50 protein-coding genes and 2 tRNA genes (2 of these 52 cut by a window edge) are annotated in these 57,671 nt (G+C 39.6%); 25 read left to right on the forward strand and 27 right to left on the reverse strand.

The genetic code is table 11. The annotated features are described in order from the left end of the window. The 3 genes from ACXITR_RS06115 to ACXITR_RS06125 all read right to left on the reverse strand — a co-directional run. Positions 1–198, reverse strand: the 5' end (the start) of a protein-coding gene (locus tag ACXITR_RS06115; protein WP_457996347.1) for a diguanylate cyclase. Its footprint begins 1,212 nt before the window's first position; the window shows 198 of its 1,410 coding nt (coding positions 1–198); it begins with the start codon at positions 196–198; its stop codon lies beyond the left edge, outside the window. A gap of 29 nt (positions 199–227) precedes the next feature. Next, complete coding sequence (gene amt, locus ACXITR_RS06120; RefSeq protein ID WP_457996348.1) at positions 228–3,053, reverse strand: ammonium transporter; 2,826 nt, start codon at positions 3,051–3,053, stop codon at positions 228–230. Positions 3,054–3,161: 108 nt separating this feature from the next. Then, the gene (locus ACXITR_RS06125) at positions 3,162–4,907 is read right to left on the reverse strand and encodes an ABC transporter ATP-binding protein (protein WP_457996349.1); all 1,746 of its coding nucleotides are present in this window, start codon (positions 4,905–4,907) and stop codon (positions 3,162–3,164) included. Positions 4,908–5,138: 231 nt separating this feature from the next. Here ACXITR_RS06125 and ACXITR_RS06130 point away from each other — a divergent pair, with 231 nt between their 5' ends. Further along, positions 5,139–6,434 carry a homoserine dehydrogenase gene (locus ACXITR_RS06130; protein ID WP_457996350.1) on the forward strand — a complete coding sequence of 432 codons (1,296 nt, stop codon included), beginning with the start codon at positions 5,139–5,141 and terminating at the stop codon, positions 6,432–6,434. A gap of 103 nt (positions 6,435–6,537) precedes the next feature. On the opposite strand, the gene mnmA is transcribed toward ACXITR_RS06130, so the two are convergent. The 3 genes from mnmA to ACXITR_RS06145 all read right to left on the reverse strand — a co-directional run bounded on the left by mnmA (position 6,538) and on the right by ACXITR_RS06145 (position 8,640). Next, complete coding sequence (gene mnmA, locus ACXITR_RS06135) at positions 6,538–7,596, reverse strand: tRNA 2-thiouridine(34) synthase MnmA (RefSeq protein WP_457996351.1); 1,059 nt, start codon at positions 7,594–7,596, stop codon at positions 6,538–6,540. Positions 7,597–7,663: 67 nt separating this feature from the next. Then, positions 7,664–8,098, reverse strand: a complete 435-nt coding sequence (locus tag ACXITR_RS06140) for a VOC family protein (RefSeq protein WP_457996449.1) — start codon at positions 8,096–8,098, stop codon at positions 7,664–7,666. Positions 8,099–8,133: 35 nt separating this feature from the next. Beyond that, entirely contained in the window at positions 8,134–8,640 is a 507-nt protein-coding gene (locus tag ACXITR_RS06145) for a TIGR02652 family protein (RefSeq protein ID WP_457996352.1), read from the reverse strand. 140 nt (positions 8,641–8,780) lie between these two features. On the opposite strand from ACXITR_RS06145, the gene alaS reads away from it, so the two are divergent. Beyond that, positions 8,781–11,426 (forward strand): alanine--tRNA ligase, encoded by a 2,646-nt coding sequence (alaS, locus tag ACXITR_RS06150; RefSeq protein WP_457996353.1) that lies wholly within the window; start codon positions 8,781–8,783, stop codon positions 11,424–11,426. Positions 11,427–11,583: 157 nt separating this feature from the next. After that, on the forward strand, positions 11,584–11,832 hold the full coding sequence (locus ACXITR_RS06155) for a hypothetical protein (protein WP_457996354.1): 249 nt from the start codon (positions 11,584–11,586) through the stop codon (positions 11,830–11,832). 11 nt (positions 11,833–11,843) lie between these two features. Here the strand turns inward: ACXITR_RS06155 and ACXITR_RS06160 are convergent, their stop codons facing one another. Further along, positions 11,844–13,058, reverse strand: coding sequence for an argininosuccinate synthase (locus tag ACXITR_RS06160; protein ID WP_457996355.1), 1,215 nt, complete (start codon positions 13,056–13,058; stop codon positions 11,844–11,846). Between the two features lie 211 nt (positions 13,059–13,269). Here ACXITR_RS06160 and ACXITR_RS06165 point away from each other — a divergent pair. Continuing rightward, positions 13,270–13,343, forward strand: a tRNA-Asp gene (locus ACXITR_RS06165). Positions 13,344–13,455: 112 nt separating this feature from the next. On the opposite strand, the gene clpB is transcribed toward ACXITR_RS06165, so the two are convergent. Beyond that, the gene (gene clpB, locus ACXITR_RS06170; RefSeq protein WP_457996356.1) at positions 13,456–16,047 is read right to left on the reverse strand and encodes an ATP-dependent chaperone ClpB; all 2,592 of its coding nucleotides are present in this window, start codon (positions 16,045–16,047) and stop codon (positions 13,456–13,458) included. 165 nt (positions 16,048–16,212) lie between these two features. On the opposite strand from clpB, the gene ACXITR_RS06175 reads away from it, so the two are divergent. Both ACXITR_RS06175 and ACXITR_RS06180 read left to right on the forward strand, forming a co-directional pair. Continuing rightward, complete coding sequence (locus ACXITR_RS06175; protein ID WP_457996357.1) at positions 16,213–17,559, forward strand: cytochrome P450; 1,347 nt, start codon at positions 16,213–16,215, stop codon at positions 17,557–17,559. 118 nt (positions 17,560–17,677) lie between these two features. Beyond that, positions 17,678–18,814 (forward strand): glycosyltransferase, encoded by a 1,137-nt coding sequence (locus tag ACXITR_RS06180; protein ID WP_457996358.1) that lies wholly within the window; start codon positions 17,678–17,680, stop codon positions 18,812–18,814. Positions 18,815–18,907: 93 nt separating this feature from the next. On the opposite strand, the gene ACXITR_RS06185 is transcribed toward ACXITR_RS06180, so the two are convergent. Then, positions 18,908–19,474: a Uma2 family endonuclease gene (locus tag ACXITR_RS06185; protein ID WP_457996359.1), complete on the reverse strand. Its 567-nt coding sequence runs from the start codon at positions 19,472–19,474 to the stop codon at positions 18,908–18,910. A gap of 202 nt (positions 19,475–19,676) precedes the next feature. On the opposite strand from ACXITR_RS06185, the gene topA reads away from it, so the two are divergent. The 3 genes from topA (at position 19,677) to ACXITR_RS06200 (ending at position 23,102) form a co-directional block, all read left to right on the forward strand. Next, positions 19,677–22,325, forward strand: coding sequence for a type I DNA topoisomerase (topA, locus tag ACXITR_RS06190; RefSeq protein ID WP_457996360.1), 2,649 nt, complete (start codon positions 19,677–19,679; stop codon positions 22,323–22,325). A gap of 118 nt (positions 22,326–22,443) precedes the next feature. Further along, a complete protein-coding gene (locus ACXITR_RS06195; protein WP_457996361.1) occupies positions 22,444–22,689 on the forward strand; it encodes a hypothetical protein in 246 nt (81 codons plus the stop codon). A 2-nt stretch (positions 22,690–22,691) separates the two neighbouring features. Then, positions 22,692–23,102: a type II toxin-antitoxin system VapC family toxin gene (locus ACXITR_RS06200; RefSeq protein ID WP_457996362.1), complete on the forward strand. Its 411-nt coding sequence runs from the start codon at positions 22,692–22,694 to the stop codon at positions 23,100–23,102. Between the two features lie 53 nt (positions 23,103–23,155). On the opposite strand, the gene ACXITR_RS06205 is transcribed toward ACXITR_RS06200, so the two are convergent. Then, positions 23,156–23,794: a DUF3386 domain-containing protein gene (locus ACXITR_RS06205; RefSeq protein WP_457996363.1), complete on the reverse strand. Its 639-nt coding sequence runs from the start codon at positions 23,792–23,794 to the stop codon at positions 23,156–23,158. A 189-nt stretch (positions 23,795–23,983) separates the two neighbouring features. Further along, positions 23,984–25,708: a diflavin flavoprotein gene (locus tag ACXITR_RS06210; protein ID WP_457996364.1), complete on the reverse strand. Its 1,725-nt coding sequence runs from the start codon at positions 25,706–25,708 to the stop codon at positions 23,984–23,986. Between the two features lie 219 nt (positions 25,709–25,927). Between ACXITR_RS06210 and der the strand changes: the two genes are divergently transcribed. Then, positions 25,928–27,286: a ribosome biogenesis GTPase Der gene (der, locus tag ACXITR_RS06215; RefSeq protein WP_457996450.1), complete on the forward strand. Its 1,359-nt coding sequence runs from the start codon at positions 25,928–25,930 to the stop codon at positions 27,284–27,286. Positions 27,287–27,325: 39 nt separating this feature from the next. On the opposite strand, the gene ACXITR_RS06220 is transcribed toward der, so the two are convergent. Next, entirely contained in the window at positions 27,326–28,609 is a 1,284-nt protein-coding gene (locus ACXITR_RS06220) for a glutamyl-tRNA reductase (RefSeq protein ID WP_457996365.1), read from the reverse strand. A 227-nt stretch (positions 28,610–28,836) separates the two neighbouring features. On the opposite strand from ACXITR_RS06220, the gene ACXITR_RS06225 reads away from it, so the two are divergent. Both ACXITR_RS06225 and ndhM read left to right on the forward strand, forming a co-directional pair. Further along, positions 28,837–29,013, forward strand: coding sequence for a hypothetical protein (locus tag ACXITR_RS06225; protein ID WP_457996366.1), 177 nt, complete (start codon positions 28,837–28,839; stop codon positions 29,011–29,013). A gap of 97 nt (positions 29,014–29,110) precedes the next feature. Continuing rightward, positions 29,111–29,473, forward strand: a complete 363-nt coding sequence (gene ndhM / locus ACXITR_RS06230) for an NAD(P)H-quinone oxidoreductase subunit M (RefSeq protein ID WP_457996367.1) — start codon at positions 29,111–29,113, stop codon at positions 29,471–29,473. A 35-nt stretch (positions 29,474–29,508) separates the two neighbouring features. Here ndhM and mnmG read toward each other — a convergent pair whose 3' ends face one another. Beyond that, positions 29,509–31,401, reverse strand: a complete 1,893-nt coding sequence (gene mnmG, locus ACXITR_RS06235) for a tRNA uridine-5-carboxymethylaminomethyl(34) synthesis enzyme MnmG (protein WP_457996368.1) — start codon at positions 31,399–31,401, stop codon at positions 29,509–29,511. A gap of 171 nt (positions 31,402–31,572) precedes the next feature. Here mnmG and ACXITR_RS06240 point away from each other — a divergent pair, with 171 nt between their 5' ends. Together ACXITR_RS06240 and ACXITR_RS06245 are read left to right on the forward strand one after the other, a co-directional pair. Then, positions 31,573–31,896, forward strand: a complete 324-nt coding sequence (locus ACXITR_RS06240) for a phasin family protein (RefSeq protein WP_457996369.1) — start codon at positions 31,573–31,575, stop codon at positions 31,894–31,896. Between the two features lie 67 nt (positions 31,897–31,963). Further along, positions 31,964–33,196, forward strand: coding sequence for an MFS transporter (locus ACXITR_RS06245; protein ID WP_457996370.1), 1,233 nt, complete (start codon positions 31,964–31,966; stop codon positions 33,194–33,196). An 89-nt stretch (positions 33,197–33,285) separates the two neighbouring features. Here the strand turns inward: ACXITR_RS06245 and ACXITR_RS06250 are convergent, their stop codons facing one another. Beyond that, positions 33,286–33,978 (reverse strand): Crp/Fnr family transcriptional regulator, encoded by a 693-nt coding sequence (locus ACXITR_RS06250; protein ID WP_457996371.1) that lies wholly within the window; start codon positions 33,976–33,978, stop codon positions 33,286–33,288. Between the two features lie 211 nt (positions 33,979–34,189). Between ACXITR_RS06250 and sat the strand changes: the two genes are divergently transcribed. Further along, positions 34,190–35,356, forward strand: a complete 1,167-nt coding sequence (sat, locus tag ACXITR_RS06255) for a sulfate adenylyltransferase (protein WP_457996372.1) — start codon at positions 34,190–34,192, stop codon at positions 35,354–35,356. Between the two features lie 32 nt (positions 35,357–35,388). On the opposite strand, the gene radA is transcribed toward sat, so the two are convergent. The 3 genes from radA to ACXITR_RS06270 form a co-directional block, all read right to left on the reverse strand. Then, positions 35,389–36,945, reverse strand: a complete 1,557-nt coding sequence (radA, locus tag ACXITR_RS06260) for a DNA repair protein RadA (RefSeq protein ID WP_457996373.1) — start codon at positions 36,943–36,945, stop codon at positions 35,389–35,391. Between the two features lie 165 nt (positions 36,946–37,110). Next, the gene (locus ACXITR_RS06265) at positions 37,111–37,491 is read right to left on the reverse strand and encodes a phosphomannose isomerase type II C-terminal cupin domain (protein WP_457996374.1); all 381 of its coding nucleotides are present in this window, start codon (positions 37,489–37,491) and stop codon (positions 37,111–37,113) included. Between the two features lie 30 nt (positions 37,492–37,521). Beyond that, complete coding sequence (locus ACXITR_RS06270; RefSeq protein ID WP_457996375.1) at positions 37,522–37,926, reverse strand: DUF4359 domain-containing protein; 405 nt, start codon at positions 37,924–37,926, stop codon at positions 37,522–37,524. A 65-nt stretch (positions 37,927–37,991) separates the two neighbouring features. Here ACXITR_RS06270 and ACXITR_RS06275 point away from each other — a divergent pair. Next, positions 37,992–38,064: transfer RNA gene (locus tag ACXITR_RS06275), tRNA-His, on the forward strand. 88 nt (positions 38,065–38,152) lie between these two features. On the opposite strand, the gene ACXITR_RS06280 is transcribed toward ACXITR_RS06275, so the two are convergent. After that, positions 38,153–38,515 carry a hypothetical protein gene (locus ACXITR_RS06280; RefSeq protein WP_457996376.1) on the reverse strand — a complete coding sequence of 121 codons (363 nt, stop codon included), beginning with the start codon at positions 38,513–38,515 and terminating at the stop codon, positions 38,153–38,155. Between the two features lie 39 nt (positions 38,516–38,554). On the opposite strand from ACXITR_RS06280, the gene ACXITR_RS06285 reads away from it, so the two are divergent. Next, entirely contained in the window at positions 38,555–38,824 is a 270-nt protein-coding gene (locus ACXITR_RS06285; protein ID WP_457996377.1) for a DUF6439 family protein, read from the forward strand. Between the two features lie 13 nt (positions 38,825–38,837). Here the strand turns inward: ACXITR_RS06285 and ACXITR_RS06290 are convergent, their stop codons facing one another. After that, the gene (locus tag ACXITR_RS06290; RefSeq protein ID WP_457996378.1) at positions 38,838–39,290 is read right to left on the reverse strand and encodes an ATP-binding protein; all 453 of its coding nucleotides are present in this window, start codon (positions 39,288–39,290) and stop codon (positions 38,838–38,840) included. A 320-nt stretch (positions 39,291–39,610) separates the two neighbouring features. Here ACXITR_RS06290 and ACXITR_RS06295 point away from each other — a divergent pair, with 320 nt between their 5' ends. After that, entirely contained in the window at positions 39,611–40,813 is a 1,203-nt protein-coding gene (locus ACXITR_RS06295) for a GTPase family protein (RefSeq protein ID WP_457996379.1), read from the forward strand. A gap of 165 nt (positions 40,814–40,978) precedes the next feature. On the opposite strand, the gene ACXITR_RS06300 is transcribed toward ACXITR_RS06295, so the two are convergent. From ACXITR_RS06300 to ACXITR_RS06325, 6 genes are all read right to left on the reverse strand, one after another. Then, positions 40,979–41,881 (reverse strand): heme o synthase, encoded by a 903-nt coding sequence (locus tag ACXITR_RS06300; protein ID WP_457996380.1) that lies wholly within the window; start codon positions 41,879–41,881, stop codon positions 40,979–40,981. A 164-nt stretch (positions 41,882–42,045) separates the two neighbouring features. Beyond that, positions 42,046–42,963, reverse strand: coding sequence for a COX15/CtaA family protein (locus ACXITR_RS06305; RefSeq protein ID WP_457996381.1), 918 nt, complete (start codon positions 42,961–42,963; stop codon positions 42,046–42,048). Positions 42,964–43,106: 143 nt separating this feature from the next. Beyond that, positions 43,107–43,745: an HAD-IA family hydrolase gene (locus tag ACXITR_RS06310; protein WP_457996382.1), complete on the reverse strand. Its 639-nt coding sequence runs from the start codon at positions 43,743–43,745 to the stop codon at positions 43,107–43,109. A 76-nt stretch (positions 43,746–43,821) separates the two neighbouring features. Next, the gene (locus ACXITR_RS06315; protein ID WP_457996383.1) at positions 43,822–44,373 is read right to left on the reverse strand and encodes an NUDIX hydrolase; all 552 of its coding nucleotides are present in this window, start codon (positions 44,371–44,373) and stop codon (positions 43,822–43,824) included. Next, positions 44,374–46,617, reverse strand: a complete 2,244-nt coding sequence (locus tag ACXITR_RS06320) for a hypothetical protein (RefSeq protein ID WP_457996384.1) — start codon at positions 46,615–46,617, stop codon at positions 44,374–44,376. 119 nt (positions 46,618–46,736) lie between these two features. Further along, positions 46,737–48,344, reverse strand: a complete 1,608-nt coding sequence (locus ACXITR_RS06325; RefSeq protein ID WP_457996385.1) for an ArnT family glycosyltransferase — start codon at positions 48,342–48,344, stop codon at positions 46,737–46,739. 105 nt (positions 48,345–48,449) lie between these two features. Here ACXITR_RS06325 and ACXITR_RS06330 point away from each other — a divergent pair, with 105 nt between their 5' ends. From ACXITR_RS06330 to ACXITR_RS06345, 4 genes are all read left to right on the forward strand, one after another. Then, a complete protein-coding gene (locus tag ACXITR_RS06330) occupies positions 48,450–49,556 on the forward strand; it encodes an LptF/LptG family permease (protein ID WP_457996386.1) in 1,107 nt (368 codons plus the stop codon). A 134-nt stretch (positions 49,557–49,690) separates the two neighbouring features. Then, positions 49,691–50,461 carry an oxygen-dependent tRNA uridine(34) hydroxylase TrhO gene (trhO, locus tag ACXITR_RS06335; protein WP_457996387.1) on the forward strand — a complete coding sequence of 257 codons (771 nt, stop codon included), beginning with the start codon at positions 49,691–49,693 and terminating at the stop codon, positions 50,459–50,461. Positions 50,462–50,512: 51 nt separating this feature from the next. Further along, the gene (locus ACXITR_RS06340) at positions 50,513–52,231 is read left to right on the forward strand and encodes an Rqc2 family fibronectin-binding protein (protein WP_457996388.1); all 1,719 of its coding nucleotides are present in this window, start codon (positions 50,513–50,515) and stop codon (positions 52,229–52,231) included. Between the two features lie 146 nt (positions 52,232–52,377). Next, complete coding sequence (locus tag ACXITR_RS06345; protein WP_457996389.1) at positions 52,378–53,250, forward strand: mechanosensitive ion channel family protein; 873 nt, start codon at positions 52,378–52,380, stop codon at positions 53,248–53,250. 37 nt (positions 53,251–53,287) lie between these two features. On the opposite strand, the gene ACXITR_RS06350 is transcribed toward ACXITR_RS06345, so the two are convergent. After that, positions 53,288–54,007 (reverse strand): LmeA family phospholipid-binding protein, encoded by a 720-nt coding sequence (locus tag ACXITR_RS06350; protein WP_457996390.1) that lies wholly within the window; start codon positions 54,005–54,007, stop codon positions 53,288–53,290. 204 nt (positions 54,008–54,211) lie between these two features. Here ACXITR_RS06350 and ACXITR_RS06355 point away from each other — a divergent pair, with 204 nt between their 5' ends. Then, entirely contained in the window at positions 54,212–54,955 is a 744-nt protein-coding gene (locus ACXITR_RS06355) for a pseudouridine synthase (protein ID WP_457996391.1), read from the forward strand. A 32-nt stretch (positions 54,956–54,987) separates the two neighbouring features. Continuing rightward, positions 54,988–55,806 carry a helix-turn-helix domain-containing protein gene (locus ACXITR_RS06360; RefSeq protein ID WP_457996392.1) on the forward strand — a complete coding sequence of 273 codons (819 nt, stop codon included), beginning with the start codon at positions 54,988–54,990 and terminating at the stop codon, positions 55,804–55,806. Between the two features lie 71 nt (positions 55,807–55,877). On the opposite strand, the gene ACXITR_RS06365 is transcribed toward ACXITR_RS06360, so the two are convergent. Beyond that, positions 55,878–57,476, reverse strand: coding sequence for an iron uptake porin (locus tag ACXITR_RS06365; protein ID WP_457996393.1), 1,599 nt, complete (start codon positions 57,474–57,476; stop codon positions 55,878–55,880). Positions 57,477–57,642: 166 nt separating this feature from the next. Between ACXITR_RS06365 and ACXITR_RS06370 the strand changes: the two genes are divergently transcribed. Further along, on the forward strand, positions 57,643–57,671 hold the beginning of the coding sequence (locus tag ACXITR_RS06370) for a glycosyltransferase family 2 protein (protein ID WP_457996394.1). It continues 862 nt past the right edge of the window; the window shows 29 of its 891 coding nt (coding positions 1–29); it begins with the start codon at positions 57,643–57,645; its stop codon lies off the right edge, out of view.

Here is a 57,671-nt window from a genome sequence, read left to right on the forward strand (position 1 = left end):
TAAAACATCAAGTAAAATTAAATCTGGGGGGTTAGACTGCGCCGCCATTAAAGCTGTTTCGCCGTCTTGAGCCTTTTTTACTTTATATTTTCTTCCCTTTAACATAGTTGCTAATACCCTTAAGTTAGCGGGTTGATCATCAACGATCAAGATACTTCCAATTAAATCATTTTCTGTTGATAGTTTATCGAAAGTCATTTTTTTAAGGGTATCGATAATAGTATATTTTAGTTTATTTTTTCAATTAATTTTCTGATTTGTGATAATTGAAAACTATTTACTAGATAAATTAATTTTTGAGCTAAATTTTGACAGTTTTGAGGAATTTCTGAAATTAATTCTAAAACTAAATCATCATCCAAGTCAATAACCGCTTGATAAAGTTTTTGTAACCAATTGGGGGGCATTTTGCCCAATTCTTCAATGGTTAATGGTTCATGAAATTTAGATAATGGGGAAATAGTTTCTTGCTCATAAATGTATTCAATGCCCAAATGTTTTGCCATCACATCAAAGATAACCGATTCCCTAAATGGTTTTCTGACAAAATCATCACATCCTGCCGAAAGCACGATCGCCTTTTCCTCTTCTAATACACTCGCAGTAAGGGCAATAATAGCAGTGGGATTTCCCCCCAAACCTTTGATATACTTCGTTGCCTCATAGCCATCCATCACGGGCATACGCATATCCATCCAGATGAGATGGGGTTGCCATTGTTGCCAAAGTGCGATCGCCTCTTGACCATTAACAGCTTCTTTTAATTCAAACCCTAAAGGTTGTAATAATTTTACCAGTAAAAGTCGGTTTACAGTGCGATCGTCCACGATCAAAATGCGATAAGAAGGTTGTCCTTTTTTCAACGCAATTACCCTTCTACTGTGATAATGTTCCGATATTTCCACCTCCTCAATACTAACAATTTTAGCCACTATATCAAAACTAAAAATAGTTCCTTTACCGAGGGTACTTTGAAGACGAATATCACCCCCCATCAGCTTCACAAACTGACGACTAATAGAAAGCCCTAAACCAGTACCTTCTTGACTCTTTCTGCCTACCTCTGTTTGAATGAAAGCATCAAAAACTTTATTAATATCTTCCTTTGCAATACCGATACCCGAATCTTCAATGGTGAAATTTATTCTTATGGCTGGATAATCTTGATAGTTAAATTCATCGTAAATAGCGGAATTATTAATACTATTAAAAGAAGATATTTCTGCCGTAATTTCGACTCCTCCTTCCTCCGTAAACTTGATAGAATTATTAATAATATTAATTAAAACTTGACGTAATTTAGTCTCATCAGTACGAATATATCGAGGTACATTTTCATCAATATTAAAAGTTAATTGTAATTGTTTTTCCTCCGCCTTTAAATGTAATAAATCATCAACTTCATCTAATAAATTATAAAGGTCAATATTCTTCTGACTGAGCATCATTTTACCTGCTTCAATCTTCGATAAATCTAAAACATTATTAATAAGATTTAAAAGATAATTCCCACTACGATTAATAATACTAATATTTTCCAACTGCTCAGAGTCTAAACTTTGAGAGCGCATCATAATTTGAGAAAAACCCAAAATAGCATTCATGGGCGTACGTAACTCATGGCTCATATTCGCAAGAAAAATGCTTTTAGTTTTATTAGCAACCTCAGCTTTTTCCTTGGCTTGGGCTAACTCCAAATTATTGATTTGTAGTGTTTCCGTAGATTTTTCCAAGCTATCAATTAACTGATTATAACGGAATGCAATGTGTCCTACCTCCGTAAAAGGCTCAACAGGTACCCTCAAACTGAGGTCTTGGGTTTGGGTTTGTTGATCTATAATTTTCATAAGATCATACACTTCTGTTTTTGCTTGATGTTCAGAAACATTTAATCCCGTAATTTCATCCTCCACCGATACCCGCAAAGGAAAAATACGATTAACTCCCCGCAGAATTAACCAACTAACCCCAAAAGCCCAGATAAAACAGATTGTCGCCCCTAGTAGTTGTACTAAAAATTGATGGAAAGGGGATAAACCCGTGTTTAATAACTCTGGTTTGCCAAAAAAAGCAACCGCTAAAATACCCCAAAACCCTGCCGCACCGTGGACGGCCACCGCATCCACTGCATCATCGATGTAATAGTATTCTATGCAGTTTTTGACCACCACCATTAGAATGCCACCCACTCCACCGATAATTACCGCTTCAGAAGTGGAAACAATGTGACAAGAAGCAGTAATAGCGACTAATCCTGCGATCGCACCATTCATCAAAGATTCTACTTGGGGAATTTTTTCCCGATACCATGAAAAGATGCAACTGCTAATCATTCCAGCCACTCCGCCCATGAGGGTATTAACTAAAATTAAAGCCACTTGGTTGTTGAAAACCAATACACTACCCCCATTAAAACCAAACCAAGCAATCCACAATAGCATCACCCCCAATACCGAAAGGGGTAAATTTGCCCCATGGATTTTATTTTTCTTTCCATCTTGGTTAAAACGTCCTGTGCGAGGCCCGATAATTAAAAGAGTGGCTAACCCCACCCATGCCCCAACCCCATGGACTACACTACAACCAGCAAAGTCGATATAACCTAATTTTCCTAACCAGCCCATCATGGTATCTGATTCTAGTCCATTCCAGACCCAATGACCAAACAGGGGATAAATTAACCCTGAAACGAGGATGGCAATGATGATGTAGGAGTCAAATCTGAGTCTTTCTGCCACAGCCCCTGAAACGATGGTGGTGGCGGTACTACAAAACATGGCTTGGAAGAGGAAAAAAGCCCCCAATTCCATATCTGTATCAACATTAAGGAAAAAGCCTTTTGTGCCTATCAATCCTAGGGAGGATAACCCAAACATGATGGCATAGCCAAAACACCAAAAGAGGGCAACGGATATGCCGAAGTCGGCGAGGTTTTTAACGGCTACATTAATGTTATTTTTTGAGCGAGTTAAACCCGATTCTAGGCACATGAAACCGGGTTGCATCAAGAATACTAAACCCGCACATATTAACAGCCATTGTAAGTCTGTCATGGAGCGATGAAATCAGAAGGATATAACTATTATAGTTAGGAGAATTGACAATGGACCATTGAGAATTGACAATTAAACTTCTATTTCTGCGGTATCCTCATCACTCCACTAGGATAGAATTTCTTTGAGTTGATGTTGTTGCCAGAGGGTTTGATATAGTCCTTTTTGGTTAAACAATTCTAAGTGTGTTCCTGTTTGAACTATTTTACCCCTATCCATGACGAAGATGCGATCGGCATTTTGCACGGCGGCTAGTTGGTGGGTGATAAAAATAACGGTTTTGCCTTCTTCTTGTTTGAGGTTTTCAAGGATTTGAGTGGCGGTTTTATTATCGACGCTAGAAAGGGCATCATCTAAGATTAATATTTTTGACTCCGCAAATAAAGCCCTAGCTAATGAGCTTCTCTGCCGTTGTCCCCCTGAAAGGGTGATTCCCCTTTCTCCCACTAGGGTTTGGTATTGTTGGGGGAAGGTGATAATTTCGGGGTGAATTTGGGCTTGTTTGGCGGCGTATTCTACCTCTGGCATCTCACCGATGGGGTTACTGTAGGAGATATTGTTTTTAATGGTGGTGGAAAAAAGGAAACTTTCTTGGGGTACATAGGCGATCGCCCTGCGCAAATCTGCTAAATTAATCTTAGTAATATCAACCCCATCAATAAATAATTGCCCTGCTTCAATTTCCAAAAGACGAGGAATGGCATTGGCAAGGGTAGATTTTCCTGAACCAATTAAGCCCACAATGGCAATGGTTTCACCCCCCTGAATTTTAAAATTAAGATTATCAAGGGCGGAAAAGTTAGCATCGGGATAGGTATAGGTGAGATTAACCGCTTCAATGTTTCCCCTCATGGTTTCTGCATCCATGGACACAGCGTCGGGGTTGGTTTGAATTTTCGACTCGGCCTGTAAAATAGTTTCTAAACGCTCAATACTTACCTCTCCCCTTTGATAGGTAGTGATGGTAAAACCAAGGAGGGCAGTGGGAAATACCAGTCTTTCTACATAGATAATTAGGGCAATAAAATCACCCACACTAATTAACCCTGCGTTAATGTCGCTAGTACCTAACCAGAGTAAAATTAATAAACTAACACTGGCGATACCTTGAATGACGGGGAATAGAATATTTCTAGTCCTAGCTAATCCTAAGTTTGCTTTGAGTAAATTTCTGTTTTTTTCCGCAAAAGCCCTTCTTTCGTTTTCTTCTTGGGCATAAATTTTAATGAGGGCAATACCGCTCATATCTTCTTGGATTAGTTCACTAATATCTGATAGACTTTCTTGGACGTGGAGTTGCTCTTGCGCTAGTTTACGGCTGAATAGTTGTACGGTAATTAACATTAAAGGGTAAACGGCGATCGCCATTAGACTCAATTTAACATTAATCAACAACATAGCAGGTAAAGTTAAACCATAGGCAAACACAGTATTAACCAAACTGAGGATAGCAAAACCCACTAAACGGCGAATATTATCCACATCACTGGTGGCACGGTTAATTAAATCCCCCGATGTATTGGTACTGAAATAGGAAGGCTCTAATTTGAGAAGATGTTCAAAAATTCTTTGTTTTAAATCAAATTCTACCTGTCGCCCAACCCCGAATATCATCATCCGAGAAAACATTCTCATACACCACATCACACAGGCTAAAACCAACAGTATGATTACATAGGTAATGAGTTGATTGAGGGTAAATCCTTCCTCTAAATCATCAAAAATATTACGGATTAACCAAGGTATAGAAACCCCAACCACATTCACCGCAAAAAGGGCAAACATACCCCGATACATCATTTTATTGTAGGGTTTGAGATAGGAATATAAAATTTTCAGTCTGGGGTTTGCCATTGCGAAAGAAAGATAATAGTGTAAAGAGTTATTTACATTTTAACATTGTCAATCTTAATTCTCCATTAGTTATTGCCTCGGTTGCTATAATATGCTTACAATACTCAAGGAAGTGACTCTCCTAAAACTTAGTTTTTACCCTTGTTTTATCTCCTACGGTGAAACATAAAAGGGCTAAGTTGTGAAGGGTAGGCGCAAAGTCAACAGATTACATTGTGAAGGATAGATATTGTGGCGTTTAAAATCGGTTTACTAGGACTAGGTACTGTCGGAACTGGTACTGCAGAAATTATATATAATCCCCAAGGAAGACATCCCCTCCTAAATGACATTACCATTGCCAAAATAGGGGTCAAATCTTTAGATAAACAACGAACTATTGCCATTACCCCTGAAGTTCTCACCACAGATTTAGAGTCCATCGTCACCGATCCTGACATTGATTTGGTGGTAGAGTTGATTGGGGGTTTAGAACCTGCTAGGAGTCTTATTCTAAAGGCGATCGCCTCTGGAAAGCACGTTGTCACCGCCAATAAAGCCGTCATCGCCCGTTATGGTCAAGAAATTTTTGAAGCGGCAAAACAAGCCAAAGTATATGTACTCCTAGAAGCGGCCGTGGGGGGCGGTATTCCCATCATTGAACCCCTCAAACAATCCCTAGGGGCAAATCGCCTAGAAACCATTATCGGCATTATCAACGGTACTACTAACTATATCCTCACGGAAATGACCGAAAAAGGGTCAGATTTTAAGGAAGTATTACAAGAAGCCCAAGCCCTTGGCTACGCAGAAGCAGATCCCACCGCCGATGTAGAGGGTTATGATGCGGCGGATAAAATCGCCATCCTCGCTTCCCTCGCTTTTGATCGTCAAGTGAAAAGAGAAGATGTATATAGTGAAGGTATTACCTCCATTACCATCAGTGACATCGACTATGCCGATAAACTAGGTTATGTGATTAAGCTATTGGCGATCGCCCAAAAACCAGACAAAAACCAAGAAAACCTTGAACTAAGGGTACATCCCACCCTCGTAGAAAAATCTCACCCCCTAGCCAACGTTAACGGGGTATTTAACGCCATTCTTGTGGAAGGACAACCCCTCGGACAAGTGATGTTTTACGGGCCTGGGGCAGGTTCTGGCCCTACTGCGAGCGCCGTTGTGGCAGATATTCTCAACATTGTGGGAGTCTTACAAAGTAACCATGGAGCCAATTCCCTCGATCCTCTCCTCAGTTGCTCCCCTTCCAAGTCCGCCCCCATTGCTCCCATCGATGACGTTTCTACCCGTTTTTATGCCCGTTTCCTTTGTGCTGATGTACCGGGGGTAATTGGTCATTTAGGTACTGTTTTCGGTGATTTTGGGGTAAGTCTTGCCTCCGTGGTGCAAATTGGTTTCCAAGATAACTTGGCGGAAATTGTGGTGGTAACCCATCAAGTCAGGGAAGGTAATTTCCGTAGTGCTATCAAAAAAATTCAGGAATTAGAGGCGATCGAAAAAATCCCCAGTATGATTAGGGTTTTATAAAAAGTTTAATTTTTTAACAAGGGGCTTAAGCCCCTTATCCAATCTTTAGTGGGCATTGCCCACCATTAATTATTTTCAAACTAGCAATTTATTACCTGTCGTGTTATTCGCTATCCTTTTCAATAATTCCGCCCCCCAAGAGTATATCTCCATGGTATAAAACCGCCGCTTGCCCGGGAGTAATGCCGAATTGAGGCTCAGGGAATATCAATTTTACCCTGTCTTCATCTAAAGGGATGACGTTAACGATTTCAGGGGTGCTACGATAACGAATCTTGGCCTCTGCTTGGATAGGGGTAGAAGGCTGGGCAATGGATACCCAATTCATCCGTTTAACGGTACATTCTTTTTTGCCCCCCTCATCACGGGTAGCAACGATAACTCGATTCATCACCGTATCTAGTTTTACCACATATAATGGCTCGGAATAGGCAACCCCTAAACCCTTTCTTTGCCCGATGGTATAGTGATGTACCCCATCATGTTCGCCCAAAATATTCCCTTTAAGATCAACAATTTCCCCCTGTTTAGGTTTGATATACTGATCTAAAAAGTCTTTCATGGAGCCATGGGCTTCAATTAAGCATAAGTCTTGACTTTCAGGTTTTTCGGCAGTGCTAAGGTTAAATTTACTGGCCATTTCCCTTGTTTGAGTTTTAGTCTGATTACCGAGGGGAAACACTAGATGGGCTAATAATTCTTGGGTTAAGTCGTAGAGAAAATAAGACTGATCTTTATTACTGTCAACGGCCTTAAGAAGTTGGTAGCGATCGCCCTTACTATCATACTGAATCCTAGCATAATGCCCTGTGGCAATCTTATCAATACCGAGGGTTTTTTGAGCATATTCCACCATGGGGGGAAACTTTACCGTACGATTACACTGAGAACAGGGAAGAGGTGTAACACCATCCTCATATCCAGATATTACATAATCAATAATATGGGTTTGAAATAAATCACGGGTATCTACCACATGATGGGGAATATTTAATTGTTCACATATAGAGGCTGCATCCACCATGCCTTCAGAGCAACACTGCCCCTTTCCCTTCATCAGCCAGAGGGTTAAACCTTCCACATGATAACCTTGATGGTGTAGGGTTGCCGCTGCCACGGAACTATCTACCCCCCCAGACAAGCCCACAACTACTTTATCCATAATAATTTTAATATAACAATACCTATTAATAATATAACGTTAGGGCTTAGGTAGTTGAGAAGATCCATTAGCCACAAAGACGTAATAATTCTATGGGTAATCCATCATCATCGGCAATAAAAGCTACCTCAAAAACTTTATCTCCTATCATCTGTTGTTGGGGAGACAATAATATTCTCAGAGGTTTAATTTCTCGGGGGTTTGTTTTGCTTTCCTGCTCAAATGTTTGGTGGAGTTTTCCTAACCATTGGGGTAAATTGTCGGTGTAGTTACCCACATCAAAAGAAAGATGATAATACCCCACATAATGCTCATCCCCAAAAGCATCGGGGGCAGGTTTTGGTTCAGGAATTTCTATTAATTCGAGGCGACTATTCAAACCCTCCATCCAACAAGCAAGGGTATATCCCGTGGTAAATCTTTCTTTTACTGAAAATCCTAATAGTTGGTAAAATGCGATCGCCCTTAAAATATTAGCCGTGCGAATAGATACATGATGCAACATAAACAATGGACAATTAAAATAAATATTTAGGGCTACTCAAAAAGACGAAAATAAGGATAACGGGAAGGGCTTCCTTTTTCCTTTTCTAAAGTGAAATTGATAATCTCCCAGCACTCTGATTTATCATCATCCTCGGGACTAAACTCCACAGGTAAACCATAGAGCTTATAAATCTTATTTCCATCCCCTATCCAATTATTTCCTTTTTCTAAATAAGAACTAATTAAGCGATAATACCGTTGAGCAATAATAACTTTAGTAGCACGATAACCCTCCGTATATAACCTGTCTAGGGCTTCATGAATCTCAAAACGAATACCATCAGGATGGGTATGTTGACGATACCACTTCTCTTCCCATAATCGCCAATGGCGCCCTGACTGTAAATGCACCAAAACCTTTGTATCAGGATTTGCCTCAAAAGCACCATGACGAGGGCATAAATAACTATCCGTTAAAGTTAAAGCCTCTATCTGTTGACGACAATGGGGACATTGAATATGGGGACCAAAAACAGGATATTGTAAACTTAGATTCATTGAATAATTACTGTGCTTAATTTCCTCTATCCAAAATCTAACATTTTCTTAAAAAAACAGGGTAAGGAAAATAACAACGGTTAGCTATACCCCACAAATTATCCGATAATAGAAGATAGACAAATATATGATAAATTTCTATGACTAATATCCCTCCTTCCTTAACAGGAAACGAAATCAGAGCAAAATTTTTAAACTTTTTCGAGCAAAAACAACATAAAATATTACCCAGTGCATCTTTAGTACCTGATGATCCCACCGTACTTTTAACCATCGCAGGTATGCTACCATTTAAACCTATATTCTTGGGACAACAAACCCCAGAAGTGCCGAGGGCAACTACTTCCCAGAAATGTATCCGCACCAACGATATTGAGAATGTGGGACGCACTGCCAGACATCATACTTTCTTTGAGATGTTAGGTAACTTTAGTTTTGGGGATTACTTCAAATCTCAGGCTATTGCGTGGGGTTGGGAATTATCTACGAAGGTGTTTCAACTTCCCCCCGAAAGAGTTGTTGTCAGTGTATTCCGTGAAGATGACGAAGCCTTTGCCATTTGGCGTGATGAGGTAGGCATTCCTGAAAAAAGAATTATCCGCATGGGAGAAGAAGATAATTTTTGGAAATCTGGGGCGACGGGTCCTTGTGGTCCTTGTTCGGAGTTATACTATGATTTTAAGCCCGAATTGGGTGATGATCATATCGATTTGGAAGATGATAGTCGATTCATCGAGTTTTATAACTTGGTTTTCATGCAGTATAACCGAGATGCTGAGGGCAATTTAACTCCCCTTGAAAAGAAAAATATTGATACGGGCATGGGTTTGGAAAGGATGGCGCAAATTCTGCAACAGGTGCCTAATAACTATGAAACTGATTTAATTTTCCCCATCATCAAAACTGCGGCGGAGTTGGCAGATATTGATTATCAGAAGGCGGATGAGAATACCAAGGTATCTTTGAAGGTAATTGGAGATCATGTGCGTTCTGTGGTACAAATGATCGCTGATGGTATTTCGGCTTCTAATATGGGGCGCGGATATATTTTACGTCGTCTCATTCGTCGGGTGGTGCGTCACGGGCGTTTGATTGGTATTGATGGCAATTTTATCAATGAGGTGGCGGAGACTGCTATTCAATTGTTAGAGGGGGTTTATGTTAATACGAGAGAAAGGGAAAAGGTCATTAAAACTGAGTTACAACGGGAGGAGTCGGCTTTCTTGGCTACCCTCGAAAGGGGTGAAAAACTCTTGGCGGAGGTGATTAATGGGTTAAAACAGAAACAAAAAACGGAAATTTCTGGGGTGGATGCTTTTACCCTTTATGATACTTTTGGTTTTCCTTTGGAATTGACTCAGGAAATTGCTGAAGAGCAGGGTATAACCGTTGATGTGGCTGGATTTGAAGCGGAAATGGAGGCTCAGAGGTTGCGATCGCAATCTGCTCATGAAACCATCGATTTGACTGTGCAAGGAAGCATTGATAAATTAGCAGAACATATCCATCCTACGGAATTTTTAGGCTACCATGAATTTCAATTAATTAGCCACATTGAGGGTTTGTTGGTAGAAGGTAAATCCGTGGAAAAAGCGGAATCGGGTACGAAAGTACAGCTAATTTTAAATAAAACTCCTTTCTATGCCGAGTCTGGGGGGCAAATTGGCGATAAAGGCTACCTCGCAGGGGAAGATGTGTTAATCTCCATCAATGATGTGCAGAAAGAGTCTGGATTTTTTGTCCATTATGGCACGGTAGAAAGGGGTGTTGTCACCGTAGGGCAAAAGTTACGGGCAACCATTGATAAAGCCTGTCGTAACCGTGTAAGGGCAAATCATACCGCTACCCACCTATTACAATCAGCGTTAAAGAAGGTGGTGGAGAGTTCCATTTCTCAGGCTGGTTCATTAGTATCATTCGATAAATTACGTTTTGATTTTAATTCTCCTCAACCCATCACCAAATCACAGTTACAGCAGGTAGAGGATTTAATTAATACTTGGATTGCTGAAGCCCATGATTCTCATATCTCCGTCATGTCTTTGGAAGAAGCTAAGGCAAAAGGGGCGATCGCCATGTTCGGTGAAAAATATGGCTCAGAGGTGCGTGTCATCGACGTACCGGGGGTTTCCATGGAATTATGTGGGGGGACTCATGTAAATAATACCGCCGAAATCGGGCTATTTAAAATCATCTCAGAGACAGGTATTTCGTCAGGGGTAAGACGTATCGAAGCCGTGGCTGGGGCATCGGTGTTGGAATATCTCAAGGTGAGGGATGATGTGGTGAAGGAATTGGCAGACAAACTCAAAGCTAAACCCGAGGAAATTCCTGAACGTTTTGCCAACCTACAAAGTGAGTTAAAAACTACCCAAAAAGAGTTAGAAAATCTCAAGCAAGAGTTAGCCCTATTAAAATCCGATAGTTTAGTTAACGAAGCCCAAACCGTGGGGGAGTTTAAAATTCTCGTTGCCCCCATGGGAGATTTAGATGCGAAATCTTTACAAACGGCGGGGGAAAAATTACAACAAAAACTCGGAGATAGTGCTGTGGTTTTAGCTTCCATTCCTGAAGACGGAAAAGTTAGCTTAGTGGCTGCTTTTGGGGAAAAAGTCTATAAAGAAAAACAACTCCAAGCAGGTAAATTTATCGGACAAATCGCCAAAATCTGTGGTGGTGGTGGCGGAGGGCGCCCTAATCTTGCCCAAGCAGGGGGAAGGGATGCCAGTAAGGTTGATGAGGCTTTGGCTACGGCGAAAACTCTGTTAATTGACGCTTTATCTTAATTATTTTGGTGGGCATTGCCCACCTTTTCCCATAGAGCCTAATCATGGTTAATTTCCTGCGGTTTACAACACTATAGGTTTAGTGTCAACCGAACGCAAAGATTTGTAATATTTTGTTACATTATGGATATAGAACAAACAAGCAATTATATATATTATGAATAACGACCTAACAGCTACCAACAACAGAGATTTATTTGCCCCCGTGGTATTTCGCTCAGAATTTAATGACTTTGAAGATATTAGTGCTAACCAAGCATGGTCTTTATTTTTCAGTGCGGGGAAAGAAGATAAAAGCCTCGGATTTAACCCCGAAGCTGGTAGATTTTTTACGAACACTTTAATCGGAATTATCGTTGCAGGGGCATTAATTGGCGGTGTCTTAACCGACGTAATCCCCCACTAATATCCATGATGTTAGCTTTCAATAGATCTGGTCTTTTCTGCCCAAACCCTGGTAGATAAGCCCCAGACATAGATAAACCCTTCGGCGGCTTTATGATCAAATTGATCCTGTTCTCCATAGGTGGACAATTCGGAATCATATAACGAATAAGGAGATGTTCTACCCACTACGGTAGCATTACCTTTAAAGAATTTGATGCGTACTGTACCGCTAACTCTTTTTTGAGTTTCTTCGATGAAAGCATCGAGGGAATTTTTGAGGGGATTATACCATAACCCTTCATAAATCATTCTGCTATAGGTTTCATCAACATGGGCTCTCTTATAGTGGGTTACATCACTGGTGAGGGTTAAACTTTCTAAGTCTTCATGGGCTTTGATAAGCACTAATAAGGCAGGTGCTTCATAAATTTCCCGAGATTTAATCCCTACAACTCGGTTTTCGATCATGTCGATACGTCCTACCCCATGATTTCCCGCCACTTCATTCACTTTCGTAACTAGGGCAACGGGAGGAAGAGCAACACCATTAATCGCTACGGGGGTTCCTTGCTCAAAAGTAATTTCTAAATATTCAGGCTCGTTGGGGGTATCCATCACCGACTTTGTCATGGCGTAGATTTCCTCAGGAGGCTCTGTCATGGGGTTTTCCAAGGGGCCTGCTTCGATACTACGACCTAGTAAGTTACGATCAATACTATAAGGAGAAGATTTTTTTACGGGGGCTTCGATGCCAAATTGTTCCCCGTAGGCGATCGCATCTTCACGACTCATCCCCCACTCCCTAGCAGGAGCCAAAATTTTAATATTAGGATTGAGGGCGGTAATGCCTAAGTCAAAACGAACTTGATCATTTCCCTTTCCCGTACAACCATGGGCAACAGCATCCGCTCCATATTTTTCCGCAGCCTCTACCAACAACTTAGCAATGAGGGGACGAGCTAAAGCAGTGGAAAGGGGATAACGATTTTCATATAACGCATTGGCTTTGATGGCAGGAAAAGCATAATTAGTTACAAATTCTTCCGTCGCATCTGCTACCAAAGACTCCACCGCACCACATTTAAGAGCCTTGGCTTGAATAGGGCCTAATTCTTCTCCTTGCCCCAAATCTGCCGCTAGGGTGATTACTTCTTTTACACCCCATTCTTTTTTCAGGTAAGGAATACAAACGGAGGTGTCAACTCCCCCAGAATAAGCTAAAACGACTTTCTCGGCACGACTCATAAATTTTACTCTATTTCAGATAAGACTAATGGGTTATTGTAACAATAACTGTATTTTTAACCAATTGTAAGTCAAGATTTCTGTATTTTAACCATTGACCATGGGAAAACATTGATTTTTCATCATCGGTCGTCCATTACCAATTATTTTTAAAAAATCTCTTGACAAATTTTTCAGTGTTCGTTAGTATAGATAATGTTGAAAGCGACAAGGGACTGTAGCTCAGCTGGTTAGAGTGCTTGCCTGTCACGCAAGATGTCGCGGGTTCGAGTCCCGTCAGTCCCGTAAATAGAAATCAAGAGCATCCCCAGAGGGATGCTTTTACTGTATCAGTGGGCAACGATGAAAGCCTCGAATGTTGAATTATAATCTTCATCGAAGCTATTCTCCCTTCAACCTATTTAAGGGCTAACCGTTCATCCTGTACACTGACATTAATGGTTTGTCCATCCTTAAACTCTCCTTTGAGGATAGCCTTGGCGATCGCCGTTTCAAGGTATCTTTGTACTGCCCTTTTAAGGGGACGGGCGCCATAAACAGGATCATAACCAATGTCAGCGAGGAAATCGAGAGCCTCATCGGCAATATCTAAAGCCAATTTTTGCTCCGCTAATCTTTCCCGTAAACGGTTAACCTGCAAATTAACGATGTACCGTAACTGAGATTTTTTGAGACTATGGAAAATGATAATCTCATCAATACGATTGAGAAACTCGGGGCGGAAACTATCGCGCATGGCATCCATCACCCTTGTGCGCATGGTTTCATATTGAGCATCTTCCCCCGCCAAATCAAGGATATACTGAGAACCGATATTACTGGTCATGATGATGATAGTATTTTTAAAATCCACCGTACGCCCTTGGGAATCCGTCAAGCGTCCATCATCCAAAATCTGTAACATCACATTAAACACATCGGGATGGGCTTTTTCAATCTCATCAAATAACACCACCGAATAAGGACGACGGCGAATAGCCTCGGTGAGTTGCCCCCCTTCCTCATAGCCTACATATCCCGGGGGCGCCCCCATGAGACGAGATACGGTATGTTTCTCCATATATTCTGACATATCAATACGAACGATCGCATCTTCCGTGTCAAATAAAATCTCGGCGAGGGCTTTTGCTAACTCCGTTTTACCCACCCCAGTGGGCCCTAGAAAGATGAAACTAGCAGTAGGACGATTAGGATCTGCCAACCCTGCTCGAGAACGCTGTATAGCCTCAGAAACCGCCGTTACAGCCTCATCCTGACCCACTACCCGCTCGTGAAGTTGATCTTCAAGGTGTAATAATTTAGTCTTCTCTGATTCTACTAATTTACTAATGGGAATACCCGACCATTTGGAAATAATTTCCGCAATGTCCGACTCCTGCACCTCCTCCCGTAACAGGGATTTACCGCTAGTTTGCTTTTCCGTCAAGAGGGCTTCTTTTTCCTTCACCTCTTTTTGTACATCCGCTAACTTGCCATAACGTAATTCCGCCGCTTTATTGTAATCATAATTTCTTTCCGCCTGTTGAATTTCCACGTTAATTTTTTCAAGGGATTCGCGCAGGGTACGAATTTTATCAATGATTTCTTTTTCACTCTGCCACTGAGCATTAAAAGAGCTTTGTTTTTCTTTTAAATTTGCCAATTCTTGCTCTAATTTTTCTCTCCTTTCAATGGATGCTAAATCCTCCTCTTTTTTGAGAGATAAACGCTCCATTTCTAGCTGTAAAATTTTGCGATCAATTTCATCTAATTCCTCTGGTTTTGAGGTGATTTCCATCTTTAATTTAGCCGCCGATTCATCCACCAAATCAATGGCTTTATCGGGTAAAAAGCGATCGCTAATATACCTATCCGAAAGCATGGCAGCGGCCACCAAAGCACCATCGGCAATTTTTACCCCGTGATGGACTTCATAACGTTCTTTTAAACCCCTTAAAATAGATACAGTATCAATCACATTAGGTTCACCGACAAACACCGATTGAAAACGTCTTTCCAATGCCGCATCCTTTTCGATATACTTGCGGTATTCATCAAGGGTAGTCGCCCCAATACAACGCAATTCCCCCCTCGCCAACATCGGTTTGAGGAGGTTTCCTGCATCCATTGCCCCTTGGGTTGCCCCTGCACCGACTACGGTATGGATTTCATCGATAAAAAGGATAATATTGCCCTCGGATTCGGTTACTTCTTTTAACACCGCTTTCAGTCTTTCTTCAAACTCTCCCCGATATTTTGCCCCTGCAATCAAAGCCCCCATATCCAAGCCTATGAGGGTACGATCTAATAATGATTCTGGGACATCACGGTTAATGATACGTTGGGCAAGTCCTTCCACAATGGCAGTTTTACCTACTCCTGGTTCACCGATTAACACGGGATTATTTTTGGTACGGCGAGAGAGTATTTGAATAGTACGGCGTACTTCATCATCACGACCGATAACGGGATCAAGTTTTCCTTTTCTAGCTAATTCGGTTAAATCTCTACCATATTTTTGCAAAGATTCATATTTTCCTTCGGGGTTTTGATCGGTCACTGTTTGAGTTCCTCTAATTTCTTTAATAATAGTTTTTAGTTTGTTTTCATCTAGGTTGAATTCCTTTAATAAATTCTTACCAAAACGGTCATCTTTTGCATAGGAAAGGATGATATGTTCGATGGAAATAAAATCATCTTTAAATTCCTTACGATAGTTTTCCGCTTGGTCTAAAAGACGGTCTAATGCTCTGCCTAAATAGACTGATTCTCCAATATTTTTAACTTTAGGTTGACTGGCTATAAATTGTTCTGTTTTATCTCTTACACGACTAACATTGGCATCGGTTTTGTTAAAGATGCTTACGGCTAGTCCTTTTTGTTCTAATAATGCTTTTAATAGATGTTCGGTTTCTATCTGTTGATGGTTGTTTTCTTTGGCTATGTCTGGGGTACGGGCGATCGCACTCCAAGCCTTTTCGGTAAATTGTTGTGGGTTATTCGGTTGCATTTTTTTGTATAAAAGTTAAATATAAATAAATCCTTAATTTAATTTTACTGGCACCGATGAACTGATATGGGACGGAATACCCTACATAGGTAATTTATAATTGATAATTGAGAATGGATAATTGCAGTACATTACAATGGGATTGGGATTCACTTTAAAAGGAACATGAAAGAAATAAAAACCATCTTCACGGGTTGGGATAAAAAAATTCTTTGGATTTTAGATCCTATCGAATATATGCGTCAGGGGATGCAAGAATGCCCAGACATTTTTATGGCTAAACCCGCAGGATTTGGCGAACCACTGGTTTTTATCAACCATCCCCAAGGCATCCAACAACTATTAACCAACGACAGAAAGACATTTTTTGCAGGGGGAGAGTTAAACAGCTTATTAGCCCCCATTGTGGGTAATTCTTCTCTCCTTTCCCTTGATGGTAGTCGTCATCGCCGAGAGCGTAAATTGATGATGCCTCCTTTCCATGGGGATAGGATGGTTTATTATGGCGATTTGGTTCATGGTATTGTCGATGATTTATTTAAAGATTTTCAGGCAGGAGATAAATTCATCGCCCAAGATTTAATGCAAGGGGTTTCTTTGCAAGTGATTTTGAAAGTGGTTTTTGGTTTAACGGAAGGACAACGATATGATCGCATGGCTACCCTTATTAAGAAGATTTTAAACCTTTTTAATCAGCCTGTAAATGTAACTTTTTTATTTTATGAATTTTTACGAAAAGATTTAGGGAAATGGAGTCCGTGGGGGAATTTTCTACGAGTACAAAAAGAATTAGATCAACTTATTGAAGAAGAAATAAGGGAAAGAAGGGTAGAAAAAAATCCTGATAGGGTAGATATGCTTTCTTTGCTATTACAGGCTACCGATGAGCAAGGGGAGGGATTGAGTAATCAGGAATTGCGAGATGAGTTGATGTTAATTTTATTTGCAGGTCATGAAACAACGGCGATCGCCATGACTTGGGCATTATACTGGAGTCATTATCATCCAGAAATAGGGGCAAAAATCCGCACCGAATTAGCACAATTACCCCATGATGCCGATGGTATGACCATCTGTAAACAACCTTACCTCAACGCCGTATGTAACGAAACCCTACGCATTCATCCCGTGGCAGTGCTTACCTTTCCCCGTCGTGCCACCGAAGATGTGGAAATGATGGGTTATCACATCCCCAAGGATGCCATAGTGGCAGGGTGCATTTACACTGTCCATCATCGAGAGGACTTATACTCTTCCCATGACGAATTTATGCCCGAAAGATTTTTGGAAAAACCATATTCTCCCTACGAATTTTTACCTTTTGGGGGAGGGGTAAGACGTTGTATAGGGGAAGCCCTTGCCAGTTATGAAATGCGGTTAGTAACTGCCCAAATTTTGAGTAAATATCAGCTAGAGTTACAAGATAAAAAACCTTTAAAAGCCCGTCGTCGGGGGGTGGTACTGCGTCCAGAGGGGGGAGTACCGATGATCTACCAAGGAACAGTTACATAATTAACAATGATGAATTAATTTGGATAGCCATTTTTTGATTGCACGATAGTTGATTTGTGCAAAAATTGCGATATAGTAATGAGTTAAATTAACCCTTAATAATTTAGCCCTTTTTTTTATGCGTATAGCCTTATTTACTGAAACATTTTTGCCAAAAGTAGATGGCATTGTTACTCGCTTAAAACATACCGTTGAGCATTTACAAAAACAAGGAGATGAGGTACTGATTTTTTCTCCTGAAGGTGGTTTAAAAGAGTATAAAGGGGCGAAAATTAACGGTATAAAAGGAATTCCTTTGCCTTTATATCCTGAGTTAAAGTTGGCTATTCCTAATCCCTCCATTCGTTTTGCATTGCAAAGATTTAAACCCGATTTGGTTCATGTGGTTAATCCTGCGGTGTTGGGGGTAGGGGGAATTTATTACGCAAAAAAATTAAATATTCCCTTGGTGGCTTCCTATCATACCCACTTACCACAATATCTACACCACTACAATGTGGGTGCTTTGGAAGGGTTGTTGTGGGAGTTGTTAAAGTTAGCCCATAATCAAGCTCGATTAAATTTGTGTACCTCTACGGCGATGGTGGATGAGTTGATAAATCATGGTATTGAAAGGGTTGATTTATGGCAAAGGGGAGTGGATACAGAGTCGTTTAACCCTAGTTTAGTATCGAAGGATATGCGCGATCGCCTTTCACAGGGTAATCCTGACGCACCGTTACTTTTATATGTGGGTAGGGTATCAGCGGAAAAGGAAATTGATAAAATTAAACCTGTGTTAGAAAGTATCCCTAATGCAAGGTTAGCCATTGTGGGTAATGGGCCAGCGAGGGCAGAATTAGAACAGTTTTTTGCGGGTACGAATACCAATTTTGTGGGCTATCTTCACGGTAAGGAGTTAGGGGAGGCCTATGCCTCGGCAGATGCTTTTATTTTCCCTTCTTCCACGGAAACCCTCGGTTTAGTATTACTCGAAGCCATGGCGGCGGGTTGCCCTGTGGTGGCAGCCAGAAGGGGGGGGATTCCTGATATTGTTACCGATGGGGTAAATGGTTATATGTTTGAACCTGATGATCCTCAAGGGGCGATCGCCGCTACCCAACGATTATTAGCTCAAAAAGATGAAAGGGAAGCGTTAAGACAAAATGCTCGTTTAGAAGCTGAAAAATGGGGCTGGGCTGCTGCTACCAAGCAATTACAGAATTATTATCAAGGGGTGCTATCTTCTTCTGATAAAGGACGTTTGGCAGCCTAGGGATGGGGTGGGCAATGCCCATCAAATCCTCTATGATTATTAATAATGCTATTAGCTGTTTTGTGTAAATTTTCCTAAGATAAAAATATATTTCTAAACCGCAAAAAAATCATTAGCTTTAACGGTTAATTCAGGAAATAAAATAGATTTAATAGCTTCATTTTGTTGATATTCTGTCACCTCATAAAAACCATCTACTAATATCAAAATAGAGACTTTTTCTAATTCTGGATCAATAATCCAATACTCAGGAATTTCTCTGACGGCATATTCCGAACGTTTGTAACGGTAATCATCCTGTTTATTATTTGTACTAACAATTTCCACTGCTAACATCGGGGCGCTGTCTAAAACTGCCGTTTTCATCTGACGAATTTCTTCACATTGTTGGGAAGACAAAATGATGAGGTCTGGAATTCTTGATTTATTTTCCGCTGTTTTCACCCCTACAGTACCGGGCATTACTTTAAAATCTAATTTTAGTCGCTCTATTTCTTTTTCAAATAATTTAAAAATAAAATGCAAAATCAAAGCATGAAAACCGCTAGCAGTAGGCATTAAAATCAATTCTCCATTAACTAATTCATACTTATTATCTGTACCATCACTAAAAGCTAAATACTCATCAAAGGAGTAGGTTTTTCTTAAAGATTGAACCATGGTTTATGATACCTCGGAGACTTTTTTTTATTGTAGTCTAATCAAAATATCCTTTTCCTAGAGATCTTGTACCATTACCTTGAATGGGGAGATAACTCTTGAGGTTATTGTTCTGATTGTTGAAACAAATTAGAAATCCCATACTATGCTAATAATAAAAATATAGGTATAGTAGCAATTGAGAGCAACCAAATAATTTTCTATGTCAACCCTTGTCATCGTCGAATCACCCACCAAAGCAAAAACCATTCGTAACTACCTCCCCAAAGACTTCATTGTGGAAGCATCCATGGGGCATATTCGAGATTTACCTTCCTCTGCGGAGGAAATTCCTGCTGATTATAAACAATATGATTGGGCTAGGTTAGGGGTAAATGTGGAAAATGATTTTGAGCCTATTTATGTAATTCCTAAGGGAAAAAATAAGAAGGTACAGGAATTAAAAAAACTTTTGAAGGGTGCTGATGAGTTGATTCTGGCGACGGATGAAGATAGGGAAGGGGAAAGTATTAGTTGGCATTTGCTACAGTTGCTTAAGCCCAAAGTACCTATTAAAAGGATGGTTTTCCATGAGATTACTAAGGAAGCGATTCAAAAAGCGTTATCCAATTGTCGAGATATTGATGAAAATTTGGTTCATGCCCAAGAAACTCGCCGTATCCTAGATCGTTTGGTGGGTTATACTCTCTCCCCTTTACTATGGAAAAAAATTGCCCGTGGTTTATCGGCGGGAAGGGTGCAGTCGGTGGCGGTGCGTCTTTTGGTACAGAGGGAAAGGTTGAGAAGGGCTTTTAACAGTGCTTCCTATTGGGATCTTAAGGCATTGTTGAATCATGAAAAAAGTAACTTTGAGGCAAAATTAAGCACCTTGGCGGGGCAGAAACTAGCCACAGGAAGCGATTTTGATCCCGATACGGGTAAGTTGATTAAGGGGAAAAAAGTAACGGTTTTAGATGAGCAAGGGGCGATCGCCCTTAAGGAAAGATTAGACGGTAAACCGTGGACTGTTACCGATACGGAAGAAAAACCCACCACCAGAAAACCCTACGCTCCCTTTACCACCTCCACCCTCCAACAAGAAGCTAACCGTAAACTAGGACTTGGGGCAAGGGATACCATGCGTATAGCCCAAAGCCTCTATGAAAATGGCTACATTACTTATATGCGTACGGATTCGGTACATCTATCGGATCAGGCGATCGCCGCTGCTCGTGCCTGTGTAGAACAAATGTACGGAAAAGAATATTTAAGCTCCAAACCAAGACAGTATAAAACCAAAGCCAAGGGCGCCCAAGAAGCCCATGAAGCCATCCGCCCTGCAGGTAATACCTTCCGCATCCCCAAGGAAACAGGGTTAAGGGATCGAGAATTAGCTCTCTACGATTTGATCTGGAAACGTACCGTTGCTTCCCAAATGGCAGAAGCTAGATTAACCCAAATCGCCGTTAATATTCAGGTAGAAGATGCGGTTTTTCGTTCCTCTGGTAAACGAATTGATTTCCCCGGCTTTTTCCGTGCCTATGTGGAAGGTTCAGACGACCCCGAAGCGGCCCTGGAAAACCAAGAAGTAATTTTGCCTAACCTAAAACAGGGCGATCGCCCCCAATGTAAAGAATTAGACGTAGTTAACCACCAAACCCAACCCCCCGCCCGTTACACCGAAGCATCCCTCGTCAAAACCCTCGAAACCGAAGGGGTAGGGCGCCCTAGTACCTATGCTAGTATTATCAGCACCATCATTGACCGAGGTTATGCCCAACTCCGTGCCAAAGCCCTTATTCCTACCTTTACCGCCTTTGCCGTGGTCAGTTTACTAGAACAAAACTTCGAGGAATTAGTAGATACCAAATTCACCTCCAAAATGGAGCAAAGCCTTGATGAAATTGCCACAGGGCAAACTCCATGGCTTCCCTATCTTAAGCAATTTTATTTAGGCGATCTAGGATTACAAAATCAGGTAAAAACAAGGGAAACAGAGATCGACCCTAGTCAAGCAAAGGCGATCGCCCTCGAAAACCTTGATGTACAAGTCAAGATAGGGCGTTTTGGGGCCTATATCGAAGCCCAAAGGGGAGACGACCTAGTAAAGTCCTCCATTCCCGAAGAATTAACCCCCTCCGACCTTAATCCCGAACAGGTGGAGATGCTCTTAAAACAAAAAATTGAAGGGCCCAAAGTATTAGGACATCACCCCGAGTCTGAAAAACCCATCTATCTTCTAATCGGCACCTATGGTCCTTACGTTCAACTAGGAGACACCCCCGAAGGCAGAGCCAAAAAGCCTAAAACCGCCTCCTTTCCCAAAGGTACGAACCTAGAAGACATTGATTTGGATATGGCCTTATCTTATCTTTGCTTACCCCGTACCCTCGGCGAACATCCCGACACAGGAAAACCCGTTAAAGTTAGTTTAGGTCGTTTTGGTCCCTATGTAGTCCACGATCAAGGGAAAGACGGTAAAGATTATCGCTCCCTCAAAAAAGAAGATGACCTCTTAACCATTTCCTTTGAAAGGGCATTAGAATTACTCGCTCAACCAAAAAGAGGTAGGGGACGTGGTGCTGGAAGTACAAAAAAACCATTAAGAGAATTGGGTAACCATCCTGATGATGAGCAACCCATTAACATTTATGATGGACCCTATGGAGTATATTTCAAGCATGGTAAAACCAATGTAAAGTTACCTGAAGGGGAAACTGCCGAGAGCATGAACTTGGAAAAGGCTTTGTTACTACTCAAGGATAAAGCCCCCGCCAAAAAGAAAACTACTACGAGGAAAAAGGCTACTGCCACAAAAAAAACCACGGCGAAAAAAACCACCACTCGTAAAAAGAAAACAGACGATAATTAGATGGTAGTGGCGAGAGGTAAAAGATAATAATTAACTGGTAATTACTTTCTTCCCTGCCTCAACCAAAGGCTTTTTTATCAAACACTAATGACATTATTTTCAATAAAGAACTAAAAATATGATTCAGCAATTACAACAGGCAATGGTTCGATTATCTTTATTATCTGAAGATGAACAGAAGAAAATAGCGGAAATGATACTGATAACTATTGATAAACAAGAAAATACAACAAAAATAAATAAAAATGATGATCCATTAGCAGAGTTAAGAAATAGTAATTTTATTGGTTGTTTTTCTGATGAACCTGATCTAGCTCAAAAGTCAGAACAAATCAGTCAAGAAATCATTACTAACAGATTATAATTATGATTATCGCCGATACAGGCTTCTTTGTGGCGTTAGGAAATAATAAAGATAACTTTCATCAAATAGCGAAACAAAAACTGACAACTATCACAGAAAAATTAGTCACTACCTATCCTGTTATTGTAGAAACAAGCTATTTGTTATTAGAAAGACAAGGTAAACAAGTTCAATTTAACTTTTTAAATCAGTTGACAAAAAGCAGTATTGATATTTTTCATTTAAGTAATCAAAACTTAATACGAATGATTCAATTAATGGATAAATACTCTGATTTACCAATGGATCTTGCAGATGCTTCCTTGGTTATTGTAGCGGAGGAAATTGGAGAAAGTCGAATTTTAACCACAGATATTCGGGATTTTAATGTTTATCGGTGGCTAGATAATAAATCATTTAGTATTTTACTTTAGATACAAGAAACCCCACTTACAATAAGCGGGGCGATTAACTTAAACAAAAAAAACTAACCTAAAACTACATTGGAGAATTTATATTCCGTAGTTACAGGCTCACCATTTTCCTCGGTGGTAATAGTGCGATTGGTTAGTACATAATAATCATTAACATTTTCAAAAGTGTCATTGAAAACGGTTTTAGCACCTCTGGGTTGTAAAGTTTCTGCATCTAAATAAACAGAATCATAACCAGTGGAAAGATAACCCTTATCGGTATCTAATAAACCAAAAGTGTTGATGGCAACAATGCCCTTACCCATGCGACGATACACAAAGCAAACATTGTTATCTTTTACTTTGTAGCGATTGCCCTCGGACGCACCACCTACTAAAATTTCTACCGCTCCATTTTCGTCCTTTTCACCAAAAGTAAAGGTATTATCCCCATGGCTTTTCTCAAAACTATGGTTTACACGGTGAATGGTAATTTCCCATAACTGTTGTTCCATGGCTTTTTGTACTGGACCTTCTTCAATGCCAGAAATTTCAAATTTTAAATCTGCTCCAATTTTTGCCTGAGCGCTGAAAGTTCCTTCTTTGGATTTTAAAGTAATATCACAGGTATATCCGGGGAAATCACTATCCCAAGTGTAACGATTTTCGTAGGCAGAACGAAATAGATTTTCTGCGGTTAATGTCTGAGTCATTTTTACTCCTAAATGTTGTTTAAATTACAGTTTTCTTTATTGTACTATAGGGATGTTATTGAGAGTTATTTTTATTAAATCTTGACAAAATAGCGAATACTACTCAATGGCTAATTATGTTACAAGTATAACAAGGGGTTTAAATCCCTTGCCATGGAAATACAGTTTATTTCTACCTCAGAAATATTTTTAATAATAGTTTCCTACTTTGCGATGGTGTACCGCTGTTAAAGCATCTGATTTAGAAACCCTGCCTGTGGTAACTTTGCTATATACAATCCAATGATCTCCACAATCCATACGACTGACCACTTCACACTCAAGGTAGGCGAGAGCATCTACTAAAATAGGAGATTTGTTGGTGGCAACAGTAGTTTTTACCCCTTCAAAACGATCCGCACCGGGGGGGAATCTTTTGAGAAAGTGTTTCATTAACCCCTGATATTTACCTTCCTCAAGGATGTTTAAAACAAAGGTGTCCTCTACTTGTAACAAAGATTCGATCGCCCTGTCTTTTGCCACTGCCACCGTAAATCCAGGGGGGTCAAAACTTGCCTGACTGACCCAGGATGCCAACATCGCCCCTTTGGTTTCTTCTCCTTTTTGGGCAGTAATGATATATAACCCCCCGCTCAAACGTCCCATAGCTTTGTCTAAATCAACGTCTAAGGCTTTTCTTTTAGTGATTTGAGCTTTTTTGGTCAAAATCTGTCCTAAATCCACCCCAGACTCCTCGCAGGTTTGATAGGTGATTTCGTGGGGAGTTTCTTTGATACGGATGGGAGCAAAAACTTGATTTAAGCCTAGATCTGATAGTTTTGAAGAGAAGGTGTCAATGGGTTCGTCATCTCCGCCATAGGATTCATATAAACCAAAAATCTGCTTACTGTTCACCGTGGCAAGGATAGCACCTGTTTTGTTGGCAATGTCGCCGTTGTCGCTAAGGGGAGGCATTCCGAGGACGATTCCAGCACTACGCCCTACTATTTCGGGTATTTCGTGGATGTCGGTACCGTTAATGTCAATCATTTCTACGGTGACTCCTGTTTTGGTGATGCCCTTTGAAATAGACTGGGAAAGGCGATCGCTATAACCGTAGTCAGAGATATAGAAGACGGCAACGGTTTTTTCACCCTTACTTTGTTCACTACTCCAACGGTGATAACGGTCCAATAATTCTTGAGTGTTATGTTTTAGAATTGGACCATGACCATTGGCAACTATGTTCACTTCCCCTAGGGCGGACATTCTTTTCATCGCTGAAAGAACAGACCTTGCATTAGGTCCCATCAAACATTCATAATAAAAACGATAGTCTGGGGAAATGGCATCTAAATCTCGGTCATACACATCGGCACTACAATAGTGCAAACCAAAGGCATCACAGGTAAATAAGGTATTTGTACCATGGTCATAGCTGAAGATGGTATCGGGCCAATGAAGGTTAGGGGCGTTGACAAACTCGAAAATATGTCCATTGCCAATGTCTAACTGATCACCATTTTTAACGATCTGTCTTTTAAAATCTTTATGGACAAAACCTTCTAAAAATTGAATAGCAACCTTCGAGGCAACAATGGTAATATCTGGGGCAATGTCTAATAAATCTTTTACTAAACCGCTGTGATCAGGCTCGGTATGGGATACGATCAAATAGTCTATATCTTGAGGATTAATTACTTTTTTTAGTTCATCAAAATAAAGATCTTTAAATTTGGCGTGGGAAGTATCCACGAGGGCATTTTTTTCCCCCTTTACTACGTAGGAGTTATAAGTAGTTCCATTCTGTAAACCAAATTCTATATCAAAACGATCTCGATCCCAATCAAGGGAGCGGATGGTGGTGGTATCAGGTGCGATATTTTCCACCTGAGTTGTTAAGCGTTTTGCGGTTTTGATGGGAGTTGCAACCATTAAGAAAATCCCCCTTAATAAATAAATTTTTTATATTATTGCTTTTTTTATTATAGTCATCATTGGGGGCAAGAGGTTCAAAGCCCTTATTGAGTAAGGTAAAAGCTAAGGGGCGAAGGGAAATAAGTTTTGATGGCGAAGGCTTTTGCATTTCTTAATATAAAAAGTGATATAAAAGGTTATAATAAGAAGTTGGTTATTTTTACCGTTATATCTGCTATGCTTCCTATTGTTGCCGTAATCGGGCGCCCCAATGTGGGTAAGTCTGCCCTTGTGAATCGTTTATCGGGGGAACAAGATGCGATCGTATTTGATGAACCCGGTATTACTAGAGATCGTACCTATCGTCCCGGATTTTGGCAAGATAGAGAATTTCAAATAGTAGATACGGGTGGATTAGTATTTGATGATGATACAGAATTTTTGCCCTACATCCGAGAACAAGCCCAAGCCGCCTTGAGTGAGGCGGTGGCAGCTATTTTTGTGGTGGATGGAAAGTTTGGTTTAACAGCGGGGGATGAGGAAATCGCTTCATGGTTAAGAACTCAAAATATTCCCATCGTTTTAGTCGTTAATAAGTGTGAGTCAGAAAATCAAGGATTGGCTCAAGCTGCTGAATTTTGGAATTTAGGTTTAGGGGAGCCTTTTCCTATCTCCGCTATCCATGGAAATGGTACAGGGGAAATGTTAGACGAATTGATCAAACATATTCCTTCGGTGGATGAAATTGAGCTGGAGGAAGAAATTAGGGTGGCGATTATTGGTCGTCCTAATGTGGGTAAATCTAGTTTACTAAATGCCCTCACGGGAGAGAGCAGAGCCATTGTCAGCCCTGTATCTGGTACCACCCGAGATGCGATCGATATGATCGTAAAACGGGGAGAAACAACCTATCGTCTCATCGATACGGCGGGAGTGCGTCGTAAGAAAAATGTGGACTATGGGGCAGAGTTTTTTGGCATTAACCGAGCTTTTAAAGCTATTAAAAGGGCGGACGTGGTTCTTTTTGTCATCGATATTTTAGACGGTGTCACCGAACAGGATTTAAAACTAGCAGGAAGAATTATTGAGGAAGGAAGAGCTGCCATAATCGTAGCAAATAAATGGGATGCGGTGGAGAAAGATTCCCATACCATTTATGAATACCAAAAAATGTTGGACGATCGCCTTTTCTTCATGGATTGGGCGGAAAGAATTTTTGTTTCAGCCATGACGGGGAAAAGAGTTGAAAATATCCTCGATTTAGTAGATAGAGCAGCCGAAGGACATCGTAAGAGGGTTAGTACCTCCGTCATTAATGAAGTCATCGAGGAAGCCGTTAAATGGCACTCTCCCCCCACCAGCCGCCAAGGAAAACAGGGTAGGATCTACTATGGTACTCAAGTAACATCCAGGCCCCCTAGCATTGCCTTATTTGTTAACGATCCTAAACGTTTAGATGATGGCTACCGCCGTTATATGGAAAAACAATTCCGTCAGCAATTAGGCTTTAAAGGAACTCCCCTAAGACTATTCTGGCGTGGTAAACGTTTACGGGAAGGGGAAAATATGGGAGCAAACAGAGCAACAAAAGTATAACTCTTGTGGGGTGGGCATTGCCCACCATTAATTCTTCCATCAGCCAAACTGTTCAGAAATCTCGAGGTTAAACAGAGTTTGTAGGGTATGTAAAGCCTTGCGTCTGGCTTCTATGTCCTGTTGCGCCCTTAACTGTACCATAGGATCATGGAGAATTTTGTTGACAATACCTCTGGTAAGAGCTTCAATTACCTCCTGATGTTTTTCCCCAAACTCACTGCCCAAACGAGAAAGAGCTTTTTCTAATTCCTGCTCTCTGATACCTTCAATTTTGGTACGTAAACAACTAATGGTAGGAACAGTTTCCAAAGATTGCCACCATAGTTCAAAAGATTCTATTTCTTCTTCTAATAATGCTTCGGCTTCCCTTGCCATTTCTCTACGGGAGGCATGGTTTTGAGCTACAACGGCTTTTAAATCATCCACATTATAGGATTTAACGAAATCTAATTCTTCCACATCACCAGCTACATTGAGAGGCACAGAAATATCTACCAACATCAAAGAATTATTCACATTAAGGGGAGATAAATTCTCTTTAGTTAAGATAGGTTCCGTCGCTCCTGTGCTAGTAAAAACTAAATCAGAAGTCTCTATCACCGCCATCATTTCATCTAGGTTGTGAATAGCTAAATCTACTTGAGGAAACTTTTGTGCTAATTCCTTGGCTCGATGGGTAGAGCGATTGACGATACTAATGGCATTTACACCTTTTGAGGCGAGATGTTGTACTAAAAGGCGAGACATTTTACCAGCCCCGATAATAGTAATTTTAAAATCCGATAAATTATCAACTTTGGTATCCACTAATTCCACGGCGGCAGAACTAATGGAAACAGCCCCAGTACCGATATTGGTTTCGGTGCGCACCCTTTTGCCTGCGCTGATGGCTTGTTTAAATAGTCTATCGAGGAGTCTGCCCATGCCTTTATATTTATTGGCGAGTTTGTGGGTGGTTTTAACTTGGGCTAAAATTTGTCCTTCTCCGAGTACAAGGCTTTCTAAACCTGCGGATACTCGCATGAGGTGACGTATGGCATCTTGGTGTAACAAAATGAATAGGTGACGGCGTAATTGGGGGAGGGAAATGTGTCCAATCTCGGCGAGAAATTGAGTTATTTCTTTTACTCCTTGCTCTGTTTCTAGTACCGTTGCATAGATTTCCATGCGGTTACAGGTACTGATGATGGCTACTTCCTCGATGTGAGGGTAACTGAGTAGGTGTTGTATGGACTCCTCAATTTTTGCCTCTGGAATACTCAATTTTTCTCTTATTTCAACGGCGGCTGTCTTGTGGGAAAGACCAACTACTACAATATTCATTTTTTGTTTATAAAATTTGAGAACGGATTAGTATAAATGCTTTTAAACACTATTGATCATTACTGAAGTTGCCGATTTTGGCAATTTATTCTTTACCTTTTGCAATAAAACTTTATTTTATGGATGAGTAATTGATTCATGATAGTTTATTTGACAATACTATGGTGTTGAAAAGATTGGTTTTGGTTTATACTCTAAGTTTAAATAGGCTTGGCTAAGGTGTGACTATGGCTCTAAAAGGAAAACCCTGTGAAAAATGCCATCGGGTTGTCGAAATTCGTTATCGCATTCAATGGGATGGTAGTGGTAAGTGGTATCAAGTGTGTCCAGATTGTTGGCAAAAGGTATCAAAAAATAATCCTCTTTATCGTTACGGTGGCACTTGGAAGGCGAAAAAAAGATAATCTTAGCTAAATTGACAATTAACAATCAACAATCGACAATGGATAATGAAAGGAATCCATTAAAATTAATACTCAATAACCTGTAATAATTAATATTATGCTAACTAAAGCTACCACTAGACATATTAGAATTTATTCTGCGGAAGTCCAAAACAATGAGCTTGTACCTTCTAATAATGTTTTGACTTTGGATGTTGATCCTGATAATGAGTTTAACTGGGATGAGGTTACTTTACAAAAGGTATATCGTAAATTTGATGATCTGGTAGAAAGTTATAGTGGTGAAGATTTAACGGATTATAATCTTCGTCGTATTGGCTCTGATTTAGAGCATTTAATTCGTGATTTGTTAACTAAAGGGGAAATTAGCTATAACCTTGATGCAAGGGTGCTTAATTATAGTATGGGTTTACCCCGTGTAGATGCTCCTGAAGCTGATGGAAAATACCAACTATCTTAATATATCTGGTGGTGGGCATTGCCCACCCATAAATGTTATCTAATTTGCATCTCTAAGTAAACCAGTAAGGCGTTAACATCGGCTGGATTTACCCCCCCGATGCGGGTAGCCTGTCCAATGGTTAAAGGTCTGACTTTTGTTAGTTTTTCCCTTGCTTCCATAGACAAGGTTTCAATTTTCATGTAGTCTAAACTCTCATGTAATTTACGATTACTATGACGGGCTACTTGGTCGATTTGTTTTTGTTGTCTCTGAATATATCCCGAATATTTTATTTCAATTTCTGCGCCTTCTTTTTCAGCTTTATTCAATTTAGGATTATGTAAATCATATCTTTCTAAATCTTCATAATGAAACTTGGGACGGCGTAGCAAATCGGCGAGGGTAATTGAACCTTTTATTTTTTGCTCGGTATCCTCTACAATTTTTAGGGCAACTTCATCCCTTTCTTTAATTCTGGTTTCGTATAATCTTTCTTGTTCGGCGATGATATTTTTTTGTTTTTCTTGGTATAGTTGCCAACGGCGATCGCCAATTAACCCTATTTCACGACCTAAAGGAGTCATCCGTTGATCTGCATTATCAGACCTTAAAATTAAACGATATTCCGAGCGAGAAGTCAACATCCGATAAGGCTCACGCAAATCTTTCGTACATAAATCATCAATCAAAGTACCAAGATAACTTTGCTCACGGGGAAATACAATCATCTCCTTACCCTGAGAAAAACGAGCAGCATTAATTCCCGCCACAATTCCTTGGGCGGCAGCCTCCTCATAGCCCGTTGTACCATTAATCTGTCCTGCGGAAAATAAACCCTCAATCTTCTTCGTCATCAAAGTGGGATAACACTGAGTAGCGGGTAAAAAGTCATATTCCACCGCATAGGCAGGGCGCAACATCACACAATTTTCCAACCCCGGTAAAGTGTGCAACATTTGTAATTGTAAATTTTCAGGCAACCCCGTAGAAAACCCCTGAATATATAACTCAGGAATATCTCTGCCCTCGGGCTCAATAAAAATTTGATGGCTATCCTTATCTGCAAAACGAACAATCTTATCCTCAATACTTGGACAATAACGGGGCCCTTTGGAGTCGATAAAACCGCCATAGATAGGAGATAAATGGAGATTATCCTTAATTAATTGATGGGTTTTAGTGGTAGTACGGGTAAGATAGCAGTTCATTTGTTCCCTTTCGACCCACACTTCAGGGTCAAAACTAAACCAGCGAATTTCTTCATCGGGGGGTTGCACTTCCATTTTTGTATAGTCAACGGTGCGCTTATCTACCCTCGCAGGGGTACCCGTTTTTAATCTTCCTGTTTCAAATCCTAAATCATTGAGAGTTTCCGTTAAGCCAATGGCGGCGAATTCCCCAGCCCTTCCTGCGGACATCGATTTACCACCAATCCAGATTTTTCCATCCAAAAAAGTCCCCGTAGTTAAAACCACCGCCTTAGTTTTGAAACAAGTACCAAAGTAGGTTTGTACTCCGATGATTTCATCATTTTTTCCCAATACCAAATCCGTCACCATGCCCTCACGGATAGACAAATTGGGTTCGTTTTCCACAATGTTTTTCATCACTGCGGCATATTCACGCTTGTCCGTTTGGGCCCGTAATGCCCACACCGCAGGACCACGGGAGTTATTTAATACTCTTTTTTGTAGATATGTTCTATCGGCCATTTTGCCTATTTCTCCCCCCAGTGCGTCAATTTCGTGGGTGAGTTGAGATTTGGCAGGGCCACCCACCGCAGGATTACAAGGTTGCCACGCAATTTTATCAAGGTTGAGGGTTAACATGAGGGTACGACATCCTAACCTCGCACTAGCAAGGGCGCTTTCACAGCCAGAATGTCCACCACCAATAATGATTACATCAAATTCGTCTTGAAATTCTACGGGGGTTTTAATGGTCATTTTATGTTTCTATCTATCTGCAAAACTGAGGTGATTAATCTAATTCTTTATCATAACTTAGTTTTTACTCTGATATATCCATCAAACCAGAGGTATTAAATTTCTAATTCTTTTCTAGGTAAATGTAATAATTAAAGAATAACAAAATTAAATTCTACTCTAATTAAGATTATGGATAATAACGATTGGTTAAAACAACTACTAATGATTGGTGTCGGCACTACTTCTATGGCGGCGGAAAAAATTAGGGAAGTAAGTGATCAATGGGTTAAGGATGGTAAGATAAACTCTGATCAAGCTAAGGGCATTGTGGATGATTTAATGCAGCAGATGCAATCTGAGTCGGGTAATTTTCAAACTCAAATGGAGCGTCAATTACGTAATATGTTGCAAGATTTAGGAGTACCTAGGCAGTCTGAAATGGATGAATTAAGGGGAAGAATTGATCGTCTTGAGCGTCAAATTCGAGATTTAGAGAATAAATCTTGGCGCTAGATAATCGTGATTAATTTATCTCAAAAAGCATCTGGAGGATAGCCCATCTTAATTTTTAAACATCGTAATGACAGATAAAACTGCCCTAGATAGACAGGTATGGATACTCGCAGGGGGTAGGACGCTATTACAATTTGGTACTGGTTTTACTCTATTTTATGCCCCCCTTTTCTTTGTTAATCAATTGGGATTTTCCCCTACATCGGTGGGTGTTGCCCTCGGCAGTGCTTCTATATCGGGCATTGTAGGACGTTTTTTGGGGGGGAGTTGGAGCGATTCCCCTAGTTGGGGTCGAAAAAAAACTCTGTTATTATCAGCTTTTATATCTGCTTTTGCGGATATTTTTCTTGCGTCTGCTTCTAGCTATTCATCTTTATTGGTGGGCAATTTATTGATGGGGTTGGGTATTGGTTTTTATTGGCCTCCTGCGGAGGCAATGATAGCGGATTTGACTACTTCTGAACAAAGAAATTTTGCTTTTGCTCTTAATCGTTTAGGAGATAGTGTGGGTTTAGGTTTTGGGGTGGCTATCGGCGGAGGCTTAATTGCTTTGACGGGTAGTTATCGATTGTTATTTGTCATTGATGGTATTTCTTTTGTGGTGTTTTATGGGGTAATTTTTTGGGCGATTAAAGAATCGGGAGATAAGGAAAAGGTCAGTCAATCTTTTTGGCAGGGGTGGGGACAAACTTTAAGGGATTATAATCTTTGGATTTTTTGTGTGGTAAATGTGATTTTTACAACTTATATCATGCAGTTACAGTCCACTTTACCTCTCTACTTTACTAATTTTGCGGTTAATCCTGATAATTTTTCCATTACTCGTATCAGTGGTTTATTTAGTTTACATATTGCTTTTGCTGCTTTGTTTCAATTGCCTATTGTTAAAATTCTTAATCGTCTGACTCACATTCAGGGCTTAATTTTGTCTTTCCTTTTTTGGGCGGTGGCTTTTATTCTCATTTGGTTGGCTGGTAATTTGACACAATATGCTTTTTTTACTGCTATTTTAGCTGTATTGGTAAGTGCGATCGCCCTTGCTACCTACAATCCCCCTGCTTCAGGATTTATAGTAAAACTTGCCCCTCCTTCATTACGAGGAATCTATTTTGCCATTAACTCTCAGTGTTGGGCTATTGGTAATCTAATTGGGCCACCATTGGGAGGTTATGTATTAGACAAAGGAGAAAGTTATGCACATAATTTTTGGTTATTTTCCTCTGGCAGTGTTTTTATTGGTATTATGATCCTCTTATTTTTGGAAAGAAATATGCAACAGAAAAAACAGCATTTTTTCTAAAAAATATATCTCTTTAAATAGGGATTAAAAAATATTTTGAATAAAGTATGAATTACTGGGTAATTATTACCTCGTTGAGCAAAATAATACTATTCATTGCCCAACTGTCCAATAATATGATGAAGTTGTTTGATATTGGTAAGGAACATAATATTAAAATTATTATCAATATTAACCAATTTTTTATGCTCTAACTTACTCATATTTTGAATACATTCCTCAAGGGACAATAAAGCTAAATCAGCTAAATCTTGGAGGTGAAAATTATAAATCTCAAATCCATTTTCCATGGGTTTACCATACTTATCCGCCAAAGAAATGAGAATAGTTACTAGTCTTACCTTGCTAGTTTGTTGATGAAAACGGTAATACTCTTGAGCCTCTATCACCTTATTAACCATAGATTTTAGGAGGCGATTTTGTATTTGAGCATCTCGAAATAATACTTGGATAAACCTTTGGGCAGAAATAGTAAACATTTCCACATCAGAAATACTAATTACCTGACTATTAAAGTCCCCACTACTGAGAATACCTACCTCCCCCACAAATCCCCCTTTACCGATAATTTCAATGGTAATAGGCAGTCCTCCATAAAAACGCTGTACTTTTACCCATCCTGAAGCGATTAGATAAAAACAACTACCCCAATCATTTTGGGAAATTATAGTTTCTCCTCTTTCACAGTTTTTCGGCTCTAGTAGTTTTATCACCGACTCTAAGGTTTCATCACTGAGGTTATGAAAAAGGGGAAAAAGCTCGGCAAATTCTTGCGTCTCCATGGAGTATTGATTAAAGAATAGTTTTTTCTTTAAGAGTTTAGGATTTCTGCATTTTACTTGATTTTTTACTTTTGGGTCAACTATTCCTCCTTAGAAAAATTTGTACAAAAGTTGAAGGGCAGAGTTTATTGGTGGGTGGAGTCATGGTAGTTCACCCAAAATGCTCATTGCTTGATAGGATAAAACGTGGCTAAATTTTTATAAAAATTCTATGACTAAAATTGAAGAAACCATCAGCGCCCATGGTGGTAAATTAATAAATAGATTGGCAACGACGGCCGAAAGAGACGAGTTTATGGCTCAGGGAGATAAACTTCCTCGGGTTCAACTAGATGAAAGGGCAACATCTGATTTGGTAATGATTGCCATCGGTGGTTTTAGTCCTCTACAAGGGTTTATGGCACAGGATGACTACGAGAGTGTAGTTGATAATATGCGTCTTGTGAATGGTTTACCTTGGTCTGTACCGGTTACTTTATCTGTAACCCAAGAGGTGGCAGAGCCTTTAAAAGAGGGTAGCTGGGTACGTTTAGATGATCCTAGTGGTAGATTTGTAGGGGTATTAGAACTTACTCAAAAATATCGTTATAACAAGACCCATGAGGCTGTTAAAGTTTATGGTACCGATGAGGATAAACACCCTGGGGTAAAGGTTGTTTATGAGCAAGGGGAAGTTAACCTTGCTGGACCTATTTGGTTATTGGAAAGGGATGATCACCCTCTTTTCCCTAAATATCAAATTGATCCTGCCCAGTCTCGTAAGTTGTTTGTGGAAAGGGGCTGGAAAACTGTGGTGGGCTTTCAAACCCGTAACCCTATTCACCGCGCCCATGAATATATCCAAAAGTGTGCATTAGAAACCGTTGATGGTTTATTTCTCCATCCTTTGGTGGGGGCTACGAAGAGCGATGATGTACCTGCGGATGTGAGGATGCGTTGTTATGAAATTATGATGGATAGATATTTCCCTCAAAACAGGGTGATTCTTGCTATTAATCCTTCGGCGATGCGTTATGCAGGTCCTCGGGAAGCGATTTTTCATGCTTTGATTCGTAAGAATTATGGTTGTACTCATTTTATTGTGGGACGTGACCATGCGGGGGTTGGGGATTATTATGGCACCTATGATGCTCAGTTAATTTTTGATGAGTTTGAACCTGCGGAGTTGGGTATTACACCCATGAAGTTTGAACATGCTTTTTATTGTAAGCGTACGGAGCAGATGGCGACTTCTAAAACCAGTCCTTCTAGTCCTGAGGAAAGGGTACACCTTTCGGGTACTAAGGTAAGGGAGATGTTGAGACGTGGTGAGTTACCCCCTCCTCAATTTTCTCGTCCTGAGGTAGCGGCGGAGTTGGCTAAGGCTATGCACCGTTAGTTTATTGTCCGTTTTGGTGGGCTTTGCCCACCCTATATGTTTTCTTCCTGTTCCTCTTCTTCTGAGTTTTGATTATTGGGGATGGCAACCACGATCGCATCTATGACCCTATTTACACTGATAATATCTAAACCAAGATCACTGGGGTAAGTTTGTCCTTTGGGAACGATCGCCCTTTTAAACCCTAATTTAGCGGCTTCTTTGAGACGTAACTCCATCTGAGATACTAGGCGCACCTGTCCCCCCAAACCGATTTCGCCGATGAGTACGGTGCGAGGATCAACTATACGATCCCGAAAACTGGCCACAATGGCGATCGCCATGCCTAAATCCGCCGCAGGTTCTTCTACCCCCAAGCCCCCCGCCGAAGCCACATAGGCATCTAGTTTGGAAAGGGGAATGCCTACCCTTTTTTCTAATACCGCCAAAATTTGTTGTAAACGGTTATAATCTACCCCCGTGGTAGAGCGTCGAGGGGATGTATAGCTAGTGGGGCTTACGAGGGCTTGTAACTCCACCACAATGGAGCGGGTACCCTCAGAAGATACGATGGTGGCAGTGCCGGGGGCAAGTTCATCCCGACTACTCATAAACAACTCCGAAGGGTTTAAAACCTCCACCAAACCGTGATCCACCATTTCAAAAATGCCGATCTCATGGGTAGCCCCAAATCTATTTTTTACTGATCTTAACAGACGATGGGATGCGTAGCGATCGCCCTCAAAATATAATACCGTATCCACCAAATGTTCTAATACCCGAGGCCCTGCGATCGCCCCTTCCTTAGTAACATGACCGACAATAAATAAAGTAATACTTTCCCGTTTTGCCACCTGCATCAGTGCCGAAGTACACTCCCTCACCTGAGAAACCGAACCGGGGGCAGAATTAATATTGGAATAATGGAGGGTTTGAATACTATCAATGATTGCCACTTGGGGTTTTAACGATTCCAACTCCTTTAAAATTTCCTCCAAATCCGTCTCAGGCATCACATAAAGATTAGGAGACGAAGCCAAACTAACAGCCCCTTTTTGTTCAGAATCTTCCTTCTTCTTGGGCTTTTTTCCATTACCATTATGATTATTCTGCTCTTCTACTTGCAACGCCTCCTGGGCGCCTACATGTAAGCGAGTTGCCCGTAACTTAATTTGTTGCCCCGACTCCTCCGCCGATACATAAAGAATGCGAGGAAGACGCAAAGATAACTGATTGGCTGTTTGTAACAATAACGTAGATTTCCCAATACCTGGATCACCCCCAATCAAAACCAAAGAACCCGGTACAATTCCGCCCCCCAATACCCGATCTAATTCCTGATAACCCGACTCAATGCGCGGTTGCTCCTCTTCCGTAATATCAGAAAACTTTACCGAAGCCCTCGGTTTTGCTTCCGCATTACCCGTATGAAATTCACGGGTTTGAGACTGCCAACCAGCCCGACTAAAACTTGTTCCCCCATTGGTGACAGGATTGATAATTTGTTCCTCCAAAGTCCCGTATGTATCGCAATTAGGACATTTCCCAAACCACTGGATAGATTCAGCCCCACAGGCACTACAAATGTAAACAGTTTTGGTCTTAGGCATGAGTCTCCTAACCTATCGTATATTTGTCATTACCTCGATTATGCGATCAAAAAAAAAATTTGTTTAAAATAATTAAGAAAAGTTAACAAAAATTCTCATCAGGCTTAAGAGTTTTAAATACCCAGATATTTCATTGGCAACAAGTCAAGGATTCATTGTTAAGGATCAATTTCCCTCAGCATCTTCAAAACGAATAATATCATCATCTCCCAAATATTCCCCATTTTGAATTTCAATCATCACCAAAGGCACAACCCCCGGATTTTCCACCCTGTGACGGATACCCATGGGTACATAGGTGGACTGTTTTGGTAGTAATAACTTTTCTTCCCCATTAAAAATGACCTTAGCAGTCCCTGCCACCACTACCCAATGCTCACTGCGATGATAGTGCATTTGGGTACTAATATGATTACTGGGCTTTACTGTAATACGATTAATACGATAGTACGGGCCCTCTTCCAACAGAGTGACAGTACCCCAAGGAGGGTTGCGGGTGTATTCTGCTTCTTGGGCTTTTTGATCTTGATTAGTGATTTCTGTCATGGCTGATTCTCAAAAATTAAGCAGGATCGATTATTGATTTTGATCATACAACTGATTCACGTCTAGGACATAAAAATTGTTGAATATACCAATAATCCTAAATCTATAGAGATAGAGGTTTGTTTCATAAATGCTCAATACCATATAGTCTTTTCTTTGGGTTGTTTCCCTAACTACCCTCGGAATTTGACCCCGTCCAGCTTCCACCATCATATGGCATACTTGGCTCTTGATTACTTGATCTAGTCCGGGGGCTCCTGCTTGACAAAGACTTTCTTTCGCATAAATAGATAGTTTTTCTTCGGCAAATTGTTCGTATTGTTTTTGATTGGGGTTAGTAAACATTAAGATACCCCCAAAAATAGCTAAAATGCTTCCGCTGAGGATGGCAATGGTGGATAGGGGCAGACTTTTTGATGGTGCAAGAGGATTCATAAAAAAAAATGGCAGATTACCTAGACTATTTTAATATTTTTATGCTATAATTAATAATCGTAATGGCGAGCGTAGCCAAGTGGTTAAGGCAGCGGATTGTGATTCCGCCATTCGTGGGTTCAAGTCCCATCGTTCGCCCTTTAACTATATTGTTGTCTTTGGCAATCATTATATCACTTCTGTTTTTTGGTAGTTACATATCTTTACCGAGAGTACAGAATAGGGGCTAGTTACTGAAACTTTTGAGTATCCAGCCGATAATAATACCGAAGCCTCCAAACCTAACGATTTGCCAGAATGGTTCGTTTAGGCTACTCCATTTAAATAGTTGACTTTCTAACCTTACTTCGATTTCTTCTAATTCTTGATTGATAAGGTTTATTTCTGTTTTGATGGACTCTCGAGAATTTCTTTTCAGTTGTTTTTCTAATTCTTGCTTTTCTTCTTCTAATTCTTTCTGACGGGTTTGGTCTTTTTCTACCTGATTGTAACGCTCTTTTAGCTGTGCGATCGCACTTTCTAACTCAAAAATAGCACCACCTAAATCGAAATCATCATGATCGGGGGAGGAGTTTTGACGCTCAGACATTCTAAAATAAAAAGTAAACAATCCATTAAATTGTACAACATGAGTATCTCATCAGAAACAAAAACTATTGCGGAACTAACTACCCTCGAATTAGCTCAACTGTTAGCCGAAAAAATGACCATTAGCTCCTATGATTGGCACAAACAAAAAAATAACCGTAAAGCCCAAGCAGGGCAACAACTTGCCTCCAGTCTTGTTTTCCTTTTAAACAATGAACCAGAAGAAGCCCTAGAAAGAGTTAATCAAGCCCAAGGATGGCTAAATAAAACCATTAATCCTTTACCTTGCCCTAGCCACGGAAATCATTAATAAAAAAAATCCCCTAACAAGCTGTGATGGCTTTGCGGGGAAAAAAATGGTGTTGTACTTGTTTACAAAGTGTTACCTGAGTACCTTGTTTATTCCATAAAACTCGGTCAAAAATGTGGTGTAACATACATAAACCTCGACCATTTTCCGCTTCATCGGGGGGAAATTTGTCGGTTTTAGGATAACATTCACACTCGCAAAAACCAGTACCCTGATTACAAATTAACCATGAGTATTCCCCTTTTTTATAGGCAAATTTGACGATAACGGGCTTACTAGGATCTAAACCATTGCCATGTTTAGCGGCATTAACGAGGGCTTCTTGTAGTCCTAATCTAATTTCTGGGTGTAACTCTTTGGGTATCTTTGTCAATAATAGATCTAAGACAGGACAAAGATAAAGGGTTGAAGGAAAACTTACGGTTTGCCATTTTCCAGTGTGAAGGGGTATACTCATCGAAATCATGTTGTTTATCTCCCGATAGTTGATTGAGGGGTGTGGAGGTAGAAGTTTTTGTTTGTCAGTGGTGACGGTGGCGAGTATAACTTCTAGTAATAGGTGTTAGGGGATGAAGAGGATTTGATGATTTTGGTAACATGATAATCTTTTAGGGTGCTTAAAGCAATTACTTTTAGGGAAAAAGTTTATTTTTCTTTTTTCTACAATGGTGCTATATGGCTTTTTTTGTCTATTGTTCCGCTTTTTGTGTAATTTTACTTATACTTACATAATAATTATATCACAGTTAACGGTTTGAATAATTGATAATTAATCACAAATAATTGATGAAATTTCCACCCATAAGACGTATCGCTAATCAGACGGTTAACCTATTCCGTGTTGATGAAAAACAGGTTGCTGACATTTTGGAATCAGTGCGATCGCAACTTCCCACCACTGAAGCCGTTTTAATAGGAAAACCCCAAGCGGGAAAAAGCTCTATTGTAAGAGGATTAACGGGGGTAGGGGCAGAGATTGTGGGGCAAGGTTTTCGTCCCCATACTCAATATACAGAGAGATACGCTTATCCATCGGAAGATTTACCCCTGTTGATTTTTACGGATACCGTGGGCTTGGGGGATGTGGAAAAAAATACGGAGGCAATTATTGATGAGTTAAGCCAAGAGTTAGATAAGGAGACGGGCAAGGCGAGAATTATTATTTTGACGGTGAAAATCAATGATTTTGCTACGGACAGCCTTAAGGAGGTGGCTTTAAATTTACGCAAAAAATATCCTCAAATTCCTTGTTTATTGGTGGTAACTTCAACCCATGAATTGTATCCCATGGACATGGAAAATCATCCCCCTTATCCTCCTAATTTACCTGATATTGAAAGGGCTTTTAATGAGATTAAAAATAGTTTTTTAGGTTTATATGATCGGGCAGTATTAATTGATTTTACCCTAGAAGATGATGGCTATAATCCTGTTTTTTATGGTTTAGATACCATGGTGGATAATTTGGCTCAACTTTTGCCTGAAGCAGAATCAAAGACTATTTATCAATTGTTGGATGAAAAGGCGGGTTCGGAATTGGGTAATATTTATAAGGAAGTTGCAAGACGTTATATTCTTTCTTTTTCTGTCATGGCTGGTACGGTGGCAGCGGTGCCTTTACCCTTTGCTACCATGCCTGTGTTGACTGCCCTAGAGGTTTCTATGGTGGGGCTTTTGGGTAAATTGTATGGTCAAAATATTAGTGTTTCTCAGGCTGGGGGTATTGTAAGTGCGATCGCAGGGGGATTCTTAGCCCAAGCGGTGGGAAGGGAGTTAATCAAGTTTATCCCCGGATTTGGAAGTGTTGTGGCAGCTTCATGGGCAGCAGCCTATACTTGGGGTTTAGGAGAAGGGGCTTGTGCTTATTTTGGGGACTTGGTGGGGGGTAAAAAACCTGATCCTGATAAGATTAAAAAGGTGATGCGCAATGCTTTTCAAGAGGCAAAAGAAAGGTTTAAAAAAGCCTCTACAGACAAAGATGATTTATAGGTATTGCTGGTTTTCGATATGACTTTTACTTGGGGTAGGCAATGGGGAATAGACAATAGGAAATGGTTACAATATCTTGAATACTAAGTTATTTTTATAGTTTAACTGCATTTTTTTCTATCTTTATTACAAGGGGTTTAATCCCCCTGCTTTTAAGTTTTTTTATCAAACTAAACTATCAACTACCATGCCAGTGCATAGTAACATCATATAAAGAATAGAATATTTAAACATGGATTTTGCCCTATCTTTGTCTTCTGGTTTTTGTTGTAATTCCCATGCTTTGGCGATGAAAAAACCGCCTAGGGCGATCGCACTTATAAGATATACTAATCCAGAGGTATGTAGAGGATAAATTAGAACAAAACTAAATACCACCGTGATAATAGTATATACCCAAATTTGTTTAACCGTAGGCTCTGCCCCTTCCACCACAGGCAACATAGGCACATTCACCTCCGCATAATCATCACTAATCATTAAAGCCAAAGCCCAAAAATGGGGAGGAGTCCACAAAAAGATAAGGGTAAAAATTGCCCATGCACTCCAACTCAAATCCCCCGTCACCGCAGCCCAGCCCACAAGGGGAGGAATAGCCCCAGCGGCACCGCCAATAACAATATTTTGGGTAGAATGACGTTTTAGCCAATGGGTATAAATGAGCATATAAAACACGATACCCGATACGGCTAGTAAGGCAGAAAGAAGATTTACCCAAAGGGCAAGGAGAGTAAAGGATGAGATACCGAGTAAAATTCCGAATATAGTGGCATGGGTAGGATGAACTTTTCCTGACGGAATCGGACGTTTACGGGTGCGTTTCATTTCATAATCAATATCTTGATCATATACGCAGTTAAAGGTTTGAGCCGAGGCGGCGGCTAAAGTACCTCCTAGGAGGGTAATCATTAGTAAAATGGGGTCAATATTTCCATCGGAAGCGATAAACATTGAAGCGGCGGTAGTGATTAGGAGTAAAGGAATAATCCTTGGTTTTGTTAGTAGATAATAACTTTTAATTACTTCCCTAAAATTTTCGTTGCGGGGGGTTAAACTTGTTCCAATCATTATAATTTTTATGGTGAATCGATGGTTAATTAATGGTAAAAATTGCTTTTTTTTGTATTTAGTAACAATGATTTACTATGAATACTTTTGATACTGAAAATTTGGCACAGGAAACCTATCAAACACAGCAAATAAGCAATATAAAATGAAGTTTGATAGTTTATCTATTGATAACTTACTTCCGAGTCTCTACTGGCAAAAACACTAAAAGATACTAAACTTCCAAATAAAGCTGCTCCAATGGTATGATGAGCGATGGTTAAGGGCTCTATTTGTAGATGAAAGTAAAAAGTACCCATACCCAAAAGAATTTGACTCCCTAGCAATAGGGAAATAATTTTGGCAAGGTTTCTTAGTTTTACTGCCAAGGCAGGAGTACGCCAAGAAAAAATAACCAGTAAGAGAGTGGCAATGGTGGGAGGAAATATGCCAATAATGTGACTATTCATTACAAAACAGAGTTGCCCTCCTGCGAGACATTGATGGGCTGCCCACTGACTAGCTACCAAACCCCCTAAAATACATTGGATATAGACGAGGATGGTGGCGATAATACTAATAAGTTTAAGATTGCCGACGGTGGCTGTACCTTGATAGGGGCTGATTTTACTGCCGATAAATACTAGGGTGGCAAAAAATAATAGGGCTGTGCCTAGATGGGCGGTGACAATGTCAAATCTGAGTAGTTGAGTGACGGTTAATCCCCCTAAAATTCCTTGGAATACGATTAAACCCAGTGCTAGGCTAGATGCCCATGGTAGCCAACAGGGTAGCGCTGATTTTTTCCACCATGATAATCCTGTAAGGGCGATCGCACTTAGCCCAATAAATGAAGCGTCAAGGCGGTGAAACCACTCGAGAAACACCTGTAAATTCATCTGTTTGGTGGGTACTACCTGACCATAACACAAGGGCCAATCGGGACAGGCTAACCCCGCATTCATCACCCTAGTAGCTACTCCAATGGCCATTAAAAGCAAAGTTGCGATCGCCATTTTCCACACTAACCATAACACCCATTTTATCGGTTTGCTAGGTTGTGCAGATCGGGGAATTGATGTATATAAAATAGATTCCGTCATACTAAACAAGGCAATTGATAACTGTACTCTGTGATCCTAGCTTAAGATCTATTTCCAGAAAGTTGACCTACTTTTTATATTTTTCCCTGATTGTCTTTACAAAACTTTACAATCGTTATAATTTGTAACTTATGTTTCTTCCATCATCTCGATAGCCAAAAAGCCCTCATGCCAACTCCTTTCGCCCCCCAATAATCTTCTTTTTTACTATCCCCAATGTACCAAGCATTTTCAGGGGAGCAATTACAATCATTAAGAGCCTTAATAAAAATATCTGGATGAGGTTTCGCCACTCCTGACAAAGATGAGATAGTAATACTAGAAAAATATTGACGCAAATTAAGACTTTCTAAAACAGAAAAAATACGGGTATCAAAATTAGAAATAATCGCAAGGTCAATACCTTCTTTTTGCCATAAATTTAAACAAGGAATTACCTCATCATAAATATACCAAGGTTCATCGGTACTAAAATGTTGATATAACTCCACAAAAAAATCATCAAAATTAGTAAAATTATCTAATAAATTTAAAGATTCAAACGTATTTTTAGCAATTTCTTTCCACCAATCAAACTCTAAGGATTTTACTAGAGATTCTTCTTGAGTGTTAAAAGAAAGGGGAGAGGAATTTTTAAAACAGTCATAAAAGGCTTGATTTACCAACTCCCTATCATAGTCAACACCATATTTTTGAGAGATTTCAACATAAGCCCAACCGACATTATTTTTTATCCCAAAAAGAGTGCCTACCGCATCTAAAAATATTACTTGTGGTTTCATAATATAGTGTTTTTTCCCCTAAAATAATACTAAATTTATACCCAAAAAGTTCCCAAAGAAGAATTATTAAAATTAATTATTTTTGAAAAAAACGACGAGCTAAAAAGTAAGCCGTAACAGATTTAGCATCAACCTCGCTACCTCGATAAATAACTTCTTCCAACTCATCAGGAGACATCAAAACTACCTCGATATCTTCGTCATCATCTTGATTAGGGGGATGGGGTAACTTTTGTAAATTTTGAGCAAGAAAAGCATAAATATATTCATCAGAATATCCAGGGGCTAGGGGAAATTTACCAAGATTTTGCCACTGATGTGCTTTATATCCCGTTTCTTCTTCTATTTCCCTTTCAATGGTAGAAAGGGGGCTTTCTCCTTTTTCGATGGTACCTGCGGGAAATTCCAATAGTCTGCCCTTGACGGCGAAGCGATATTGACGCACTAATACCAGTTTTCCCTCTGGGGTAATGGGTACGGCTAAAGCCCCCCCGGGGTGTCGGATGCACTCCCATTCTCCTTCTACACCATTGGGAAGTCGTAGTTTATTTACTTCAAATTGAAATTTTCTGCCTTGAAAAAATAGCCTTGAGCCGAGATTTTGAGGTAATTCTGGTATGATTGACATCTATTTTTCTGTGCTTTCATCAAGATTTATTTTATTCTCATCGGTGTCGGAGGGCAAATTTTTTTCTGGTACTATTTCTAATTTTCGCTTATTTTTGATCTTAATTAGTTCTTCCATTAGTTTTAACCAATTTTCTTCTTCGGGGGTCAATTCTTGGTTTATAAGTATGTCTGAGATAGATTTTTGCTGGGGGATGGAGATAGTAAAAATTGGCAAGTTACACAGTTGAGGTAAATCCCATTTCCATAGTTTTAAGGTTTTGTCGTCGCTTCCTGTGATGATGAAACTTCTTGCACGCCCTATGCTGATATGGCGAATAGGTTTTTGATGGCTTTTGAGAATTCCCATGGATGCCCCATCGGGTAAACTCCAGAGTCTGACGGTATTATCACGGCTTCCCGTAGCCAGAAGGTTTCCATCTTCACTAATGCCCATACACCAGATAGCTTCCTGATGCCCTTCGAGGGTAGCTTTGAGATTGCCCGTGGTTAGTTGCCAAATTTTAATGGTTTTGTCTTCGCTGACGGTGATGAGGTTTTGCCCTTCGGGGGTAATTTGTAATTGCCAGATGGTGTTATGGTGTCCTTGGAGGGTGGCTTTATTTTCTCCCGTGGATAATGACCATAATTTTACTGTACCATCTTTACTGGCGGTGGCAAGGGTTTCGTTAAAGGGGCAAATGGCGAGGGCTGTAATGGCGCCTTGATGCCCTGTGAGGGTATATTTTTTTTCTGCGTCGGGAAGACTCCACACCCTTACGGTATGGTCATTTTTTCCTCCCCCTGCTATTAAAAGACTGTTATCTTTGGTAATTAGGGTACATTCTACTTCGGTTTTAAATCCTGTGAGGGTTTTGTAGAGTTTTCCTGAGGGGTATTGCCATAGACGGATTTCTCGATAACTAGCACTAGCGATTATTTTACAATCACTGGTCATGGATAGGGACCAAACGGAGGCGTTATTGGCAGAGAAATTAGTCAGGTTATTGCCTTCGGGGATGCGCCACATGGATACGGTTTTGTCTCGGCTACCAGTGGCAAGGGTTATGTCATCACTACTGAGGGCAATGGCAGTCACTCCTTTGAGATGTCTTTTGAAGCTATTAATTTCCTCCCCCGTGTCGGTATTCCATAGTTTTATGGATTCTCCCCCAGCACTAATTAACATTTTATCATCAGAGGTAAGGGCGATCGCACTGATAATATCTCCATGATTCCAGTCATAAACACAACGAATCAACTTCCCTTGGGGAATAGACTTCCCTTTAATTTTAACGGCAAGACTAAGTATGTCATTAAACATCCCTTTTTCTTCTGGTGCTTTGGGCAACCAACGATTATTTTTGAGGGTTTTAATAATTTCCAAACTCCACCTTACAGGCACAACGGTTATCAACTCCCAGAGGGTATCCCAATTTCTAGCGGAAGCCAATACCTCTAATATCCTTTTCCACCTATCCGCCGAAATAGTTTTTATCCTTCTGCCTTCCTTCCCACCAAGTAACATCCATAACCACTCTATCCGTTTTAAACCCATACCATGGCTATCAATTCTCGCCCTCAACTCATCGGAAGCATCATTATAATAAACTTCTTCTAAAAGATGATAATCTGGATCAATCTCTCGATAACGTTCCCATTGTTGAGTAAAATAATAAAATAAGGCAGACTGGGAAGGCTCAAGGGGTCTATAATTAACCTCAATGGCAATGTCCAAAGCATCCTGATTATTTTCTTCACTGGCTAAACGACACACATGGGCTTGTAAATCTTCATCACTCAAAGAAGTTAACCATTCCCTCGCCCTACCCCTAATTTCCCCTTCCTTATCCTTTAATAACTCTAAAAGAATCTCCACAACGGTAGTTTTATTTTCTTCCTCTAATATTCCTTGCCATCCTAAACATACCGCCGTTAATACCCTCAATTGGATAGGATTATAAGCAACCCACCCCTTTAACTTAATTAACTTAGTTAACTCTACCTCTCGATTATCTGCCCAAGTTTGACAAACAACATTGATAAGGGATGTATCTTGTAACTTAATTTGTCGTAGGGTATTTAGTACCCCATTTTTAACATTTTTATCCCCACTAAAAATTAAAGCCTTGCTTAATATTTCAATGGACTGAGGAGTTTTTATTGTCGATAACTCTTTCACTGCCTGTTGTCTAAGGCGATCGCCCAATAGGGGAATTTCGCTGTATAATTTAGACTCTAGTTTAGTTAGTTTTTCTGTGTCCATTGAAACTTATCCACAATCATTTTCCTCACTCATTATACTAACTATTAGGTTGTCATGAAAAAGTGCTTTGCCCATAGCCAGAGTTAACCTTTTAGTTAAATATTTTTTTTGCCTAACCATCAATTATTTCCCCCGTTGCCCCTTCTCACATCATCATTATTAACCAGTAAATTTTTTCCCTGATAAACATAAAAAGTTTCCACCACAGCCCCCCCCCTACGCAAAGGAATCTCCGTAATAAAATCAAAACTATCAAAATATCCCGCCAACTCATCCATCAAACCATTATCCTGCCCAAAAACCTCCAGAGTAACCAATAAACCATCCTTGCCTATTAAATCCTCCAAAGGTTGCCAAAACTCAAACCCCCTCACATCATCACTAATACAAGTAATCGGCATGGCTATCATATCTTCATTTTGTGCTAACCCCATGGCAACATAACCCCCTAAATAATAAGCATTGGTAAAAACAAAATCACTATTACTCAACGCCTCCCGAAACTCTGGAGATGAATTAAATCCCTCCCCCAACTGCACCACATCAATTAATTCCGTAGAAGGATCATTTTCTGGAGCTACAATACCTATAGGAAAAAAAGGACTGGGATTCTGTAACGCCCCCGTAGCAAAATGAAATAAAGCAACCGCTACTAGGGTGTAAATAAAAAACCCTGAAAAGACTAGCCAATTTTTGATTCTCCGAGGAAACTCCCGATTCCAAGCACATACATAATGCCCAAAAACTATAGTTAAAGTCCAAAAACCGGGCATTGCCCACGTTGGTAAAACTTGAGTAACCCCCCCCAACAAAGTAAAACCTACCACCATCGGAAAAGATACCCACAATAGTAACCGACTAGGATAATGGGGACGACTAAAAATTTCAATTAAAAATGAGCGTATGGTTATCCACCATAAAGGAATACTAAAGCTAGGAAATAGATAACCGATACCTGCAATAAAAAAGAGAATTAGATTAAGAATATTAACCTCTATATTTCCAGAAGATTCAAACCGCCCCGAAAGTTGAAACCCAAAAGAAATCCAGTCATTTTGCCAATTCCAATACAATACAGGGAAAAGAGTGAGTAAAAATAAAACAAAAGATAGTAATAGCCAACGGGAAAAGAAAACTTGACGATAGGATTTATTACTAAGGCAAAAACCTACCAATCCCAAACCCAACAAAAAGCCATGGTATTTACTCAAACAAGTTAAACCCACCAAAACACCGATAATGGCAATACGATAAGAAGGTTTATATTCCCCATGAGAAGTAAAAAATTCCTCACTCGCCACATATAACGTTAACGTCCAAAAAAAGATTAATGGTACATCCGGTAAAGTAAGAATTCCAAAAGCTACTTGGAATATGGGAATTAAGGACGCAATGGTAACGGCAAAAAAACCAGCAGATTGGTTATACATTTTTTTGCCTGTTAAATATAATAAATACAAACTACCCGTGTGGAGTATTAAAGTACCGATACGAATAGTAAATTGATTGACAATGCCAGTTATCCAAACTCCTATCCCCGTAGTAAATGCCACTAAAGGAGGATGATCAAAATAACTCCAATCTAAATTTCTGCTATAAAGATAATAGTACGCTTCATCGTAGCCAGGTTGAAGAAAGAGGGCGATAACCGTACGGACAATTAACCCTATTATCAAGATTATATATACTTTTTTCTGGATAGTTTGGGTGTTTTTGCTGGTAGTCATTAATATTGGAAAAGGTTTGATAGTGTTACGATGGCAATATCTTGATAAGATATGTTGATTTGAAAATTAATTTTACTGTGAATGCGTCGGTTTAATCTATCAATAATGGATAGCTACATTTTGAGGGAGTTTATAATTCCCTTTACTTTCTGTGTAGCAATGTTTTCTTGTGTGGGAGTTGCCATTGCCACTATATCTGATTTATCCCACAGAATCATAGAATCTAACCTACCGCTTATCTCTGCACTTCAAGTTTTTATACTCAAATTTCCTGAGTATATAGGCTATGCCCTACCTTTTTCGGTGCTACTAACGTCACTCCTCACCTATAGCCGTTTGAGTAAAGATAGTGAATTAATTGCCCTGCAAAGTAGTGGTATCAGTATTTATCGCCTTATTGCCCCCACCATCGCGCTCAGTATTGTTATTACTTTCGTTACTTTTGCTTTTAATGAATTAATCATACCCCCATCTAATTATTTAGCCACCTCTATTCTTGCAGGAGACTCTGGAGTAGTAAGTAGATACAGTGTACAACAAGATATTTTTTATCCTCAATATGAGGAGATAGTAACCCCCGATGGAGAAGTAAAAAGAGAATTAAAAAGTCTTTTTTATGCCCAAGAATTTGATGGGCAAGAGATGCAAAATATTACGGTGATAGAAACCAGTAACCATCAGCTAGAAACTATCACAGTATCGGAAACGGGTAATTGGAATAGTAACGAGGATAAATGGGATTTTTCTAATGGGGTAATTTATCACATTAAAATGAATTTGTCGCAAATTAGTACTAATTTTTTCCAACATAAAAGGATACCACTACCCAAAACTCCTTTAGAGTTAGCTTCAAAAAGTAGAAGCCCCTATGAAATGAATATTCGTGAATCCCTTGAATATATCGAAATTTTAGAACAGGTGGGCAACCAAAGAAGTATTCTTATGTATCGTGTACGCACGGCTCAAAAAATATCTTTTCCTTTTATTTGTATCATTTTTGCTATCATTGGCTCTGCCATTGGAACAAAATTTAGTCAAAACAATAAGGGTACAAGTTTTGGTTTAACGATATTAATTGTTTTTGGTTACTATCTAACTAGCTTTTTCATCGGTAGCCTTGGTTTAATTGATGTACTTTCACCCACGATGGCGGCATGGCTTCCTAATTTCATTTGTTTTGGTGTGGGAGTTTATTTATTAGTTAAGCCTTAAGGGTAAAAAATTGTCATTTGATTTCGTGGTATGATTATAGGGAATTGATAAGCTATGTTGGGTAACTGTTGCCAAATTTACCTTACTGGTTTTAAGTCATAAAATTTTCAGAAATATTGAGATTTAGATAGGATATGAAATTTACCTTTGCTTCTTTTTATCACTTTATCCCATTGGATGAGCTTGAGATATTACAAGGGAAGTTATTAAATTTATGTAATGGGTTAGGAATAAAAGGAACTATTTTAATCGCCCATGAGGGAATTAATAGTAATATTGTGGGCATGGGAGGGGATATTGAAAAGGTGGTGGAGGAGGTAAAAAGAGTTTGTGATGGTGAGGAGTTTGATGTCAAATATTCCCTAATGGATTATGTACCTTTTGAAAGAATGAAGGTAAAAATCAAGGAGGAAATTATTACTTTTGGCATTTCTGAGGCGAATCCTAATGAAAAGGTAGGCACTTATTTATCTCCCCGTGAATGGAATGAGTTGATTTCTCAACCTGATGTTAGGTTGGTGGATACTCGTAATGAGTATGAGGTAGAAATTGGTACTTTTAAAAGGGCAGAAAATCCTCACATTAATTCTTTTAAGAAGTTTAATGATTATATAGATGACAGTTTGAGCAAAAATAAGGAGCAAAAGGTGGCTTTATTTTGTACGGGGGGCATTCGTTGTGAGAAGGTAACGGCTTTAATGCTTAAAAAAGGTTTTAAGGAGGTTTATCATCTGAAGGGGGGTATTTTGAAGTATTTGGAGGAAGTGCCAGAGGAGGAAAGTTTGTGGGAAGGGGAATGTTTTGTTTTTGATGATAGGGTAGCAGTTAAGCATGGTTTAAAAGAGGGGAGTTATCAGTTGTCTGAGTGTGGTAATCCTGTCAAAAGGCAAGAAATAGATAATTAACTCAAATCAATCCTACTTTTCATTCGCCCTGACACCTAACCCCTAATTAGTATGCAACCCGTTGACTATACCGCCCTCGTGGCAATCTGCCATTCTCTCAATACCGAATATATACCTTCCCGTTTAGAACAAGTGTATCAGTGCGATCGCACTTCAATCTCATTATGTTTACGTAGTCTGAAAAAAAAATCATGGCTAACCATTGCATGGCATCCCGAGGCCGCCCGAATTTGTATCGGAAATCCTCCCCCTCGCAAAAAAGATACTTTCACCTTCAGTGAACAACTACGTCACCTCATTAGCGGGTATGCTTTAATCGGGGTAGATATTGTTAGTGAATGGGAAAGAGTGATTGACTTCCAATTTGCCCAACGCCCCAACGAAAAACCCTTGTATCATCTCTATGTAGAAGTGATGGGGAAATATAGCAACGTCATCCTTACCAACGCCCAACAACAAATTATTACCGTTGCCAAGCAAATTACCTCCGCCAAATCCAGCGTGCGCACCGTGGAAACCAGCCAAGCCTATCAACTACCCCCTCCCCTCACGGGTAACACCCCCAAAATGGAAGAATCCCTCACCGACTGGCAAGAAACCGTTAACCTTATACCTGGCAGACTAGATAAACAACTAATAAAATCCTATCGGGGAGTAAGCCCCACCATTGCCAAAGAATTAATAAATCAAGCCAAAATAGAGTTACCTACTCAAAATCATGAGTTAACCCCCGATGAATGGGAGAGACTTTATCAACAATGGCAACAATGGTTAACCACAATCCACCAAAAAACTTTTTTTCCCCACACTACCCCATCTGGCTATAGCGTATTACCTCCCCATGGAGAAAATATTGCTCAGGAAAATTTGCATAAAATAATTGATGATTACTATACAAAAAAAATTAATCAAGAAAACTTTCAGCAATTACAACAACAACTGCAACAAAAAATAAAAAATATTACTAAAAAATTACAGGTAAAAGCCGACAAATATAAAGATAAAATGAATCAATCGGCTAACTCCGATATTTATCGTACCCAAGCTGATTTATTAATGGCAAATCTTCATCAATGGACTATCGGGAGTGAATCGATTATTCTCGATGATTTTAGCACAGGAGAGCCTATTAAAATACCCTTAGCACCCGATAAAAATGCCATCCAAAATGCTCAAGCCCTTTATAAAAAACACCAAAAATTAAAAAGAGCAAAAGATGCGGTTAAGCCCTTATTAGAAGCAGTAGAAGAGGAAATAAATTATCTTCAACAGACTTTAAATAACGTTTTACAATTAGAAAATAATGATCTAGAAGACTTTGAAACCTTAGAAGAAATTAAGGGGGAATTAATTAGTCAAAAATATATAGAAGATAGCCAATATAGACAGTTAAATAGTAATCAAGAATCTCAACCTCGGACTTTTAAAACCCCTTCTAATTTTGAAGTATTAGTAGGAAGAAATAACCGCCAAAATGATTTACTTGTATCTCGTATTGCCACCGATTATGATTTATGGTTTCATGCCCAAGAAATTCCGGGTTCCCATGTTTTGTTGAGATTAAATGCGGGGGATATTCCTGATAAAAAAGATTTACAATATGCCGCTAATGTAGCCGCTTATTATAGTCAAGGAAGGGAAAGCGATCAAGTACCTGTAATTTATACTAAGCCCAAGTATGTTTATAAACCCAAGGGGGCTAAACCGGGGATGGTAATTTATAGTAATCAGACGGTTATTTGGGCAAAATCATCGGAGTTTATTAACTAACTACTTTGTGATATTTCACTTATTTTGTTTCATGATATACATTTTTAATAAAGGTAAATATTTCTAAATAATCAGAAATAAAATTTAACTATTCTGACTTTATTTCTAATGATATAAATAAATTACTATTTACATGAAAATCGAAAATGACAACACAATTTTGGTTCGCTCAACTACCTGTAGATGAAATACAAGTAGAAAGAGTAAACGTTTTTTTACAGACTGTTAGGGAGCAACTAGCAACTTTTGGATTTAAGTTGGTTGGGGCAATTTTACTCTGGATAATTGGGCAGTGGTTAATTAAGAAAGGAATTAGGTTATTATCTCGCCTGTTGAAAAGACAGAGTGTCGATATAACTTTGATTGCTTATTTGACTAATTTTTTGATTGTCGCTTTAAAAATCATCCTGATCGTAGCAATTTTAGGTTATTTTGGCATCGAAACTACATCTTTTGCGGCCCTACTAGCGGCGGCTGGTATCGCCATTGGTGCGGCTTGGGGAGGCCTTTTAGCTAATTTTGCGGCGGGAGTATTTCTTGTTTTATTTACACCTTTTGCGGTGGGTGATTTTATTTGTGCTGGGGGAGTAACTGGTACGGTGGAGGAAATTGGTTTATTTGTGACCACTATCAACACCCCTGATAACGTTAATACTATCGTAGGCAATAATAAAATTTTTGCTGACAATATTCAAAATTATTCTGCTAATCCTTATCGTCGTGTTGATTTGGTGGCTCAATTAAGTCATAGTACGAACCACCAAGAGGCGATCGCACTTTTAACCGAAAAATTAACCACCATTGACAATGTGATTGACGAACCTGCCCCCACGGTGGCAATCCTAGAATTTAACTTCGCAGGCCCTGTCTTAGCGGTACGCCCCTATTGTAACAGTGATCATTATTGGCAAGTCTATTTTGATACCAACAAATTGATTAAGGAAACCTTTGGAGAGGCTGGTTATAACGTACCAGAGCAACATTATGCTGTACGAGGCTTAGATAAAGTAAACGCTTAAAAAAAATACGGTTTGGTGGGTGATACCTATCAAACCCTTAACTAACTACTTTGATTTTACCGACACAGTGTAACTCCTGTGGGGAAACCGTTAACTCCGAGAGTGAAACATCATTGCCTAAGTCAATGGTTAAATCATTAATGGGAATATTATTTAACTCTTTCATTCCTTCTATTTGTAAATTAGTTAGCATTAATTTTTGTTCATCTTTTACATCTATATTGCTGATAATACTTAATAGACTACTAGATTTATTTATGGTATCAATTAATTCCCCTTTGATAATAATTTTTTGAATATCAATGATAATATCATTCCAGTTAATTTGATATTTACTAATAATTTCTTCTCCATTTTTTATGCCTTCATTTTCTAACAAAATTTTGAGCATATCCGTTAAGCCCTGAATTAATAAAGAGGATTGGAGAGATTTTTTTAACTCTTCATTAGTCGTAATTACATTCCCCGCCACAAAAATAGGTTGTAATAACTTCAAAGGTTTTCCCCGTAAAATACCCCCTAAATTAACCGCAATATTTTCTGTGAAAACAGAAGCATAATTTATAAAAATTCCCTGATAGTTAGCTTCTTTTGCCGTTAAATTTATTTGATTAATTTTTCCCGAAAGAATTTGTTTGTCTCCTGCGTCAATGATAATATCTAATTGCGTTATGGATTCAACCTGACTACGAATCCATAGTTTTACGGCGGGGGCAAGAAAACGAGATATTATTTCTGACTTTTTTTCGGTATTCATAACAATGTAAAAGTTGACCAATAAAAAGTTTACAATAAAGAAGTTACTAAAGCATAGTTTTTATTGACTTGTAAATTTTCCACGGGCGTTTTATTTTATAGCTTTCTCCACCACCAAAAATATGATGCTGATAATTTAATATTGAGCTAATTTGTGTAATGATGATTAGTGGTTAAATATGATTGTTTTTCAATAATCAAATTAATGGTTGATAGAGTTCAAAAAATATTAAGAGAATGGGGAGTTGCTTCCCGTCGAGAAGCTGAAAAAATGATTTTGGCAGGGAAGGTAAAAGTTAATGGTAATATAATCACTTTGGGTGACAAAGCAAACCCTAATAGAGATAAAATAGAAGTAGATGGTAAAACTCTAAGTCGGCGAAACCGGCCTCAATTAATCTATATTTTACTGAATAAGCCTAAAGGAGTTGTATCTAGTTGTGATGATCCTAAAAAACGAAAAACTGTTTTAGATTTATTAAATCCTGAGTTACAATTAGGACAAGGTATCCATCCTGTGGGTAGATTAGACATGGATTCCACAGGGGCTTTGATTCTCACTAATGATGGTGATTTTACCCTCAGTCTGACTCATCCCCGTTATCACTTACCGAAAACATATCAAGTGTGGCTTAAGGGTGATATGCCTGATAATCTCATCAAAAAATGGTCTGATGGTTTTATGTGGGAAGGGAAAAAAACTCTACCTGCTGAAATAGTTGTAAAAAAAAGGACTGTTTCTAAAACTCTGATTGAAATCGTTCTCCATGAGGGGCGAAATCGTCAAATTAGACGCATTGCCGAACTTTTTGGGCATCCTGTTATTAGCTTACACCGAAGTGCGATCGCCTTTATTCGTTTAGGAAATTTAAGGTTAGGAGAATGTCGTTTTTTAAATGAATCAGAGGTGAAAAAATTGAGTATAATTGCCCATAACCCAAAAAATTAAGATTCAGATAGAATGAGCTAGATAAAACATATATGTTGAAACTTTTTGCCAGTAAGCAACCCCCAGAGGTTGATTATAATCAAATTCGTCAAGAGGAATTGGATAGAATTAGTGTCTTGTTGCAAAATAAGAGACTTTCTTTGGGTTGGGATATTGAATCTGTCTCTAGTAAAATTCATATCACTAAAACTATTTTAAAGGCGATGGAAAATGGTGATTTAAGTAAACTACCGGAGCCTGTATTTATCAAAGAATTACTTAAAAAATACTCCGAATTTTTAAATATAAACATAGAAGAAGAAATTAAGAATTTTCCCACGGATAAAAATAATAATCAAAAAAATAAATCAATTCACCATAGAAATATTAACCCTTTAAATTTTAGGGTCAACTTTAACAGTAAATACTTATACATTGTTTATATAGCTCTTCTCTTCTTTTCGGTAAAAAGTCTTAATGAAATGTTGCAACCAACCCCTTTCAGCACCCAAGACATTCCCGAAACTCAAAATAGCCAGAATAATACCGAAGACAACCAAGCAATAATAGATAATTTAGCTAACAATGGTCAAACGGTGGATAACCCCACTATCCCTGTGGTGGATACTAATCCAGAGCAATTGAAAGTAAACATTAAAGCCCAAGATGATTCATGGGTGAGGGTTGTAATTGATGGCAATACCGAATTTGAAGGTATTTTAACCGAAGGTAGCGAGAGGGAATGGATTGCTAGTAGAGAATTTACCATCCGTGCTGGTAACGCAGGGGGTTTATTAATTAGTGTCAATGAAGAAACCCCAAAACAAATCGGTGAATTGGGGCAAGTAGAGGAAATCACTCTAAACTTATAAAAACCAAAACCCACACTAACAGAAGATTTTGTACTCCGTTGGTGTGGGTGAAAATGTGCCTAGGTAAACAACTAGAAACGGAAAGTAGTGCGCACAGCACCTACATAGACAGTATCATTGCGACTGTCATGGTTAGGATTAAATACAGCATACAATCCGGGGGTAATGATTATGTTGCGATTAATAGGATAACGATATTGTAACTCCACCATATAGGAAGTATCCCTTTCAAACTGAGAGCGAGGGGGCATACCGCCACCAATGGAAAGCACTGCACCTTCTCTGCCCACATCTACGAAAGATAGGTTAGTAGCCCATGTCCACAACTCAGCATTGTCTCTGTCTGTGGCCGCACCTACAATACCACTACGGTTTAAATTGTCCGCAGAGACGTAACTACCAGAGGCACTAAGGTTCACCCGAGGTGAAATACGGAAGTTTCCTTGTAATCCAAAACGGTCAGAACTAGCACCACGTCCACCAAAGGGGTTAGCCGTTGCACCGCTACTGGTACCACTGGCAAGGTTTACAGAGCCGTCAGGTTCATAGGTACGAAGATAGGCAAAGGCTAGGGCTAGGTTACGGGAGGGGGTAAAGCTTAATTGAGCCCCTGTACTAAATCCACCATCAAATAAACCATTGCCCCTTGTGGGATCACTAGCATTACTTGCAAGATAAAGAGCATTTAATCTTAAGTTATCACTAAGTTGAATGTTCGCACCAATCCCAGCTCCCCCAGGACCTCTTAGGGTGAGGGGATCTCGGCGTAAGAATCGGGTTAGGGAGCCTGTACCGCCACCTTCTAGGAAAGGATTGTGAACACTAAAGATGCTGTCAACATTAAGGGCGTTGGTGCCGATATGGGCGGTAATAGAATCACCCACAGGGAAACGATAGGCTAAGGTGTCAAGTTCAAAACTATTATTAGTATTAGCATCATGCCCTAAACGCAACATATTACTATTACCAAAGCGCTCAAAGTTGCCTGATTGTAAACGAACTCGAAGGCGATCTTTTCCTGTAAAGCTAGTATCAAAGTTGAGACGCGCACGATTGGCGAACATGGTTTGATCTCTATCTACCCCAGTACCTTGGAAACTGTCACGATTATTATTAAAGCCATTGGCAAGGGTAAAAATTACTTCCCCACTTAGTTTAGTGGTGGTGGAAAATTGATGATCTTCGAGGAATGCCACTCGCCCTTCAAGGTTGTCAACCCTGGCCCCTAGGGTGGCGAGTTCGGTTTCAAATTCGGAAATTAGTCTTCTGAGGGCGGCGATGTCTTCGTCCCCTACTCCACCAGTGCCGATTAAACGCTCGATGGATTGCATACAGGAATTTAAACCGGCGGCAAATTCAAAACGGCTTAAGGCTCTGTTGCCACGGAAGGTGCGATCGGGATAACCCACAATACAACCATAACGCTCTACCAAACTTCTGAGGGCTTCGTAAGCCCAGTCGGTGGGGGATACGTCACTGAGTTGATTAACGGAGGTGACTTGTCCTAGTTGATTATCTGATGAAGATAAAAAGTCGATGGTATTTTGACTATTATCTGATAAAATATTTTGAGAGTGATTATCATTCCCACTTGCTTCCCCTGCTAAAGTCAAACTTAGGGAAGAAATCAGAGCCACTGCTCCTAGTTTTTGCCAAGAATTAGTTGACATTAATGTTAAATCTCCTTCACACGCTATTTAAGAATACTACTCAATTAGTATAAAATAAAAATGGAGTTTATTGCAAATAATTTTTAGTAATTTTCAAAAAAAAAAGTTTTTTCCATAAATTGAGATAATATGTGGGAAACCAATTGAAAGAGAAAAAACCTGTGTTATGGGAGCGGAACAAAAAAAAATTCCTGT

Source organism: Cyanobacterium sp. (assembly GCF_054166785.1).

Excerpts from the sequence above, each read along its gene's own strand:
- der (WP_457996450.1), top strand. The coding sequence starts at position 25,928 with ATGCTTCCTATTGTTGCCGTAATCGGGCGCCCCAATGTGGGTAAGTCT.
- ACXITR_RS06245 (WP_457996370.1), top strand. The coding sequence starts at position 31,964 with ATGACAGATAAAACTGCCCTAGATAGACAGGTATGGATACTCGCAGGG.
- alaS (WP_457996353.1), top strand. The coding sequence starts at position 8,781 with ATGACTAATATCCCTCCTTCCTTAACAGGAAACGAAATCAGAGCAAAA.
- ACXITR_RS06365 (WP_457996393.1), bottom strand. The coding sequence starts at position 57,476 with ATGTCAACTAATTCTTGGCAAAAACTAGGAGCAGTGGCTCTGATTTCT.
- ACXITR_RS06185 (WP_457996359.1), bottom strand. The coding sequence starts at position 19,474 with ATGGTTCAATCTTTAAGAAAAACCTACTCCTTTGATGAGTATTTAGCT.
- ACXITR_RS06310 (WP_457996382.1), bottom strand. The coding sequence starts at position 43,745 with ATGAAACCACAAGTAATATTTTTAGATGCGGTAGGCACTCTTTTTGGG.
- ACXITR_RS06305 (WP_457996381.1), bottom strand. The coding sequence starts at position 42,963 with ATGACGGAATCTATTTTATATACATCAATTCCCCGATCTGCACAACCT.
- ACXITR_RS06330 (WP_457996386.1), top strand. The coding sequence starts at position 48,450 with ATGGATAGCTACATTTTGAGGGAGTTTATAATTCCCTTTACTTTCTGT.
- amt (WP_457996348.1), bottom strand. The coding sequence starts at position 3,053 with ATGACAGACTTACAATGGCTGTTAATATGTGCGGGTTTAGTATTCTTG.
- ACXITR_RS06355 (WP_457996391.1), top strand. The coding sequence starts at position 54,212 with ATGGTTGATAGAGTTCAAAAAATATTAAGAGAATGGGGAGTTGCTTCC.
- ACXITR_RS06340 (WP_457996388.1), top strand. The coding sequence starts at position 50,513 with ATGCAACCCGTTGACTATACCGCCCTCGTGGCAATCTGCCATTCTCTC.
- ACXITR_RS06350 (WP_457996390.1), bottom strand. The coding sequence starts at position 54,007 with ATGAATACCGAAAAAAAGTCAGAAATAATATCTCGTTTTCTTGCCCCC.
- radA (WP_457996373.1), bottom strand. The coding sequence starts at position 36,945 with ATGCCTAAGACCAAAACTGTTTACATTTGTAGTGCCTGTGGGGCTGAA.
- clpB (WP_457996356.1), bottom strand. The coding sequence starts at position 16,047 with ATGCAACCGAATAACCCACAACAATTTACCGAAAAGGCTTGGAGTGCG.
- ACXITR_RS06160 (WP_457996355.1), bottom strand. The coding sequence starts at position 13,058 with ATGAGTCGTGCCGAGAAAGTCGTTTTAGCTTATTCTGGGGGAGTTGAC.
- ACXITR_RS06195 (WP_457996361.1), top strand. The coding sequence starts at position 22,444 with ATGATTCAGCAATTACAACAGGCAATGGTTCGATTATCTTTATTATCT.
- topA (WP_457996360.1), top strand. The coding sequence starts at position 19,677 with ATGTCAACCCTTGTCATCGTCGAATCACCCACCAAAGCAAAAACCATT.
- ACXITR_RS06240 (WP_457996369.1), top strand. The coding sequence starts at position 31,573 with ATGGATAATAACGATTGGTTAAAACAACTACTAATGATTGGTGTCGGC.
- ACXITR_RS06225 (WP_457996366.1), top strand. The coding sequence starts at position 28,837 with ATGGCTCTAAAAGGAAAACCCTGTGAAAAATGCCATCGGGTTGTCGAA.
- sat (WP_457996372.1), top strand. The coding sequence starts at position 34,190 with ATGACTAAAATTGAAGAAACCATCAGCGCCCATGGTGGTAAATTAATA.
- ACXITR_RS06155 (WP_457996354.1), top strand. The coding sequence starts at position 11,584 with ATGAATAACGACCTAACAGCTACCAACAACAGAGATTTATTTGCCCCC.
- ACXITR_RS06360 (WP_457996392.1), top strand. The coding sequence starts at position 54,988 with ATGTTGAAACTTTTTGCCAGTAAGCAACCCCCAGAGGTTGATTATAAT.
- mnmA (WP_457996351.1), bottom strand. The coding sequence starts at position 7,596 with ATGGATAAAGTAGTTGTGGGCTTGTCTGGGGGGGTAGATAGTTCCGTG.
- ACXITR_RS06295 (WP_457996379.1), top strand. The coding sequence starts at position 39,611 with ATGAAATTTCCACCCATAAGACGTATCGCTAATCAGACGGTTAACCTA.
- ACXITR_RS06250 (WP_457996371.1), bottom strand. The coding sequence starts at position 33,978 with ATGGAGACGCAAGAATTTGCCGAGCTTTTTCCCCTTTTTCATAACCTC.
- ACXITR_RS06315 (WP_457996383.1), bottom strand. The coding sequence starts at position 44,373 with ATGTCAATCATACCAGAATTACCTCAAAATCTCGGCTCAAGGCTATTT.
- ACXITR_RS06300 (WP_457996380.1), bottom strand. The coding sequence starts at position 41,881 with ATGATTGGAACAAGTTTAACCCCCCGCAACGAAAATTTTAGGGAAGTA.
- ACXITR_RS06125 (WP_457996349.1), bottom strand. The coding sequence starts at position 4,907 with ATGGCAAACCCCAGACTGAAAATTTTATATTCCTATCTCAAACCCTAC.
- mnmG (WP_457996368.1), bottom strand. The coding sequence starts at position 31,401 with ATGACCATTAAAACCCCCGTAGAATTTCAAGACGAATTTGATGTAATC.
- ACXITR_RS06325 (WP_457996385.1), bottom strand. The coding sequence starts at position 48,344 with ATGACTACCAGCAAAAACACCCAAACTATCCAGAAAAAAGTATATATA.
- trhO (WP_457996387.1), top strand. The coding sequence starts at position 49,691 with ATGAAATTTACCTTTGCTTCTTTTTATCACTTTATCCCATTGGATGAG.
- ACXITR_RS06180 (WP_457996358.1), top strand. The coding sequence starts at position 17,678 with ATGCGTATAGCCTTATTTACTGAAACATTTTTGCCAAAAGTAGATGGC.
- ACXITR_RS06145 (WP_457996352.1), bottom strand. The coding sequence starts at position 8,640 with ATGAATCTAAGTTTACAATATCCTGTTTTTGGTCCCCATATTCAATGT.
- ACXITR_RS06345 (WP_457996389.1), top strand. The coding sequence starts at position 52,378 with ATGACAACACAATTTTGGTTCGCTCAACTACCTGTAGATGAAATACAA.
- ndhM (WP_457996367.1), top strand. The coding sequence starts at position 29,111 with ATGCTAACTAAAGCTACCACTAGACATATTAGAATTTATTCTGCGGAA.
- ACXITR_RS06290 (WP_457996378.1), bottom strand. The coding sequence starts at position 39,290 with ATGATTTCGATGAGTATACCCCTTCACACTGGAAAATGGCAAACCGTA.
- ACXITR_RS06280 (WP_457996376.1), bottom strand. The coding sequence starts at position 38,515 with ATGTCTGAGCGTCAAAACTCCTCCCCCGATCATGATGATTTCGATTTA.
- ACXITR_RS06205 (WP_457996363.1), bottom strand. The coding sequence starts at position 23,794 with ATGACTCAGACATTAACCGCAGAAAATCTATTTCGTTCTGCCTACGAA.
- ACXITR_RS06320 (WP_457996384.1), bottom strand. The coding sequence starts at position 46,617 with ATGGACACAGAAAAACTAACTAAACTAGAGTCTAAATTATACAGCGAA.
- ACXITR_RS06270 (WP_457996375.1), bottom strand. The coding sequence starts at position 37,926 with ATGAATCCTCTTGCACCATCAAAAAGTCTGCCCCTATCCACCATTGCC.
- ACXITR_RS06200 (WP_457996362.1), top strand. The coding sequence starts at position 22,692 with ATGATTATCGCCGATACAGGCTTCTTTGTGGCGTTAGGAAATAATAAA.
- ACXITR_RS06175 (WP_457996357.1), top strand. The coding sequence starts at position 16,213 with ATGAAAGAAATAAAAACCATCTTCACGGGTTGGGATAAAAAAATTCTT.
- ACXITR_RS06285 (WP_457996377.1), top strand. The coding sequence starts at position 38,555 with ATGAGTATCTCATCAGAAACAAAAACTATTGCGGAACTAACTACCCTC.
- ACXITR_RS06210 (WP_457996364.1), bottom strand. The coding sequence starts at position 25,708 with ATGGTTGCAACTCCCATCAAAACCGCAAAACGCTTAACAACTCAGGTG.
- ACXITR_RS06220 (WP_457996365.1), bottom strand. The coding sequence starts at position 28,609 with ATGAATATTGTAGTAGTTGGTCTTTCCCACAAGACAGCCGCCGTTGAA.
- ACXITR_RS06265 (WP_457996374.1), bottom strand. The coding sequence starts at position 37,491 with ATGACAGAAATCACTAATCAAGATCAAAAAGCCCAAGAAGCAGAATAC.